This is a genomic window from Micromonospora costi, assembly GCF_003626655.1.
GTDB lineage: Bacteria > Actinomycetota > Actinomycetes > Mycobacteriales > Micromonosporaceae > Micromonospora > Micromonospora costi.
The window spans coordinates 1-56,828 of the sequence record NZ_RBAN01000004.1 but is presented as its reverse complement, the minus strand read 5'-3'; the positions used below and the strand labels follow the sequence as shown (position 1 = coordinate 56,828).

The following is a 56,828-nucleotide window of genomic DNA, read 5'->3' as shown; positions in this document are numbered from 1 at the left end:
CCGGCCCGGGCGACCTCGCCCCGGGCCGGGCCGGTGTGGTTGGGCGGGCCGTCAGGGGGCACACCGGAAGCGGGGCGGTCGCGGCACCGGTGCGGGCCCCGGCCGTACGAACGAGAGGAGCAGGACCCATGACCACACCGAGCACCGACCGGCCGCTCGCCGTGGTGACCGGGGCGTCCAGCGGCATCGGGTACGAGCTGGCCGTCCAGTTCGCCGAGCACGGCTTCGACTTGGTCATCGCCGCCGAGGACGACGGCATCGACACGGCCGCGGCGAAGCTGCGCCGCGACGGCGGGCCGCAGGTGCGGGCGGTCCGCGTCGACCTCGCCCGCCCGGACGGGGTGGAGGAGCTGGCCGCCGCGGTGGCCGCCACCGGCCGCCCGGTCGAGGCGCTGGCCCTCAACGCCGGGCGGGGCGCCGGTGGCGCCTTCGTGGGCGGCACCGACCTGTCCGACGAGCTGAACGTCGTCGACCTCAACGTGCGGTCGACCGTGCACCTCGCCAAGCGGATCCTGCCCGGCATGGTGCGGCGGGGCGCCGGGCGGGTGCTGTTCACCTCGTCGATCGCCTCGACCATGCCCGGACCGTTCCAGGCGGTCTACAACGGGTCGAAGTCGTTCGTGCAGTCGTTCGCCGAGGCGCTGCGCACCGAGCTCAAGGACACCGGGGTGACGGTGACCTCGCTGATGCCCGGGCCCACCGACACCGAGTTCTTCGCGCGCGCGGAGATGGAGGACACCAAGATCGCCGCCGGGCGGAAGGACGATCCCCGCACGGTCGCCGAGCAGGGCTTCGCGGCGCTCATGCGCGGCGACCAGACGGTGACCGCGGGGTCGCTGCGGAACAAGGTGCAGACGGCGGTCGGGAAGATCGTGCCCGACAGGCTCAAGTCCGAGCAGCACCGCCGGATGGCCGAGCCGGGGTCGGCGAGCTGACCCCTCCCGGATACTGACCCCTCCCGGATACGCGGACGGGCCCGGCGCGCGCCGGGCCCGTCGTGTCGCCGCCGGTCAGGCCGTCACGGCGTCCACGGACTTCTTGACCGCCTTGGCGTCGGTCGGCTTGCGGGGCGCGTCCGCGCGCAGCTCGATCATCCGCTCCCCGATCTCCTGGAGCTGCTTGCGGCCCAGCGCCTCACGCACCTTCGGGAACCACTCCTGCTCCTCCTCCTCGACGTGGTGCAGCACGTTCTCGATGAGCACCGTCGTCTTGGCGGTGAAGTGCTCGTCCTCGGCGTCCATGGCGAACAGCTCGGCGCAGAGCACGTCGGCCACGTGGTGCTCCTCGTACGACTCGAGGATGTCGTCCTCCAGGTCGGGCAGGAGCCGGCGGACCTCCGGGTACATGACCTCGTTCTCGAGGTACGTGTGCACGGTGAGCGCCTCGATGATCTGCCCGACCAGCTTCTGCCGCTGGCTCGCCGGGCCCTCCTCGGCGTCCTGGAACGCCTTGAACAGGCGGCGCATCTCCTTGTGGTCCTCTTTCAGCAGGACGATGGCATCGGTGGACACCGGCTGACCTCCTAGACGTGTGTCGGGTGGTCGTCCGGTACCCCGGCGGTGAACTGCGGAAACGGGTGGGGCCCGGCGCGTCCGCGCCGGGCCCCACCGTCATCCGTACGGTGTGGTCACTTCACCACGTTGTAGGCGTTGACCATGCCCGCGCCGTAGAAGCCGTTACGCGCGCCGCCGGAGCAGGTCGCGTCGTAGGCGTGCGGGCCGTCGGGGTGCAGCGGCGCGGGGTTGTAGACGCCCTGCGGGCAGGGCTTGGCCACCGCGGTGCTCTGCAGGAACGCGGCGAGCTGGCCCGGGTTCATGCCGGGGTGCGCGGAGAGGGCCAGGGCGGCGACGCCGGTCGCGTGGGGACCGGACATCGAGGTGCCCTGCTTGTACCCCCACCCGTTGGTGCGGGTGGCGGTGTTGAAGGTCGTCGACAGGATCTGGTCGGTGGTGGTCGGGCTCACGCCGCCCGTGCGGAACCGGCTGTCACCGCCCGGCGCCGTCACCTCGACCACGCCCTGCCCGTACGAGGAGTAGTAGGACTTCTCCCCGGTGGGGCCGACCGCGGAGACGGTCAGCACGCCCGGCGCCTCGGCCGGCAGGTCGAGGCAGGCGCTGTTGATCTCGCGGGTCTCCGGGGTGCCGTTGTTCGGGCTGCCGGTGTCGACCGTCTTGTGCTGGAGGTCGACGTTGGAGTTGCCGGCGGACGCGACGTTCAGGACGCCCTTGCTCGCCGAGTAGCGGATGGCCCGCTGCACGGCCTGCCACACCGGGCGCTGGCGCGCGTCGTTGCGGCAGTTGAACTCCCACGGGTCGATGTAGTAGCTGTTGTTGGTCACCTGCATGCCGTGCTCGGCGGCCCACACGAAGCCGCAGATCGCGGCCTCCGGGAAGATGTAACCGTCGTCGTTGACCACCTTGACGGCGGCCACCTTGACGCCCGGAGCGATGCCGGTCACCCCGACGCCGTTGACGGCGGCGGCGATCGTCCCGGCCACGTGGGTGCCGTGGTCCGACGTGGTCGGGTTCCAGGCCGACTCGGTGGTGTCGGCGACGCCGCCGACGCAGGACGTGCTCTTGTCCTTGGCGATCTGGCTGGCCAGGTCGGGGTGGCTGCTGGAGATGCCGCTGTCCAGCACACCCACCACGACGTCCGGGCTGCCGGCGTTGATCGCGTGGGCCTGCGGGACCCCGATCATCGGCATGTCCCACTGCTGGCCGAAGAGCGGCTCCTTGGTCGGATCCGCGGTGACGTTCGCGACGTCGGCCGCGGACACCTCCACGGTCTCGCCCTCGTCGAGCGCGCTGCCCAGACCGGTGGTGGACGCGACCGACTCGACACCGGCGCCGGCCACGGCGGTGGCGAAGTCGGGGTTGGCCGAGCGGACGACGAGCACGCCGATCTGGTCGTACCTGGCCACCACGGTGCCCCGGGCGGTGGCCACCCGGGCGGCCGCCTTGTCGGTCTTCCCGCCCTGCGGGGCGAGAACCAGGAACGTGGCCTCGGTGCCGGCGGCCGCGGCCGGCGCCAGCCCGCCGGTGACGGCGAGACCGATGCCGAGCGTCAGCGCGGACGCCGCGGCGAGTGTCTTGCGACGAATGTCCTTCACACAGACTCCCAGGGGAGGGTCCCCGCCGGGCGGCCATCGGGGTGTGCCCGGCGAGAGGCGGACAGGGTGCCGCCTCCGGCCGGTACAGCGCCCGAGGTGAATGTGGCGTTACACACACCCGTCGCCGGAGCGACGATCTGTCAGACGGTGGCGAGGGTGTGCGGGATCTCGTCCAGCAGCTCACGGGCCAGGAAGCCGATGCGGCCGTACTGCGGGACGAGGCGCTGCCCGCTCACCGCGTGGGCGAACGCCGCCCAGCACGCCGCCTGCGCCGGCTCGGCTCCCCGGGAGAGCAGGCCGGCGAGCAGTCCGGACCGGACGTCGCCGCTGCCCGACGTGCCCAGCCCGGCGTCGCCGCTCTCCTCCCGCCAGCCGCGCCCGTCCGGCGTGGCGATGTGACCGTAGAGGGAGACGACCGCGTCGTACCGGGCGGCCAGCTCGGCCGCGTCGGCGTCCAGGTCCCCGGGCTCGCGGCCCAGCAGGTGCCCGGCCTCGACGACGTTGGGGGTGAGGACCACCGGCCGGCCGGAACCGACCAGCAGGTCCGGCTCGTGGCTGAGCGCGCCGAGGGCGTACGCGTCGAGCACCAGCGCGGTCCGCGTCCGGGCCGCGTCGAGGACGACGTGCAGCAGCCGCCGGGTCTCGTCGATGTCCTTGAGCCCCGGGCCGACGGCCACCACGTCCGCCTCGGCGACGAGGTCGCCGAGCTGGTCGCCGGGTTCACCGGCGAGCGCACCGCCTCCGGTCTCCGGGAGCCCGACCACGAGCGCCTCGGGGACCTGGATGCTGAGCGCGGCGGCGGTCGACTCGGGGGCGGCCAGTTGCAGCACACCGGCGCCGGCCCGCAGCGCCGCGACCCCGGCGAGGAGCACCGCGCCGGGGGTGAACCGGGACCCGCCGACCACCAGCACGGTGCCGCGGTTCTCCTTCCCGCCGCTGGGGACGGGCAGCGCCCAGTCGCGCAGCAGCGCCGGGGTGATCACGTGGGGGTCAGACCGGTTTGGCACGGACCTCGTCCTCCCTGGTCGGCGGGGTGCCCTCCTGGCGAAGGTGGCTGACGTCGTTGAAGCAGTCGAGCGCCAGCCGGTCGGCGCCGCCGGTCGACCAACCGGTGACCGCGCAGTTCATGATCAGGTCCTGGCGGGTCAGCGCGACCAGCTCCGCCTCGGTGAGCCCTTCGACGAGGTAGCGGAGCACGAAGACCAGCGCGTCGTGCCCGAACAGCACCACCCGGCGGCCGGCGTGGTCGCGGCGCAGGTCGCCGAGGAGCGCCCGCAGCCGCAGCGCGACGTCGGTCCATGCCTCGCCGCCCGGTGGCCGGTAGTAGAACTTGCCCAGCCGGGTGCGCCGCTCCGCCTCGTCCGGGTAGCGGGCGCGTACGCCGTGCGGCGTCAGCCCGTCGAGCACGCCCAGTTCCCGGTCACGCAGCCGCTCGTCCCGGCTGACCGGTATCCCCGTGCCGTCCAGCGCCAGCTCGGCGGTGCGGACCGCCCGTAGGTACGGCGACGTCACCGCCACGTCGGGGCGCCGGTGCGGCGGCAGCCCGGCGAGCCACCGCCCGGTGGCGCGTGCCTGCTCCTCCCCGGTGGGGGAGAGCGGCACGTCGGCGTCCCGGTGGGTCAGGCCGATCAGTTCCGCCCCGGACGACTCGGCCCGCGCGGCGGCCACGTTCGCCGTGCTCTCCCCGTGCCGGACGATCCAGAGCGCCGCCAGTTCCGCCATGCGGCAACCCCTACCCGACGGGCGGCCGCGATAACCGCGCCGGGCCGGCGAGCCGGGTGCGGGCCGGCGTGAACGGTGCGCCGTCGGGTAAGCGCCGGGTCCACGAGAGCCGACAGGGGAGGAGCGTGCCGTGGCGACCATGGCCAAGGAACAGATGAGCCCGGTGAAGGACAAGAACTACGACCTCATCCGGACGTTGCAGATGTCGCTGGAGCACGTCTACCGGATGGAGACGTACATCAACGACGCCGAGCAGCGCGGCGACAACGAACTCGCCGACTGGTTCCGGATGATCCGCGACAACAACCGCAAGGCGGGCGACCAAGGCAAGCAGATGCTCATGACCCGCATGCAGCAGGAAAAGCGCTGAGGCGTCGGCCGCTCCGTTCGCCGGCATGGCGGTGTCCCGACGCGTCGGACGCCGCCGTGCCGGCGATCGGACGTCGGTCGCCTCGCGCCCGGGCGCGGGTGCCCGCGCGGGAGGCCATCGACCGCTACGGTGTGAGGCGTGGCGGGCGCAGCCGAGGAGATCCGGGTCGGGGAGCGGGTGGTGCGTGTCTCCAGCCCCGACAAGCCCTACTTCCCGGAGCGCGGGCTCACCAAGCTCGACGTGGTCCGTTACTTCCTGGCCGTCGGTGACGGCATCCTGCGCGCGCTGCGCGACCGCCCCACCATGCTGGAGCGCTGGCCCCGCGGCGTGTTCGAGGGCGCGAAGATCGCCACCCGGCAGGACAACCGCGGCGACGCGTTCTACCAGAAGCGCCTGCCCGCCGGCGCGCCCGACTGGGTGCGGACCGCGCACATCACCTTCCCGAGCGGGCGTACGGCCGACGAGGTCGCGCCCAGCGAACTCGCCGTGGTGATCTGGGCGGCCAACCTCGGCACCCTGCGTTTCCACCCGTGGCCGGTCTCGGCTGCGGACGTGGAGCGCCCCGACCAGTTGCGCATCGACCTCGACCCGATGCCGGGCGTGGAGTTCGCCCAGGTGGTGCCGGTCGCCCACGAGGTACGCGCGTTCCTCGACGAGCTGGGCCTCACCGGGTACCCGAAGACCACCGGCGGGCGCGGGCTGCACATCTACCTGTCCATCGAGCCGCGGTGGAGCTTCGGTGACTGCCGGCGCGCCGTGCTGGCGCTGGGCCGGGAGATGCAGCGCCGGCTGCCGGACCTGGTGACCACCACGTGGTGGCGCGAGCAGCGCGACCGTCCCGTCTTCGTGGACTACAACCAGATGTCGCGCGACCACACGATGGCCTCGGCGTACTCCATCCGCCCGACACCGCGGGCGCTGGTGTCCGCGCCGCTGGCCTGGGCCGAGCTGGACGACGCGCGGCCGGAGGACTTCGACGTGGTGTCCATGCCGGCCCGGTTCGCCGAGCGCGGTGACCCGCACGCCGGTCTCGACGAGGGGCGCCACTCCCTGGAGCCGCTGCTGGAACTGGCCGACCGGGAGGGGCTGGAGGCGCCGCCCGAGCGGTGAGCCGGCGGCGGCTCACACCCAGGGGCTGCGGTCCCCGTCGAACTCCTCGAAGACCAGCCAGGTGCGGGTGGACACCACGCCGGGAATGCTCTGGATCCGGCCCAGCACCACGTCCCGCAGCGCCGCGTTGTCCGGCGCCCGGACCAGCGCCAGCACGTCGTGGTCGCCGCCGAGCAACGCCGCGTGCTCGATGTAGCGCACCTGCGCCAGCTCCGCGGACACCTCCCGCCACGTGTTCTGCTCGATCGTGAGCGCGACGTACGCGGAGGTGCCGAGCCCGGCCTCCTCCGGGGAGACCTGGGCGCGGAAGCCCGTGATCACACCGTCGCGCAGCAGCCGGTCCACCCGGGCGTACGCGTTGGTGCGGGAGATGTGGATCCGCTCGGCGAGGGTGCGCAGCGACACCCGCCCGTCGCGGACCAGCTCGTCGAGGATCCGCCGGTCGACCTCGTCGAGCGGGCGGGACGATCGTCCTGCCCCGGTGGCCGGCGACGGCTCCGGCCCGGTCTCCTGGCTCACCGACGGCCCTCCCGAGTGGCAAACGTCCCGTGTTTCCGGTGGATCTTGAGCAGATCATCTCATCAGCAGGAGCATAGGGCCACCACACGTCCAGGAGGTCCCCGCCGTGACGACCACACCCCGGCCGGTCCGCAGGGCATCCCCGCGTACCCGCCGGCCGGCCACCCCGCCCGACCCGGCGCGCCCGCTGCTGCCGGCCACCGAGCCGGTACGACTGCTCGACGAGACCGGCACGCCGCTGCCCGCCCACACCGACTACCCCGAGCCGCCCGCCGACGTCCTGCGCGAGCTGTACCGCCGCATGGTCGTCGGTCGCCGGTTCGACGTCCAGGCCACGGCCCTCACCAAGCAGGGCCGTCTCGCGGTCTACCCGTCCTCCCGCGGGCAGGAGGCCTGCCAGGTCGGCGCGATGCTCGCCGTCCGGGACACCGACTGGGTCTTCCCGACCTACCGCGAGTCGATGGCGCTGGTCTCCCGCGGGCTCGACCCCGTCGAGGTGCTGACCCTGCTGCGCGGCGACTGGCACTGCGGGTACGACCCGGCCGCCCGCCGCACCGCCCCCCAGTGCACCCCGCTCGCCACCCAGTGCGTGCACGCCGCCGGCCTCGCCTACGGCGAGGCGCACCAGGGCCGCGACACCGTGGCGCTGGCGTTCATCGGTGACGGCGCCACCAGCGAGGGCGACTTCCACGAGGGCATCAACTTCGCGGCCGTGTTCAAGGCGCCCGTCGTGTACTTCGTGCAGAACAACCGGTACGCGATCAGCGTCCCCCTGTCCCGGCAGACCGCCGCGCCCAGCCTCGCGTACAAGGGCGTCGGCTACGGGGTGCCCAGCGAGCAGGTCGACGGCAACGACCCGGTCGCCGTGCTGGCGGTGCTCACCCGCGCGGTGGCGCACGCCCGCGCCGGCAACGGGCCGTTCCTGGTCGAGGCGCACACCTACCGGATGGAGCCGCACACCAACGCCGACGACGCCACCCGCTACCGCGACGGCGCCGAGGTCGACGCCTGGCGCGACCGCGACCCGGTCAGCCGCCTGGAGACGTACCTGCGCGCCCGCGGCGAGCTGGACGACGCGGCGGTCGCCGCGGTGGCCGACGAGGCCGAGGCGTACGCGGCGGCGCTGCGCGAGCGGATGAACGCCCAGCCCACCGTCGACCCGCTCAGCCTCTTCGACCACGTCTACGCCGAGCCGACGCCGCAGCTGGTCGAGCAGCGTGAGCAGGTGCGCGCCGAGCTGGCCGCCGAGCAGGAGGGGGACGCCTGATGGCCACCACCATGGCGAAGGCGCTCAACGCCGCGCTCGCCGACGCGATGGCCGACGACGACCGGGTGGTCGTCTTCGGCGAGGACGTCGGTCAGCTCGGCGGCGTCTTCCGGATCACCGACGGCCTCCAGGCGAGGTTCGGCGACAGGCGCTGCTTCGACACGCCCCTCGCCGAGGCGGGCATCGTCGGCTTCGCGGTCGGCCTCGCCATGTCGGGGCTGCGGCCGGTGGTCGAGATGCAGTTCGACGCGTTCGCGTACCCGGCGTTCGAGCAGATCGCCTCGCACGTGGCGAAGCTGCGCAACCGCACCCGCGGCGCGCTCAGCGTGCCCATCGTGATCCGGGTCCCGTTCGCCGGCGGCATCGGCGGTGTCGAGCACCACTGCGACTCCAGCGAGGCGTACTACGCGCACACCCCCGGCCTCAAGGTGGTCACCCCGGCCACCGTGGCCGACGCGTACTCGCTGCTGCGCGAGGCGATCGCCGACCCGGACCCGGTCGTCTTCATGGAGCCGAAGAAGCTCTACTTCTCCAGCGCCGACGCCGACCTGCCGGCGCGTACCGAGCCGTTCGGCCGGGCCGTCGTGCGCCGGCCCGGCCGGGACGCGACCCTCGTGGCGTACGGGCCGGCGGTGCCGGTCGCGTTGGAGGCCGCCGAGGCCGCCCGTGCCGAGGGCTGGGACCTCGAGGTCGTCGACGTGCGCACGATCGTGCCGTTCGACGACGAGACGGTGACGGCGTCCGTCCGGCGCACCGGCCGGTGCGTGGTGATCCAGGAGGCGCAGGGCTTCGCCGGCGTGGGCGCGGAGATCGCGGCGCGGGTGCAGGAGCGCTGTTTCCACGCCCTGCACGCCCCGGTGCTGCGGGTGTCCGGCCTGGACATCCCGTACCCGGCGCCCATGCTGGAGCACACGCACCTGCCCGGCGTGGACCGGGTGCTCGACACCGTCGCCCGCCTCCAGTGGGACGACCAGCCCGACGCGCGCTGGCTCCCCGCCACCCAGGGCAGCGCGGCATGAGCGAGCGCAGCGAGCGAATCATCAGGCGCAGTGCGGTGGAGCCTCGTGCCGGTGCCGACCGTAGGGAGGCATCGGCATGAGCGAGCGGGTGTTTCTGCTGCCGGACCTCGGGGAGGGGCTCACCGAGGCGGAGATCGTCGAGTGGCGGGTGGCGGTCGGCGACACGGTGACCGTCGACCAGAGTGTGGTCGAGGTGGAGACCGCCAAGGCCGTCGTCGACGTGCCCTGCCCGTACGCCGGACGGGTGGTGGCGCTGCACGGCGCTCCCGGCGAGGTCCGGCCCGTCGGCCAGCCGCTGATCACGGTCGCGGCGTTGGACGGCGGCGCGGCGCCGGCGCCCGGCGGCGCTCCGGAGCCCGCCGGCCACGCCACCTACCGGGAGGAGGAACGGGCCGGCTCCGGCAACGTCCTCATCGGGTACGGCACCGGGCACGGCCCGGGTCGCCGCCGTCGCCGTCCCCGGCTCGCGGTGGCCCCCGAGCCGGTCGCCGACGCGGCGCCCGCCGCCCCCGCCACGCCGGCGGCCGTCGGTGTGGCGACCGCGGCGCCGCTGGTCATCTCGCCGATCGTCCGGCGGCTGGCCCGCGAGCACGGGCTGGACCTGGCCACCCTCGCCGGCACGGGGCCCGGCGGCGTGGTCCGCCGGGCGGACGTGGAGGCCGCGGCGGCGCGGGGGCGTGTGGCTGCGGTGCCGGACCACCCGGAGCCGGCCGGCGCGGGCGCCGACGACCTGGTCATCCCCCTGACCGGTATCCGCAAGGCGATCGCCGACAAGCTCTCCCGCAGCCGGCGGGAGATCCCCGAGGTGACGATCTGGGTCGACGTGGACGCCACCGCGCTCCTGGAGACCCGGGCCGCGATCAACGCGGCGCGGCCCGAGCAGCCGGTCAGCATCCTGGCCCTGCTCGCCCGGATCTGCCTGTCCGGCCTGCGCCGGTACCCGCAGCTCAACGCGCGGGTGGACACCGAGGCGCAGCGGATCATCCAGTCCGCGGGCGTGCACCTGGGCATCGCCGCCCAGACCGACCGGGGGCTCGTCGTCCCGGTGGTACGCGACGCCCAGCGGCTCACCACCGCCGAGCTGGCCGCCGAACTGGCCGAGACCACCACGGCGGCGCGGGCCGGTTCCCTGCCGCCGGCCCGGCTCACGGGCGGCACCTTCACCCTGAACAACTACGGGGTGTTCGGGGTGGACGGTTCCACCCCGATCATCAACCACCCCGAGGCGGCGCTGCTCGGGGTCGGACGGATCGTGGACAAGCCGTGGGTCGTTGACGGGCAGCTCGCGGTCCGCAAGGTCACCCAGCTCAGCCTCACCTTCGACCACCGGGTCTGTGACGGCGGGGTGGCCGGCGGCTTCCTGCGGCACGTGGCCGACTGCGTCGAGCAGCCCGCGCTGCTCATCGCCGCCGTCTGAAACGCGCCGGGGGCCGGCACCGTGCGGTGCCGGCCCCCAGCGTCGTGCGCGACGGTTCAGCCGGCGCTGCCGCCCGTCGGGGTCAGCACCACCTCGGCGCTGGCGGTCTGCGGGGGCACGCCCGGCTCGGTCGGGGCGTCGGTGTACTCCGCCACGAACACCGCGCGGAGGTTGTCGGCGCCGCCGTGTCCGCCGTCCAGGAACGTGGTGATGGTGCCGGTGCACCCGGAGGCCGACGACAGCGGGTGCCCGTGCTCGTCGTGGCCGAGGATGTACGTCACCCGCACCCGCGAGCAGTCCACCGGCAGGTCGTCGGTCACCTTCACCTCGAACGCGACGGTCTGCCCGAACTCGAACGGCTGCCCGGTGACCGGGGTGACGAACTCGACAACCGGCGCCCGCGGCCCGATCAGCAGCGGCAGGGTCGCCGCGGCGGAGCGTCCGGTGCTGTCGGTGACCTTCACCGTGGGCTGGTACAGGCCGTTCTGCTGGTAGGTCCAGGTGGGGTTCGGGTCGGTCGAGTCGACCGACCCGTCGGCGTTGAAGTCCCAGGCGTAGCGCAGCCGGTCACCGTCCGGGTCGACCGTGCCCTCGCTGGAGAAGCGTACGGTCAACGGCGCCTGGCCGGCGGTCGGGTCGGCGCTGATCTGCGGGATCGGCGTCCGGTTGCCCCGGACGAAGTCGATCCGGGACAGCTGCGCGTCGGGGTTCTCGGCGAAGTACCCGTCGCCGTACTCCAGCACGTAGAGGGCGCCGTCAGGGCCGAACTCCATGTCCATCGGGTTGTCGACCACCAGCGACGGCACGACCGGCCGGATGTCGCGCACCTCGCCGCGGTCGTCGACGCGGAACTCCTTGATGTAGTCCCGGGTCCACTCGTAGAACAGTGGCACCCCGTCGTAGTAGGCGGGCCACCGGGTCCGTGACGTGTTCCGCCCGTCGTAGTCGTACGCCGGGCCGCCCATCGGGCCGATGCCACCCGTACCGAGCTGCGGGAACTCGCCGGACGCGGCGGACGGGTACCACACCTGCGGCGCCTCGACCGGGGGCAGGCGGCGCTGACCGGTGTTGTGCGGAGAGTCGTTGACCGGCCGCGCGCAGTTGAAGTACGCGCCGGACGTGCCGGTCGCGAAGTCGTAGTCCCGGTACGGCATGGTCGGGGTGACGCAGTACGGCCAGCCGTAGTTGGCGGGCTTGTCGATCAGCATCCAGCGCCCGTGACCCGCCGGCCCGCGGTCCGGGTTGCTCGACCCGGCGTCGGGGGAGTAGTCGGCGAGGTACACGTCGTCGGTGCGGCGGTCGACGGCGAACCGGAACGGGTTGCGCAGGCCCATCGCGTAGATCTCCGGGCGGGTCTTCGGGGTGCCCGGCGTGAACAGGTTGCCCTTCGGGATCTGGTAGCCACCGCCCGGCTTGACCTTGATGCGCAGCAGCTTGCCGCGCAGGTCGTTGGTGTTGGCCGAGGTGCGCTGGGCGTCGAACGCGGGGTTGCGGTCGGCCCGCTCGTCGATCGGCACGTAGCCGTCGGAGAAGAACGGGTTGGTGTCGTCACCGGTGGACAGGTAGAGGTTGCCCTTGCTGTCGAAGTCGATCTGCCCGCCGACGTGGCAGCAGATGCCGCGGTCGACGGGGACGTCGATGATGTGCTGCTCGGTGCGCAGGTCGAGCTTCATGCCGTCGAGCTTGAACCGGCTCAGCCGCAGCGCCCCGCGGAAGCGCTGCCAGTCGGCCTCGGTGCCCTCCAGCGGGGCGTCGCCCTCGTTGACGTCCGGCGTCGACGGGTCGTCGACGGGAGTGTCCATGGGCGGGGAGTAGTAGAGGTAGACCCACTTGTTGCGGGCGAAGTCCGGGTCGATGGCGACCCCCTGCAACCCCTCCTCGTCGTGCTCGTAGACGGGGACGTCGGCGGCGAGGGTGTTCAGGCCCGTACGCGGGTCGTGGATGCGCACCTCGCCGGTGCGGGAGGTGTGCAGGACCCGCAGGTCGGGTAGGACGGCGAGGCTCATCGGCTCGCCGGGAAAGTCGTTGAGCGTCACCTTCTGGAAGCTGGAGTCCGGCGGCGCGGCGGTCGGCGCGGGCGCCGCGGCCGACGGCGCGGCCGGCGCCGTGAGGCCGGCCGTGACCAGCGCCAGGGCGGACAGGATCGCGGTTCTTCTCTTCACGGTGGTCCCCCGGAGGTGGTGGTCAGTAGCGGAGCGACGCGAGGTAGTCGAAGCCGACGCGGGCGGTGTCGAGCGCGTCGGCGGGCGAGCGCGGCGGGGTGCCGGCGTCGTCGCGCTCCACGATGTACTCCTCGATGCCGGCCTCCCTCTCGTGGGCGAAGATCCGGCCGAAGTCGATGAGGCCGTCGCCGAGGTCGGCGAAGCTGGCGTTGGTGTCCATGTCCTTGACGTGCACCTGACGGATCCGGCCACGGTGGGCCCGGACGAGGTCGACCGGGTCCTGCGCGCCGCGCCAGGCCCAGAACAGGTCGAGTTCGAAGTGGACCAACCGGTGGTCGGTCTCGCCGGTGAGGATCTCGAAGCCGGTCCGGCCGTCGGTCAGCGGGACGAACTCGAGCTGGTGGTTGTGGTAGCCGAACTCCAGGCCGGCGCGCTCGGCCATCCGGCCCGCCCGGTTGAGGTCCCGCGCGAGGGCCCGGTACACCTGCGGGTCGCGGATCGGTTGTCCCGCGGCGTCCAGCCCGAACCACGGGTGCACGATCTTCCGGCTGCCCACGGTGTTGGCGTCGGCGAGGGCGCGCTCCCACGCGTCCGCGTCGAAGGGTTGTGGGATGGCGGTATGGCCCGAGGTGGCGCGGAGGCCGGCCGCGTCGAGCGCGGCCCGGAACTGTGCGGCCGTGCGGCCCACGAACCCGGCGTGCTCGACGCGCCGGTAGCCGATCCGCCGCAGGGCGGCCAGCGTGCCGGGCAGGTCGGCGGCGAGCTGGTCGCGCAGGGTGTAGAGCTGGATGCTGATCCGGTCGACGGGGACGCGTCGCCGGCCGCCACCGTGACCGGTGCCGGCCGAGGCGGGCGTGGCTGCGGCCCCGACCAGGCCGACGGTGCCGACCGCGGTGGCGGAGACGGTCGCCGCGCGGAGCAGCCCGCGTCGGCTGACCGGCTCGGACGGCGGCTCCGACCGCCGTGTGCTCTGCTCCATGGTGGTGTTCCCTCCCTGCCGGACGCTGCGGGTCCGGCGGTTCCGGGTCGACCAGCCGCCGCGCCCGGGCACGCCGAACCGGCCGGAGCGGGCTCCGGCGGAGCTGACGTTGTCGGCGTACGGTGTGGCACGGGCCCAGGGGCGGGGCGCGCCACTGGTGGCAGGGCGGGCAACGGATCGACCGATGGGCAACTTTCTATCTGGCACGTCACCGTACCCTTGCCGACGGGTGATGGCAAAGGTTCGGCGCGTGGAGCGAAACTTTCGCTGCCGCCGACAAAAGTGGCCGGATCCTGGCGCTGACCCTCGTCCCGCCCGCTCCGGGCGGTCGGGTCGAATCGGGCCGCCCGACGCGGGCAGGCGCGGACGGGACGGTCGCGTCGCGTCCGACACCCGGACCCCCGGACCGGCAGGCGCCGCCCGACACCGGTCGCGGAGCCTCAACGGACGCCTTTCGACGCAGGCCGGCAAAATGCGATCGAAAATTGCGACGGGATTTATTCGTGAATTGCGTGGGCATCCGAAGGGGGCTGTAGAGAATGGGGCGCAGGGAAGCGGAAAACGGGGGGACGCATCATGAAGTTGACGCGACGTTTGACGCTGTTGGGGGTGACTGTCGCGGTCGCGCCACTGGTCCTGGTCGGCTGCACCGCCGACTCGGACTCCGGCGGCGGTCACGGCGGTAAGCGGGCGGCGGCGCCGGAGCTGACCGTGACGCCAGGCGATCAGACGAAGAACGTACCGATCAGTGCCGAGGTGGGCACCCAGGTGAACGGTGGCCGGGTCACGTCCGTGCGGATCGTCGACGACAAGGGCAAGGAGATCAAGGCCGAGCCCCGCGAGGACGGGTCGGGCTGGGTGCCGAGCACCTCCTTGGCGCCGAAGCGGACCTACACCGCAGAGGTGACGGCGACGGGCGACTCCGGAAAGTCGACCACTCGCAAGACCACCTTCACCACGGCGCCGAAATCGACCAAACCGGCGACCACCAGCACACTCTATTTCGCCGGTAATCAGACGTATGGCACCGCCATGCCGGTGACCGTGGCATTCGACCCGCCCATTCCGAAAGACGCCAGGGCGGATGTCCAGCGCCGGTTGTTCGTGAAGACGGACCCGCCGCAGCCAGGGGTCTGGTCCTGGGTGAGCGACGGTAGCCAGGTCTATTACCGGGCGCCCGACTTCTGGAAGCCCGGTACCACGATCAGTGTCCGGGCGGGCCTGGAGGGACTGCCGATCGGCAAAAACCTGGTCGGCGACGCCGACCGGAAGGCCACCTCGAAGATCGGCAAGCAGGTGTCGCTGGAGATCGACAACGCGACCAAGCAGATGTCGGTGCTGCGGGACGGCAAGCTGCTGCGCAAGATCCCGGTGAGCCTCGGCAAGCCGAGCACGCCAACCTCCAGCGGCAAGATGGTGATCATGGAGAAGTACCAGAACACCACGTTCGACACGACCGGTTCGGCCGACCCGTACGTGGTGGACGTCGAGGACGCGCAGCGGCTCACCTGGGGCGGCGAGTTCATCCACGGCGCGCCGTGGTCCGAGGGCGAGCAGGGCAACACCAACACCTCCCACGGCTGCACCAACGTCTCCGCCTCGGCGGCGGACTGGCTGATGGGCGTGACGCAGGTCGGTGACCTGGTGACCGTGAAGGGCACCGAGGTGCAGCTCGACGAGGGCAACGGCTGGACCGCCTGGAACGTCAGCTGGGACCAGTACGTCAAGGGCAGTGCCCTCCCGGTGCCGGCCGGGCTGGGCCCGGCGCCGGCCCACCAGGGGCACCCGGGCGCGGTCGCCGGTGGCTCGCCGGCCCCGCAGCCGTCCGTCACGGGTGGCTGACCCGAGCCCCGCAGCACGAGACCGGGGCCGGCCCGCCCACTCCGCGGGCCGGCCCCTTTCTCCCCGCGCCCCGGCCCCTGCTCCCCGCGATCTTGCAGTTTGTGCCCCGGCATTCCGCCTGGAACGGGACGAACCAGGGGCCGAAAGTGCAAGATCGCGGGGGAGGAGGGGCGGGGATCGCGCGGGACGGGGTTCGAGGGGTGGGTCAGACTGGGGTTCGGGCTATGGCTTGGGCCAGCAGGCTTCCCAGCCAGAGCTGGTCGCCGTGCTGGCGTACGCCGGTGATCATCCAGTAGTCACCGCGCGGGCCGTGCAGCGTCCGGCGGACCGTGCCGTCGCCGTCGACCAGCGCGACCAGGCCGTACCGGCGGGGCTGCGGTTGCATCGCGTCGGGCAGCAGCGCGGCGAGCTGCCGCAGCCGCGGGTGCGGCAGCAGCCGCTCGGCGACCGGCACGCGGGGGCTGGGCAGGGCGATCCAGTACGTGCCGTCGCCCACGGCGGACAGATTGTCCGGGTACGCCGGAAGGTCGGCCAGGACGCGGACCGTGCCCTGCGGCAGGTCGACGCGGAGCAGCCGGTGCGTCGTCGTCTCCACCAGCATCAGCGCGGACTCGTCCGGGGTCAACGCCACCCCGTTGGGGAAGTACAGCCCGTCGGCGACGACCTCGGCGCGCCGGGCGCCCGGCCGGTACGCGAGCACCCGGCCGTTGGGCCGGTGCTCCAGCAGGTCCCGCTTCCAGTGCGAGACGGGGAACCGGTCCGACGAGTCGGTGAAGTAGATGGTGCCGTCGCGGGCCACGGCCGCGTTGTTGGCCAGGTGCACCGGCGGGGCGGTGCCCGTCAGCTCGTGCACCGAGCCGTCCGGCGTGACCCGCAGGAGCCCCCGGTACGCGTCACACACCACCAGGCCGCCGCCGGCCGGGTCGACCTCGATGCCGAGCGGCCGGCCGCCCGTCTCCGCCAGGAGGCGAGGACGGGTCCCCGGCGGCGCGTCGGCGGGCCACCACCACAGCCGCCCGTTCTCGTCACCGCTGATCACCCGGCCGGTCGGGTCGACGACCACGTCCTCGGGGCCCGTGGCGCCGTCGGGCAGCGGCAATAGCTCGACCGCGTCGAGCCGCCGGTCGGTCGGGGCCCACGGGCCGGTCAGCGGGGGCGGGGTGGTGGCCGGCTCGCGGACCGGCCGGATGAGCCGGGGCGGCCGGGGGCGGGGCACGACCATCCGTCCATTGTCACCCGCCGATACCCGGATCGGGTGGACGGCGGGCCGGTGGCCGCGGGTGCGGCGCGGACCCCCGACGGCCCGGCCCCGGCAGCCCCGGGGCCCCTCCCCGAGGGGGATCGGGGGCCTCTCGGGGTACGACCCTGGGCGTACCCGGAATCACGTCTCGGGACGGACGAAACTGTCGGTGGTCAGGGCTAGATTCGTCAACATGGGACAGCGCAGCGACCGGTTCCACGTGCAGGTGGCCGTGGGTGAGCACGGCATCGACGTGCGCGCGGTGGGCGAGATCGACATCGCCACCGTGGGCGCGCTGCGGTCGGCGCTCTGGGCCGCCCCCGCACGGCCGGTGCTTCGGCTCGACCTGTCCGGCGTCCGGCTGCTCTCCGCCGCCGGGGTCCGCGCGCTCGCCGCCGCGCACCTGCGCCTGCGCGCGCAGGGCGGGGAACTGGTGCTGGTCGACCCGGATCCGGTGGTGGCGCGGGTGCTGCGGGTCACCGGGCTGCACCGGGTCGTCCCCGTCGTCCGGTCGGCCGGATCGACCGACGCGCAGGTGCCGAGTGCGGTTCGTTCCCGGGCGGAGGTCTCGCGGCCGCAGGCCCCGGCCCGTCCGGTGGCGACCGCGCCGGCGTCCGACCCGTACGTGCCCCCGGTGTCACCGGCCCCGGCGCTACTGGCCGCCTGAGAACACGCCTCCGGCTCGGCCTCGGCTTCTTGCTGCGGCGTCGGCTCTCGTCCGGGCCGCTCTGCGTCCGGGCTGCTCTGCTCTTGCCTGCCGCGCCCGGCTCTTGCTCGCCCCGCTCGGCTCGTGCCTGCCGCGCTCGGTTCTTGGCCGCCCCGCTCGGCTTCTCCCCGCCGCGCCGGTCCGTGCTGCCCCGCGCTCGTCGCCCCGTGGATCATGCACTTGTGGTGCCCGGAGTGCGGGTGTTCACGCCTTTCGCCCCCCACCACAAGTGCATGATCGACGAGCCGGGGCACGGGACCGGCGCGGGGTTTGGGGAGGACGGCAGCGCTGGTGTGGCGGCGCCGAGTCGTGCCGGACGCCGCCACCCCGGTCTCCTGCCCACGCCGATCGCCCCGTGGATCATGCACTTGTGGTGCCCGGAGCGCAGGTATTCGCCCCTTTCGCCCCCCACCACAACTGCATGATCGACGGGCCGGAGGCGGGACGGGCGCGGGCCGGGGGCGGGACAGGCCCGGGTCGGGGGCGGGACAGGACTGGGCAGGGGCTGGCGCGGGCTGGGGAGCGAGGGGCGAGGCGGAGAGCGCACCGGCGCCGGCGTGGCGCGCCCGGTGGGGCCGGACGCCGCCACGCCGGCGATCTCGGGTGGCGCGGGTGCGGCCGGCGGACGGGCCGCGTGCCGGCGTCGGACCGCTGGGTCCGGCCGGCCTGTGGGCTCAGCGGACGCCGAGCAGGTCCACCACGAAGATCAGGGTCTCGCCCGGCCGGATGACGCCGGCGGCGCCCCGGTCGCCGTACCCCAGGTGCGGCGGGATGACCAGGCGGCGCCGGCCGCCCACCCGCATCCCGACCACGCCCTGATCCCAGCCGGCGATGACCTGCCCGCCGCCCAGCGGGAACTCGAACGGCTCACCCCGGTTCCAGGACGAGTCGAACTCCCGCCCGGACGAGTGACCGACGCCCACGTAGTGCACGGTCGCCAGCTGGCCCGGCTGCGCCTCCGGCCCCTCGCCGACGGCGATGTCCTCGATCACGAGGTCGGCGGGCGGTGCGCCCTCGATCGGAGCGACCTCGGGCTTGCCCGAGCGGGCGCCTGCTGCCTGGTTCATGCGGGAATCTCCTGCCGTAATCCGGTGATGTGTCCGGTCAACGACGATCCTGCCGGATAGCACACGGCCGATGTGCGGGAGCCCGGCCGACCCGAGGCCGACCAACCGAGCCGGCAAACCCGAGGCCGACCAACGGAGCCGTCCAACCCGAGGCCGACCAACGGAGCCGTCCAACCGGGGACCGCCGACCGAGGGCGGCCGGCAGGCGGACGGCCGACGACGGCGCCGGCGGGCGTCGCCTTCGAGGTGACACCCGCCGGCGGGTACAGCGGCCGCGCTCGGGCACGGCCATGACAGCCGGTCAGCGGAGCCAGGGATTCCGTTGGACGACGGGGAGCGTCGCCCACACCCGGCCGAGGCCGAGCGTGTCGCCGGCGTTGGCCAGGGCGAGGACCGCGAGGACCCCGGCGTACACGAGGTGGTCGTCCATGAACGGGTTGGTCTCCGGAGGCAGGACGGCGGTCCACATCATCAGGAGCAGCAGCCCGCCGGCCACCGCGGCGACGCGGACGCCGATGCCGAGCAGCAGGGCGGTGCCGATCGCCGCCAGGCCGATCATGAACAGCCAGTCGGCCCAGGCCGCGCCGGCGATGCCGTGGTAGAACCCCTCGAACGGGCCGGCGGCGCCGAAGGTGAGGAACCCCTTCGTCGGGCTTCCTCCGTTGATCCAGGCGTTCTTCTCCTCGGTGGCCAGGCCGAGGCCGAACAGCTTGTCCAGGAAGGCCCAGAGGAAGACCCAGCCCAGCGCCAGGCGAAGGCCGGCGTACAGGTAGCGCAGCGCCCGCTCCCGGGTGGTCCCGGCCCGGGCAGCGGTCGTTCCGGCGGTGGTCCGCCCAGTCGTCGCGGTCATCGTCCCCACGTCCCTTCTCGTCCGCACCGCGCTTCCCCGGTGGCGTCTCCAGTGGACACCTCGACGGGGTGGGGCCGGCAGGGCCGACCGGGCCGCACCTGGACGGGACCTTGGTCCCGGGTCCGACCCGGTCCCGTGGCCCTGACCGGCGCCGGTCGCCGGCCGTACGGTCGCAGATGGACAGCGGTGTGAGGAGGCTGCGATGAGGACATGGCAGGTGGGCGACGTGATGACCCGCGACGTGGCGACGGTGCGGGAGGAGACCCCGTACCGCGAGATCGTCGACGTGTTGGTCCGCCGCGGCGTCAGCGGGGCCCCCGTCGTGGACGGGTTCCAGCGGGTGCTCGGCGTGGTCTCCGAGGCGGACCTGCTGCACAAGATCGAGCACAGCGGCGAGCCGGAGCAGCGGCGGATCTTCGAGGGCCGGCGGCGTCGGGGCGCCCGGGGCAAGGCCGACGGGCTGCTCGCCCGCGACCTCATGACCGCGCCGGCGGTCACCACGTACGCCCACACGGCCCTGCCGGCGGCGGCCCGCCTGTTCGACCGCGAGCGGGTCAAGCGGCTGCCGGTGCTCGACGACCTCGGCCGGCTGGTGGGCATCGTGACCCGCGGCGACCTGCTGCGGGTGCACCTGCGCTCGGACGCGGAGATCCGCGAGGACGTCGTGCAGGAGGTGCTCCACCGGATCCTGGCCGTCCGGGACGGCCTGGTCACCGTGCAGGTCCGTGCCGGTGAGGTCACCCTGGCGGGTCGCGTGGACCGGCGTTCCGCCGCCGACCTCGCGGGCCAGCTCGCGGCCCGGGTCAGCGGTGTGGTGCGGGTGTCGAACACCATCGCGTTCGACGCCGACGACACCAGCCTGGTCGACGCGGGTCCGGTCACCCCGGTGGCCTGACCCGCCCGGCCGGCGCGGCGGCCCGGCCACCCCCACCCGGCCGCCGCGTCGGCGCCGCCTCGAGACGCGGCCATCCGGCCACCGCGCGCCGCCCCGGAAAGACCCACCCGGCCGCCGGGCCAGCGCCGCCCCGGACACGCCAACCCGCCGCCGCGCACCGGCCCCGGGCACGCCCACCCGGCCACTCCGCAGGCGTCGCCCCCGGTACGGCCGATCTCGCCGGAGCGGGCTCGCCGGACCAGCCGCTCGCCTACGCTCGGAGGCGACCCTGCGTCGGTTCCGTCGTCACGCGGCGAGCGGCCGGGAGTAGCACTCCGGTGGACGTGGGATGCGGAGGGCGCCGGGTGGGCGAGGCGACGTTCCCGGTGCCGATGTGGGCCTGGGCGGCGGTGGTGCTGGTCATCGCCGTGATGCTCGCCGTGGACGTGCTCGCGCACCGGGACGGCCACGTCATCGAGCTGCGCGAGGCGCTGGTGTGGAGCGGCGTCTGGATCGCCGCGGGCGTCCTCTTCGGCCTGGTCGTCTGGTGGTGGCGCGGCGGTGATCCGGCGATCGCGTACTTCTCCGGCTACCTGCTGGAGAAGGCACTGTCGGTGGACAACGTCTTCGTCTTCGCCCTGCTCTTCGGCTACTTCCGGGTGCCGGCCGGCTACCAGCACAAGGTGCTGTTCTGGGGCGTGGTCGGCGCGCTGCTGTTCCGGTTGGTGTTCATCCTCGTCGGCGCCGAGCTGCTGGACCGGCTGGCCTGGGCGGGCGCCGTGCTGGGCGGCTTCCTGATCTGGACCGGCTGGCGGCTCGCCGTACGCGGCGAACCGGACGTGGACCCGGAGCGCAATGTCGTGGTCCGGCTCTTCCGCCGGGTGGCGCCAACGGACCCGCGTTACCACGACGACCGTTTCACCGTACGCCTCGCCGGCCGCCGCCACGCGACCCTGCTGCTGGTCGCGCTGGTCGCCATCGAGGCGACCGACGTGGTCTTCGCGATCGACTCCGTGGCCGCGATCCTCGCCATCACCACGAACACGTTCCTGGTGTGGACGGCCAACGCCTTCGCCGTGCTCGGCCTGCGCAGCCTCTACTTCTTGCTCGCGGGCCTGCTGCGGCACTTCGGCTACCTGCGGTACGGGCTGGCCGTCCTGCTCGCCTTCGCGGGCCTGAAGCTGATCCTGGCCGAGACGCCGGTGGGCAAGCTGCCGCTGTGGCTCACCTTCGCGGTGGTGGTGCTGAGCCTGTCGGTGTCGGTCGGGTGGAGCGTGCTGGCCGCCCGACGCCGGCGCAGCCGCGCGACCGGCCGGGCGGGGCACCGGCGCGGCAGGTGACGCGGGGCGTCACCGCGCCGGCGGGCCCGGGCCGCCGGTGGCGCTCAGAGCGTGTGCTCGGCGAGACCGGGGCCGCAGGGTGGCACTGCGGGCGCGCGCCCGGCCGCCGGTGGCGCTCAGGGCGCCCGCTCGGCGGGCGCGGTGACCGGCCGGGCCAGCTGCGCGGCGAGCAGCGCGGGCGCCTCCGCCAGGGACGGGCCGTACCAGGTGAGATGCCGGCCGGAGAGGAGCGCGCAGGGCGTGCCGGGGAACGCCTCCGGGCCGTCCGTGGCCGTGAAGCGGTACGGCTCGTCGGGCAGCACCACGAGGTCGGCGTCCCGGCCCCGCAGCTCGGCGAGTTCCGGGCGGGGGTAGCGGTCGGGGTGCCGGGCGTAGACGTTCTCCACCCCGAGCCGGCGCAGCACGTCCCCGGCGAACGTGTCGGCGCCGAGCACCACCCAGGGCCGTCGCCACACCGGCACCACGGCCCGGCGTGCCGGGGCGAGCCGGGGCGGATCGGCCCAGGCCCGGCGGGCGGTGGCCAGCCAGGCGGGTTCCCGCGCCGCACCGAGCGCCGTGAGCAGGTCGGCGAGTTCGGCGAGCGCCCCCGGGACCGTGCGCGGGTAGGTCACGCGTACCGGGATGCCGGCGGCGGCCAGCGCGTCGGCGTCCTCGCGGCGGTTCTCCTCGACGTTGAGCAGCACGAGGTCGGGATCCAGCGCACGCACCCGGTCCAGGTCGGGGTACTTGCTCCCGCCCACCCGGGGCACGTCCAGGCCGGCCGGGTGGGTGCACCAGTCCGTGGCGCCCACCAGGACGCCGGGCAGCGTCACCGCCACCGCCTCGGTCAGCGACGGCACCAGCGAGACCACCCGCACGTCGAACCTCCCCACCGCGGCCCGGGACACCGCCGACCACCGATCATGCCGCGCCGACCGTCAGCGGGACGGCCCGGAGTCCACGTGCGCGGTCACGTCCAGGCGGGCGGGGCGGCAACCCATCGTGTCGGCGTACCGGCGGACGGCGCTGTCCACGTGCTCACGCAGCCCGGCCGTACGCGTGCCCGCGGCCACCTCCACCCGGATCCACAGGTCGGGCCGCGGCGGCGTGCCTGTGAGCACGACGTGGGCCCGGCGGATGCGGGGATCCCCGGTCAGGTCCCGCTCCAGCGCGCGGACGAGGGCGCCCGCCGCCAGCCGGGTCCGCCCCCGCCGGCCGGGGTGAGCGAGGGTGCCGTACCCGCGTCCACGGGCCGCGCCCAGCTCGGCGCGGAGCAGCCAGAGCCCGGCGAGGGCGGCGAGGACGCCGACGACCGCCAGCGCGAGAGCGCCCCAGGGCGCGGCGAGCCGGAACGGGCGCCGGAGCCCGGCGTCGAGGAGCACCCCGGCGCCGCCGGGCAGCCGGCCGAGGTTCACGGCCAGCACGGTGCCGCCGAGCGCGACCAGCAGCAGCGCGACGACGGTCCAGAGCAGGCGGTGCGCGGCGTTGGTCACGGCGCCCGCCGGCGGGGGAGCAGGCGTACCTCGACGCGGCCCGTGCAGGGCGCGGCCAGCCGGTGCAACTCCTGGCGTACGGCGAACGCGACCTCGGCGGACGCCGCGGGATCCCCGGTGGCCACCACCCGCGGCCGCCAGCCGGCGCCGCGGCGCCGGACGCGCACGCGTGCCCGCCCTACGCCCGGCACCGACCCGGCCGCGGCCGCCAGCCGGCGCTCCACGGAACGGCGGTGCAGGTGCCATCCGCCGCCGGCGTCCAGCCGGGCCGGGCTCCACCGCCGCAGCTCGGCGGCGAGGATGCCCAGGCCGAGCAGGAGGGCCGCCACTGCGGCCGCACGGACGATCGGGTCGTCCCACCGGGTGCGCCCCAGCGCCGCCGACCAGGCGGCGGTGTCGACGAGCAGCGCGCGGCGGCCCGCCGCGGCCAGCAGCGCCTCGACCGCGAGGAGCGCTCCGCCGGCGAGGAGCGCGGCGGCGAGCAGCAGGGTGGCCAGCCGGTTGGCGGTACGCATCTCACCTCCCGATCGCAGGGGCGGCCCTCACGCCGGCGGCGGCACATCCACGCCCGGGACGACCACGTCGTCCACCGTGACCGTGACCTCGCGTACGGCCAGCCCGGTGGCCACCCGTACCCGGTCGATCACCACCTCCCGGATCGCGTCGGCCACCGTCAGCACGTTGTGGCCGTACCAGGTGACGACGTCGACGTCGACGGCCGCCGCCCGGTCGTCGAGGCGGACTGCCACGCCGTGCGGGCGGGCCGGCACCGCCACGAGCGCGTGCACGCCGGGCACCTGCCGGGCCGCCTCGGCGCTGATCCGGGCCACCACCTCCGGGCCGATCCGGGTCGCACCCCGGCCGGCCACGGGCGTGGCACGGTCGGCCCGGCCCGCCTCCGGGATGCCCCGGCCGGCCACGGGCGTGGCACGGTCGGCCCGGTCCGCCTCGGGGACGCCCCGGTCGGCCGCGAACGTGGCCCGGTCCGCCTCGGGCGCGCCGCCCCGGTCGCCGGTCACCGCCGTCGGGCGGCACCGGAGCGGTCGCCGAGCCCGGTGACCGCCACGTCCCCGTCGAGCACCCGGACGACCAGCCACCCGACGAGGCCGGCGAGCACCGCGAGCCCGGCGGCGCCGGGGCCGGCCGCCGCCCAGACCGCGACCAGCAGAAAGCCGGCGAGAAAGCCGAACTGTTGTCGTGACATGGCACCTCCCCGCCGGTGCGTGACCGGCGCGGATCTGGATACACGCTCCCGGCGGGCCGGAACCTCACCCTGCTGTGATCCACGTCACATCTTCGTTTCTCCTCGCCGTCGCGGCCGGCGGCCCGCCCGCCGCTCGCTCCCGCACGGGCGAACCGGCGGGGGGCCGTCATGATCCAGCACCTACACTCGGGCCGGTCGACCGATCGGCGGATGGATCAGGCAGATGACGAGCACCGGCAGTGTCGAGGGCTCCCGGTTGCGGCAATCGCCCGCGACCGGCGGACGGACGCCGCTGTTCACACGAGCCGACCACCACGTGTACGCGGCACATCGGCTCGGCGAACTCCTGCCGGGCCGACCGTCGGGCGTCACCGGGAACCAGTGGAACACCGCCAGCCGCGAGGGGTACGACTTCGTGGTCCGCCGTACCGGGTCCGGTCTCCCCGTGGTCGCCGTGGAGATCGGTCCCGCGGCCGCGGCCGGGTCGCCGGCGCAGCGCGTGGACCGGATGAAGACCGCGGTCAGCGCCGCGGCGGGTCTCCCGGTGCTGCGGATCGAGTCGCCCACGCTGCGGCCCGCGGAGCACGGTCGCCGCGTCGTGGAGTACGTGCTCGACGCCCGCGACTACGCCGCCGCGACCGCGCCCGGCGACCCCGACGTGCCCGCGCCGGTCGGGTTCCGCGAGATCCTCGGCCGGCTCCCCGACGGGCGCACCGGTCACGTCAACGACCTGGGCGCGCTGGCCCGCGCGGCGGCGGTCGACGCGTACATCGCCCGGCGGCTCGTCGACCCCATCGTGCGCGGCCTGCACGTGCGGTGGACCGGCGGCGCGGCGGAGGGGTGGAGCTGGGTCGAGGTACGCCCCGGCGCCTGCCTCGTCGAGCGGGTGTCGGTGTGGGAGCGCCGGTTCTCCTGCGGCATCGATCCCGCGCAGTTGGCCGAGGACCTGGCCGCGGTCGCCGTGGGTGAGCGGCTGCGTGGTCTCGACGGTGCCGAACCGGAACTGGTGAGCCGTGATGCCTTGCGCGGCGCCATTCTCGCGCTGCGGGACCGCCGCGACGAGTTGACCGGCGGCTTCGCGTTCGACCATCTCTGCGCGGACTGATCCGGGCCGCGACACCGTCCGCCCGATCCGGGCGGTAGCCGCCGACGGGTCTCGGCGCGCGGATGGCCCGAACATTTTTCCGGCGCTGCGTTGAACCCTCGGTGTAGGCGTTCCGTACTCCAGCGGGAATGGACAGGATCTTCCCGTCCGCGGTACCGGGGGCGGGAGACGGCGCGGAAAATGCATCGTCGGTCATCGACATGCCACGGTCCGTCACGGCTGCTCCAGTCGTGGCGTGAGCGTGCAATTCCGCCGGTCCGCCGAGGGCACGGATCCACCACCGGATCGCGAAGGAGAACAATTCGATGCGCAGGTCCACACGGGCGCGCCGGTCGTCCGGTAACTCGCGGAGCAAGCGTCTGCTGGCCGTGGTCGGCACGCTCGTGGTCTTCGGCGGAATCGTCGCCGTGACCCAGATCTCGTCGGCCGAGGACCGGCGCTCTGGAAACACGCGTCCGGCCGCGGGGGCCTGTGTGCAGCCCAGCCCCGGCGCGACGGCTCCCGGCGGACGTGGCTCGACCACCCGCACCTGGCAGGACGGGGGATGGGTACGTAACCACTGGGGTGACGGGCAGCAGTCGATGCAGGAGTGCCAGCAGGGGACGGGCGGTGGCAGCGGATCCGGGGGCTCCGCGATCGCCTGCCCGGACGTCGCGGGTCAGCTCCCGGACGTGCCGCGCCGGGCGCGCGCCGAGGTCGAGCGCAACCTCAGCCAGTTGCAGAACCAGATCGCCGAGGCGGACCGCCGGCTGGCGGCCGAGGGCAGCCGGGGAGAGCAGTTCGTCCGCGACGCGATCCTCGGGCCGTTGGCCAGCAAGCGCCGTGCGACGCTGGCCCGCATCACGACCGCTATCGACCGGTTCGGGCCGCGGCCGCAGAACCTGGGTCGGCTCGCCGAGTGCCAGGTGGCACCGGTCGACAACGGCGGTGGGAACAACGGCGGCGGCAACAACGGCGGCGGCAACAACGGCGGCGGCAACAACGGCGGTGGCAACTCCGGCGGCGGCAACAACGGCGGCGGCACCGGGCTGGACGTACTCGCCAACAACTGCGACGAGAGTCAGCTCCAGGCCCACGACGGCTTCCAGAACGGCAACCGCTGCGTGAGCACCGCCTTCGGTGAGGTCGGCGCCGCGGCCAACAACCCCTCGCTGCTGATCACCGACTTCCCGACCGAGATCGGCGCCAACCAGCCCTTCACGCTGCGGGTCAGCACCCGCAACCTGGTCCGGGACCGCTTCCTGCCGGCCGCCCAGGGTGGCTACTACGTGGAGAGTTCCCTGCTCAACGGCGAGGGGCTGGTACGCGGCCACTTCCACACCGCCTGCCGGATGCTGGACAGCCTCGACGCGCCGCCCGAGCCGCAGGAGGTGCCCGCCTTCTTCGTGGCCACCGAGGACGGGCGGGGCGGCCGCGAGCCGGACGAGGTGACCATCCAGATCCCGGGTCTGCCGGAGTCCGGCACCGCGCAGTGCGCCGTCTGGGCCGGTGACGGCTCGCACCGCCTGCCGATGATGGAGCGGGCCAACCAGACGCCCGCCTTCGACGTGGTGCGCATCCAGGTGAACTGACGTGGTACCGGCGGCGGCCGGGTCGTCCGGACGGCTCCGGGCGGCCCGGCCGCCGTCGTCGCGAGCCGGAAACGAGTTCGGCCGGCCCGTACGGGCCGGCCGACCGTGACGCCGACGCGCGGCGGGGGGTACGCGTCAGCGGTTCTTGTACGCCTCGACGACCTCGACCGGGATCCGGCCCCGCTCGGAAATCTTGAAGCCGTTCTCGACGGCCCATTCCCGGATGGCCCGGTTCTGCTCCCGGTCCATTCCCGAGCCCCCGGACCGGGTCGCACGCCGTGCACCCCGGGCGCTTTCCACGGGCCCACGCCCGATACGCCGGCCGGCGCTGATGTACGGGTCGAGCGCCTTGCGCAGCACACCCGCATTCTCGTCCGAGACGTCGATGGTGTAGGCGACGCCGTCGAGGCTGAACTCGACCGTGCGGTCGGCCTTTCCGCCATCGAGGTCGTCGGTCAACACCGTGATTACTTTTCTGGCCATCGCCGATTACTCCCTGGTCTGGGGCGGGGTGTGGCCCAAAGTTTGGCGCACGATCCCCGTAAACCGCAAGAATACGGCAGTTCCATTTCGGCGGGTCGCGTTTCCGGGCCCCAATAGGGCCGGACGAGCGCCGTTTCCGTGATGGTCGTGGCTCCGGTGACGGTTGCCTTCCCGTCACGCTCCGTTCGGGTTCGTCCCGCCGAGCAGGCCGGCGTGCCCGGCGAGCGCGGCCGCCTCGGCGCGGGTGGAGACCCGCAGTTTCCGCAGCAGCGCCGCGGTCATCCGCTTCACGGTGCGTTCCGACACGTGCAGGTGGTCGGCGATCTCGAGAGTGCTCTTCCCGGCCGCGATGACCTGCAACAACCGGCGCTCCTCGGCGTCCAGGTCCACCGACGGGGTGCGTGCCGGGCGGAGCAGCCCGCGCAGCAGGCCCGACGGCAGCACGGCCCAGCCGTCGAGGATGGCCAGCAGCGGTGGCAGCAGTTCCTCCGGCTCGCTGGTCTTGGGCAGGTACCCCTCGGCGCCCGCGCGCAGCGCCTCCAGCGCCGGGGCGGGGTCATCGCCGCCGGACATGGCCACGACCCGCACGCGTGGCGTCGTACGCCGGATGGCGGCCACCGCGCGGATGCCGCCGGGTGGCGGCATCCGCAGGTCCACCAGGGCCAGGTCCGGCAGGCACCGGCTGACCAGCGAGGCGGCCGACGCCGCGTCGCCGGTCGAACCCACCACCTCTGCCCGCTTGTCGGTGATGGCGGGAAGGAGCAGTTCCAGGCCGCGGACGAACAGGGGGTGATCGTCCACGACGACGATGCGGATCGGGGGGGTGCCGGGCATGTCTGGTGGCTTCCCGAACGGGTACCGATCATGCGGATATGTACGGTGCGAGGGGAGATAGGACGGATGCACGGACGGCACGGGTTGCGGGGATTGTTGCGGGGTTTGCGGCGAACCGGCCGGGAGCGGGGGCATGACGGCGCGGCGGCACCCACGGACCCGGAACTGCTGTTGCGCGTGCTCTGCCACGAGTTCCGTACCCCCGTCAGCGCCCTCACCTCGCTCACCGGCGCGCTCGCCGACGACCGGCGCGAGCTGACCGGCGACGACCGGCGGGCCATCACCCGGCTCGCCCGCGACCAGGCCGTACACCTGCAGGCGCTGCTCCGGCAAGCCACCGCGGGCACCGGCGCGCTGGTGGTGCCCGCGGCGCCGGACGAGGCCGCGCCACTGGCCGGGATCCTGCGGGAGGCCGCGACCCTGGTGCCCGCGCACCGCCGCCGCACCCGGGCCACCCGGCGGGCCGCGGAGTTCGCCGTGCCCGCCGGACGCACCCGGCAGGTGCTGGTCAACCTCGTGGAGAACGCGCTGCGGCACGGGCCCGCGGACGGCCAGGTCGGGCTGTACGCGGCGGCGCGCCGCTCCGGCCTCAGCCTGCTGGTGACCGACGAGGGGCGGCTGGACGCGGGGCTACTCGACGCACTGCGCCGGCCCGTGCCGGCCGCCGGGATGTCCGGCCTCGGGCTGTGGATCGTTCGCCAACTCGTCGCGGTGGACGATGGCGCCCTCCACGTGCACCGGCTCCGCCCGCGCGGCGTGGCGATCGAGGTGTGCCTGCCGCTGCGATCGGCGCCTTGACCCGTGGGGGACGCCGGTTGGCCCGGGCGGGCCAGCGACGGGGGAAGTGTCCTCGGTGCCAGCTTCCGCGGCACCGAGGAGGACACGTGTTCACGCATATGAAGGATCTGCAGTTCGAGGCGAAGCCGGACGGTCCGGACGCCGCGTTCGCCCGCCGGCTCCAGGAGATCCTGGGCGGCAAGTGGGGCGAGATGACCGTCGCCAACCAGTACCTCTACCAGGGCTGGAACTGCCGGCTCCCGGGCAAGTACAAGGACCTCTTCCTCGACGTCGGCACCGAGGAGATGGGCCACGTCGAGATGATCGCCACCATGATCACCCGGCTCCTGGAGAACGCGCCGCTGTCGTTGCAGGAGGCCGCTGACGACAACCCGATGGTCGGCGCGATCTACGGCGGCTCCAATCCGGCGCACTTCATCCACGGCGGGGGCGGGGCCCTGCCGGTGGACAGCGCCGGGGTCCCCTGGAACGGCTCGTTCATCACCGCCAGCGGCAACCTGCTGGCCGACTTCCACCTCAACGTGACGGCCGAGGCGCAGGGCCGGCTGCAGGTGGCCCGGCTGTTCAACATGACCGACGACCCCGGCGTCAAGCAGATGCTCCGCTTCCTCCTGGCCCGCGACACCATGCACCAGAACATGTGGCTGGCCGCCATCGAGCAGCTCAAGGAGGACGGCCTGGAGGAGATGCCCGTCCCGGACGCCTTCCCCGACTCCGGTGACCTCACCGAGCAGTTCGGCTACACCTACCTGGACTTCTCCCCGGGCACGGACGCGTCCGAGGGTCGCTGGGCGTCGGGGCCGGCCCCGGACGGCAAGGGCGAGTTCCGGTACGACAACAGTCCGCGCACGCACGCGCCGGAGCCGGTCCTGCCGCCGGGAGACCCGCGCCTGTACGGCACCAACCCGGGCATGGCCGGCACGGTGGCCAGCAAGGTCAAGAGCAAGCTCACCTGACGCCGTCGTACCGGGTCGCCCGCCACGGCGGGCGGTCCGGTGGCATCCGTACGCGCCCAGGGTCCCGGCCTCCCGGCGTGCCCCTGCTCCCGCTCCGACCGATCCCGTACGAGGAGGCCGTCATGTCGTCGCATCCGCTGGTCCCGATCGCCCGTACCCGGGTCAAGCTCGTCGTCTGCGCCGCGCTGACCGCCGTCGCCGTGACCGCCGGGCTGCCCGGCTGGACGGTGGCCGCGCTGGCCCTCACCTGCCTCGCGATCCCGCTCGCGGTGGTGCTCGCCGGGGGTGGCCCGCTGCTGCGGCGGCTGCTGCTGCCGGCACCCCGACCTCGCGCCGCGAGTGGTCTGGCTCACACCCAGGAAGAAAGGGAACGCTTTGTTACTTGAGTCAGACACGCTCAACTCAACGCGATGGCAGGTGTTCGATGGCAACTCTTCCGGTTCTACCCCTGACCGATGCCGTGCTGCTGCCCGGCATGGTCATCCCGGTGACCCTCGACCCGACCACCCAGGCCGCCGTCGACGCGGCCCGCGCGACCGGCGACCGCAAGCTGCTGGCCGTGCCCCGCATCGACGGCGAGTACGGGCCGGTCGGCGCGGTGGCCACCATCGAGAAGGTGGGCCGGCTGCCCAGCGGCGAGCCCGCCGCCGTGATCCGCGGCCTCACCCGCGCCCGCATCGGCTCCGGCGTGCCCGGGCCGGGCGCCGCCCTCTGGGTCGAGGCGACCGAACTGTCCGAGCCCGCTCCCACCGGCCGGGCGCGTGAACTCGCCCGCGAGTACCGCGCCCTGACGACCTCCGTGCTCCAGCAGCGGGGCGCCTGGCAGGTCATCGACGCCATGGAGCGGATGACCGACCTCTCCGAACTCGCCGACTCCGCCGGGTACGCGCCCTGGCTGAACCTGGACCAGAAGAACGAACTGCTCGCCGCGCCGGACGTCACCGCCCGGCTGGAACTGCTCGTCGGCTGGGTCAAGGAGCACCTGGCCGAGCAGGAGGTCACCGAGCAGATCAACAACGACGTCCGCGAGGGGCTCGAGAAGTCCCAGCGGGAGTTCCTGCTGCGCCAGCAGCTCGCCGCGATCCGCAAGGAGCTCGGCGAGGACGAGCCGGACGGCTCGGCCGACTACCGGTCCCGCGTCGAGGCCGCCGACCTGCCCGAGAAGGTGCGCGAGGCGGCGCTGCGCGAGGTCGGCAAGCTCGAGCGGGCGAGCGACGCCTCCCCGGAGGCGGGCTGGATCCGCACCTGGCTGGACACCGTCCTGGAAATGCCGTGGAACACCCGTACCGAGGACAACACCGACCTGACGGCGGCCCGCGCGGTGCTCGACGCCGACCACGCCGGCCTGACCGACGTGAAGGACCGCATCCTGGAGTACCTCGCGGTGCGCAACCGCCGTGCCGAGCGCAACCTCGGCGTGGTCGGCGGGCGCGGCTCCGGCGCGGTGCTCGCCCTGGCCGGTCCTCCCGGCGTCGGTAAGACCAGCCTCGGCGAGTCGGTCGCTCGGGCCCTCGGCCGTACCTTCGTCCGGGTCTCCCTCGGCGGCGTGCGGGACGAGGCGGAGATCCGCGGTCACCGGCGCACGTACGTGGGCGCCCTGCCCGGCCGGATCGTGCGTGCCCTGCGCGAGGCCGGCTCGATGAACCCGGTCGTGCTCCTCGACGAGGTGGACAAGCTGGCCGCCGGTTACGCCGGCGACCCGGCCGCCGCCCTGCTGGAGGTGCTCGACCCGGCGCAGAACCACACCTTCCGGGACCACTACCTGGAGGTCGACCTCGACCTGTCCGACGTGCTGTTCCTGGCCACCGCGAACGTGGTGGAGGCCATCCCCGGCCCCCTGCTGGACCGGATGGAGCTGGTCACCCTGGACGGCTACACCGAGGACGAGAAGGTGGCCATCGCCCGGGACCACCTGCTGCCGCGGCAGCGGGAGCGGGCCGGGCTGACCGCCGACGAGGTGACCGTGTCCGACGAGGCCCTGGCCCGGATCGCGGGGGAGTACACCCGGGAGGCGGGCGTCCGGCAGCTGGAGCGGGCGCTGGCGAAGATCCTGCGCAAGGTGACGGTCGCCCTGGCGTCCGATCCCACGCCGGTGCGGGTGGACACCGACAACCTGGCCCGGTACCTGGGCCGGCCCAAGTTCACCCCGGAGTCGGCGGAGCGTACGGCGGTGCCGGGCGTGGCGACCGGCCTCGCGGTGACCGGCGCCGGTGGCGACGTGCTCTTCATCGAGGCGACCAGCATGGAGGGCGAGCCGGGGCTGACCCTGACCGGTCAGCTCGGCGACGTCATGAAGGAGTCCGCGCACATCGCCCTGTCGTACCTGCGGTCCAACGGGCGACGCCTCGGCATCGACCCGAACGCCCTGGCCGGGCGGCGGATCCACGTCCACTTCCCGGCGGGCGCGGTGCCCAAGGACGGCCCGAGCGCCGGCATCACCATGGTGACCGCGCTGGCCTCCCTGGTGACCGGCCGGCCGGTGCGGCCCGAGTTCGGGATGACCGGCGAGGTGACGCTCTCCGGGCGGGTGCTGCCCATCGGCGGCGTGAAGCAGAAGCTGCTCGCCGCCCACCGGGCCGGCCTCACCGAGGTGATCATCCCGAAGCGCAACGAGCCGGACCTGGACGACCTGCCCACCGAGGTCCGCGAGGCGCTGACCATCCACACCCTGGCCGACGTCGCCGACGTGCTCGCCCTGGCGCTGCGCCCGGCCGACATCGAGGCGGAGTCGCTGGACGGTCCGGCGCTCGCCGCGGCCTGACGGACGACGGACGGGCCCCCTGCCGATCCCGGCAGGGGGCCCGTCCGCGTGTCGGGAACCCGTTCAGGGGCGATCCCGGTCGTCGCGCCGGTCGCGCCGCTCGCCGCGGTAGTCGCCCCGGCCGTCGCGCTCGCGCCGGTCCCGCCGGTCGGGACCGTACGACCGCTCCCGGCGGTCCCGGTCGTCGCCGTCCCGGTCCCGGCGCACGGTCGCCTTGCGGCCCTTGATGGTCGTGGCGCGCAGGCCCGCGATCACCTCGTCGACCACGTCGTACGGGACCTCCACCAGCGAGAACCGGTCGGCGATCTCGATCGAGCCGATGTCCCGGCCCCCGATGCGGGTCTCGCCGGTGATGGCGCCCACCAGGTCCTGCGGGCGCACCCCGGCGCGCCGGCCGAGCCCCACGAACACCTGTGCGCTGCCGCCCGGCCGGGGTCGCCCGCCGGCGCGCCGCTCGCCCCGGGCGCCCTCCCGCGTCCCCCGCAGCGGCACCTGCGGGATCTCCTCCTCGTCGTCCGCGCCCGGCGACGTCGCCTCGTGCGCGAGCCGCACCGCCGCGAGGGCCACCTCCATGAGGTCGAACTCGTCGGTCAGCGACTCCACGATCACCCGGAACGGTTCCAGGTCGTCGTCGAGGAGGCTCTCCCGCAGCGCGGCCTGCGTGAGCTCCAGCCGCCGGGTCCGCAGGTCCGCCACCGTGGGGATGGTGTCGATGGCAATCCGCTGCCCGGTGACCCGCTCGATCGTCTTGAGCATCCGGTGCTCGCGGGGCTCGGCCAGGGTGATGGCCACGCCCTCGCGCCCGGCACGGCCCACCCGGCCGATCCGGTGCACGTACGACTCGGGGGCCGACGGCACGTCGTAGTTGACGACGTGGGTGAGCTGCTCGACGTCCAGGCCCCGCGCGGCCACGTCGGTGGCGACCAGCAGGTCGGCCGTGCCCGCCCGCAGCCGCCCCATCACCCGGTCGCGCTGCTCCTGGCTCATCCCACCGTGCAGCGCCTCGGCCCGGTAGCCGCGGCCGTTCATCGTCTCGGTGAGGCGGTCGACCTCCTCCCGGCTGCGGCAGAACACGATCGCCGCGGTGGGCGACTCGACGTCCAGCACGCGGCCCAGGGCGGCCGGCTTGTGCGCGCGGGCGACCAGGTACGCGCTCTGCCGTACCCGTGGGGCCTCCCCGGCGACCGGCTGCTCCCGCTCGATCTGGATGCGCACCGGGTCGCTCAGGTGCTGCCGGGCCATCCCGTCGATGCGCGACGGCATGGTGGCCGAGAACAGGACGGTCTGCCGCTCCTGCGGCGTGTGCTCCAGGATCGCCTCGATGTCCTCGGCGAACCCCATGTCGAGCATCTCGTCGGCCTCGTCCAGCACCACGGTGGCCAGCCCGCCCAACCGCAGCGTGTCCCGGGCGATGTGGTCCAGGGCCCGCCCCGGCGTGGCCACCACCACGTCGACCCCGGTGTCGAGGGCGCGCAGCTGCCGGCCGATCGGTTGCCCGCCGTAGATCGGCAGCACCCGTACGCCCAGCTCCCGGCCGTACCGGTGGAACGCCTCGGAGACCTGCACGGCGAGTTCCCGGGTCGGCACCAGCACGAGCGCGACGGGATCGCCGGCCGTGCGGTGCGCGGGCATCCGTTGCAGCAGCGGCAGGGCGAAGGCGGCGGTCTTGCCGGTGCCGGTGGCCGCCTGGCCGAGCAGATCCTGACCGGCGAGCAGCGGTGGGATCGCCTCCCGCTGGATCGGCGTGGGCTCCTCGTAACCGAGGGCGGCGAGCGCGCCCAGCAGCTCGTCGCGGAGCCCCAGCTCCGCGAAGCCGGTCGGCTCCTCGTCGCCAGGGTCGGTGGGGTGGGTCTGTGCGGGTGCCGAACTCATGTGACAAGCCTTTCATCACCGCCTCCGGCGCGCCGCGCCGACCTGCACAACCCACCCCCACTCCCGGCCGCCCGGGGGCTGACCGCCTCGGTGATCAAGAGGTTCGCGTCACGGATCGGCCCGGTTCTGACGCGAACCTCTTGATCACCGAGATGGGACCGGCGGCGCGGGCGGCGGGGTCAGGTGGCCAGGAGGGCCTGGATGATCGTGACGCCGAGGACCGCGTCGAGGACGCCGCACCATTCGGCATACGCGCGGGGCACGACCTCGTCCCGGCGGTGGTGCACGGCGTCCCAGACCGCGTGGCCGAGCCAGCCGAACGCCACCAGCCAGGCGGCGGCCCGCCCGCCGGCCGCCGCGGCGGTGAGCGCCAGCGCCGACCACGCGGCCAGCCCGACGAGCTGCCGGGCCAGCACGCCCGGCCCGCGCAGCCGGCGGCGGTACGCACCGACGACCAGGTACCCGACGGGCAGCACCAGCAGCGTCCACGGCCCGAGCACGCTCGGCGAGACCCAGGCGTCGACGGTCATCAGCAGGGCCAGGCCGGTCGGCCAGCGCCGGACCAGCGCGGCGGTCAGCGGTCCGCGTCGCGGCGCCGGTACGGGCGGGTCGTGCCGGCGGCGTAGCACGACGGCCACCATCGCCGGCACCATCAGCAGGTGACCGCCGAGCAGCACGGCGTCCCCGGCGATCCGGCCCGCCCAGTACGGCATCAGCAGCACCAGGAACGGGACGTACATGGCGGCCGCCATCTCGGCGCAGGCCCCCGCGGAGTGCCGCCGGTGCCGCATCCAGACGGTCATGCCGGCGGTCATGTTCGTGGCCATGACCAGGGCGGCCACGTCCGGTCGGTCGAGAGCGGTGGTGAGTCCCAGCGGGCCGGCGACGAGCGACCACACCGGGTCGAGCAGCAGCATCCCGGCGATCATGGCGAGGACCATCTCGCCGAGGTGCCGCAGCAGGTGGGTGACGCCGCCGGGCGCGTGCGGGACGGCGGTCGATGGCGGCTGGTGGGTCCGGGTTTCCGTCATGCCCTCGACCCTGCCGCTGGGGGCGGCCGGTGGGGCAGAGGGGAATGTCACCGGTCGTCCGTGCGATGTGCACGGTCCAGCCATGACGTTCCGCATGGCCGGACCGTGCGGCGGTGGCCCTACCATCGGGTCCGTGGCGCAGGAGGCGGCGGGACCCCGGGTGGACCGGCGGCTGCGGCGCGCCCGTACGGTCACGCTGCTGTCGCTCGCGACCGGGACGTGGGCCAGCCTGCTGACGCTGGTCGGTGTGGCCCGGGAACCCGACCCGACGCGCGCCGTGCTCGGCGCGGCGGGCGCCGTCCTCTTCGCCGCCGGTCAGGCCGCCGTGCTGTACGCGACGGTGACGCCCTGGCTGGCGCAGCGGTGGCGGCGCCGATCCGAGGTCGGCCTGGCCGTGCTGGCGGTGCTGAGCGTCCCGCTCGTCGGGCCTGTCGCCACGGGAGCGTGGCCGACCTGGGCCTGGCTGGGCGCGGCGCTGTTCGGCATGGCGCCGCTGCTCGTACGCCCGCCGGTCGCGGCCGTGGTGGCCGCGGCGGCCCTCGCCGTGTCGGCGGCCGTGGGCGTCTGGACGGGTGGCCCGGTGTGGCGGTTCCTCCTGGTGACCGGCGGCGTCGGTGCCGGTGTCGCCGTCGTGAACTGGGTCCAGATCTGGTTCTGGGACCTGCTCGTCGAGGCGCGGGAGGGGCAGGTGGCGCAGGCCCGGCTGGCCGCGGCCGAGGAGCGGCTCCGGTTCGCGCGGGACGTGCACGACGTACTGGGCCACGACCTGACGGTGATCGCGCTGAAGGCGGAACTGGCCGCCCGCCTCGCGGGGGTGGACGCGGAGCGGGCCGCCCGGGAGGCCGCCGAGGCGCAGCGGCTGGCCACGTCGGCCCTGACCGAGGTGCGGGAGACCGTGCACGGCTACCGGACCGTTGACCTGGCCGAGCAGCTCGACGCCGTGGCCGGGGTGCTGCGGTCCTGCGGCATACGGTGCGCCGTCGTGCCTCCGGCGGCCGACCTGCCGCCGGCCGCGGCCGGTGACCTGGCCGCGGTGCTGCGCGAGGCGGGCACGAACGTGCTGCGGCACAGCCGGGCCGGCTGGTGCCGGATCGAGATCGTGCGCGACGGCGACACGGCCCGGATGACGGTGACCAACGACGGGGCCGCCGACCGCGCGCCGGACGGGCGGAGCAACGGCCTGCGTGGCCTGGCCGACCGGCTCGCCACGACGGGCGGCCGGCTGCGCGTCCGGCGGGAGGAGAACGTGTTCACCCTCGAAGCCACCGTGCCGGTCGCCCCATGATCCGGACCCTGCTCGCCGACGACGAGGACCTGATCCGGGCCGCGCTGGCCGCCCTTCTCGGCCTGGAGCCCGACATCGAGGTCGTGGCCGAGGTGGCCGACGGGCCGTCGGCGGTCACGGCCGCGCGGGCGCACCGGCCCGACGTGGCGGTCGTCGACCTGGAGATGCCGGGGCTGACCGGTATCCAGGTCGCCGCCGAGCTGTCCCGGGCGCTGCCCGGGTGCGCGGTCGTCCTGCTCACCGGGCACGGCCGTCCCGCCCACCTGCGCCAGGCGCTGACCGCGGGCGCCCGCGGCTTCCTGCCCAAGGGCGCGCCCGGCGGCGCGCTCGCCGACGTGATCCGCCGCGTCCACGGCGGCGGCCGGTACGTCGACCCGGCGCTGGCCGCGGACGCGCTGACCCTTCCCGACTGCCCGTTGACGCCGCGGGAGCTGGAGACACTGCGGCTGGCCGAGGTGGGTGCCCCCGTCGCCGTGATCGCCCGGCGGGCGCACCTCTCCGCGGGGACCGTGCGCAACTACCTCGCCGCCGCCGTGCAGAAGCTCGGCGCGGCCGACCGGGCCGAGGCGATCCGGACGGCGCGGGAGAACGGCTGGCTGTGACCGCGCGCCCGTCCGGCGATGGGACGGTACTAGCGTGGGCGGGTGCGTACCGTCGAACTGGTCTGCTCGGCGGGCCTGGACGCCGCGGTGCGGGCCGCGTGGGACGGCTTGGCCGCGGCCGGCCTGCCCAGCCTTGCCCGCAACCTGCACCCGACGAACCGCCCGCACCTCACGCTCGCGGCGGTGGACGACTTCCCGCCCGGCGCCGAGCGGCGTCTCGCCGACCTGTTCGACGCGGCGCTGCCGCTGCCTGCCCGCGTCGACCGGGTGGCGGTGCTCGACGGCAGCGCCCCTCTGGTCTGGCTGCTTCGGCCGACGCCGGAGCTGGTCGCGCTGCACGGCGCGGTCTGGGACGTGCTCGAAGGGGCGCCCGGGCCGCGGCCCTGGCACCTGCCCGGGCGGTGGGTGCCGCACCTGAGCCTCGCGTTGCGGTTCCGCGACGCCGACCGCCGCCGCGCCCGGGCCGTGGTCGGCGGTGACCGGCCCGTCGGGGAGTTCGTGCGGGCGCGCAGTTACGACGGCGACGCCCGGACGGTGACGCCGCTCGGCGGGCGCGACGGCCCGGTGGGTGACGGGCCGGCCGGCCCCCGGTGCGTCGACCGGGGGCCGGGCCGTTCCGCTCAGCGGTAGAAGCGGAGGTAGTCGAACTCGGCGGTGACCGGCGGCTGCGCGCCGCCGTGCGCCACGAGGCCGATCCGCGGCGTGGTGCCGGCCGGGAACGTCCACACACCACCCCAGGTCCACCGCTCGCCGTCCCGGCTGGAGCCCGCCCGGAACTCGTGCTCGCCCGTGGCCGGGTCGACGCGGTGGGCCAGCCGGAGCCAGGTGGTGGTGGCGGGGGTGCCGACGATGGTGCCGCCGTACACCGGCTGACCGGCGAACGGAAGCTCGTAGCCGTACTCCACCTGCCGGGTGTTCCAGATCGCCACCTGGGCCAGCCGGGCGAACCGGTCGTCGTCGACGTAGGCGACGAGGCCGGCCTGCTGGTAGTTGCGGACGGTCTCCTCGCCGAGGTCGAGGGTCACCTTCGTCTCGACCACGTAGTCGCCGGCCGGGGCGTCGCGCAGCAGGACGCCCGCGGTGTTGCCGGTGCCCGTGAGGTCGGCGGCCTGTGTCGGCCAGCGCAGCGCGCCGCCGGACACCGTCGCCGCCGGGTCGGGGCGCACCCAGCTCCACGCCGGGTCGAGGCCGCCCGCGAACTCGTCGGAGTACGCCGGCAACGCGCGACCCACCCGGGGCTCCGACACGGCGGTCCGCGCCGGCACGTACAGCCGGGTCACGCTCACGTTGTCGAACTCGGCGGGCCCGCCGGCGGCGCGCAGGCCCACGCGGCCGGCCACCGGGCGGTCCAGCCGCAGCGTGACCACGGCGAGCTGGTCACCGAGCCGGGCCGGGCTCAGCTCGGCGACGAGCTGCCGGCCGCGTACCTCGACGGACAGGTTGTGCCGGTCGGCCGGGGTGAACCCGGCGGGCAACGCGGCGCCGGCCGTCCGGCCGCCGTCGCGGGCAACCAGCCGCCCGGCGGCCGTGTCGACGCGTACCTCGACGCGGTCGGCCAGGGCGACCCCGGCGCCGCGCGCCCCGGTGAGCCGCAGGTCGGCCTCCACCCGCACGTCGCCCCCCACGGTGGTACGGCTGGTGAGGGACCCGGTGCCGGTGAGCCGGCCGTCGGCGACCCGCCAGTCGCCGGTGCCCCGCCGCCAGCCGGCCAGGCCGGCGGTGTCGAAGCGCTCGTCTACCGGGCCGGTGGTGACCGGCGCGGGCCGCGGGCCGTCCGAGGGGCCGGCGCCCGCGTTCACGGTCGGCCAGCCGTCGATCCAGTCGAGCCGGTCGAGCAGCATCGGCCGCTCGTTGATTCCGAACGGCTCGTCCAGGTACGGGTCGGACCGGTCGATCGCGTGGTAGACGATCCAGTCCTGGCCGGACAGGTCGGTGAGGAACCCGTTGTGGCCGGTGCCGATCCACCGGTTGCCGTTCTGCGTGAGCACGGGGGTGCCGCCGGCACGGGACGCGGTGAGCGGGATCCCGTCCCGGTCCAGGAACGGCCCGCGCGGGCTGCGCGCCCGTCCGACCTGGACGGAGTAGCCGGTGGCAGGGCCGGCGCAGCAGTTCGCCGTCGAGGCGAAGAGGTAGTACCAGCCGTCGTGGCGCAGCACGTAGCTGCCCTCGAACTTGTTGTCGATGGCCACGAGGGTGGGCGTGCCCACCGCCCGCAACCCGTCGGGGGAGAGTTCGGTGACCGAGATGCCGCCGTAGTAGCTGCCGTAGTAGAGGTAGCTCGTCCCGTCGGTGTCGGTGAACTGGCTGGGGTCGATGGTCCACAGGAAACCGCCGCCGCCACCGGGACGCGGCGCCACCACGGGCTGGTCGGCGAAGGTCCAGGGGCCGGCGGGGGTGGGGGCCGTGGCCGCGCCGATGGCGTAGTCGCTGCCCTCCGGGGAGACGGTGGTGTCGGTGACCGTCACGTACATGACGTACCGGTCGCCGACGCGGCGCACGTCGGGGGCCCAGAACGCCGCGCCCGGCGCCGCGTAGGGCGGCCGCTGGTCGGGCCCGAAGGCGTCACCGACGTACGCCCAGTCGACCAGGTCGGTCGAGCGCGCGATGGGCACCCGGTGCGGCTGCCGCTCGCCCTCGCGCAGCGGGTCGGTGGTGCCGTACGCGTACCAGGAGCCGTCGTCGCCTCGGACGACGACGGGGTCGGCGAACGTGTCGCCCACCCCTGCGGAGATCGGGTTGTGGTATCGGGTGACGGATCGGTCGGCGGCGGCGGGCGCGGCGGGCGTGGCCGCCAGCAGTAGCCCGAGTACGGCGGCGACGGCGCCGCCGCGACGGAGATGTCCCATCAGACCTGCCTTGCGGTGGAGTGGTGGTAGCTGCGACTCGCGTCCCTTCTTACAACGTTGGATACAACGTTGTAAAGAGTGTCGGCCGGGGCCGAAGCATCGGCGTGCCAGCATGGTCGGGTGCATCCCACCGTCACCGACGCGCCCGCGCTCGCTCAGCTCGCCGCGCTACTGGCCGACACCAGCCGGGCCCGGATCTGCCTCGCCCTGCTCGACGGACGGGCCTGGACGGCCGGTGAACTGGCCCGCGCCGCCGGGGTCGCCCCGTCGACCACGAGCGACCACCTCAGCCGACTGGTCGAGGGCGGCCTGCTCGCGGAGGAACGACAGGGACGGCACCGATACCTGCGGCTGGCCGACCCGGACGTCGCGCAACTCATCGAGGACCTGGCCGGCCGGGCGGCCCCGGTGGCGCAGCCCGCCCGGTCGTTGCGCGCGGCCCGCGCCACCACCGCCCTGGCGTACGCCCGGACGTGCTACGACCACCTCGCGGGCCGGCTCGGCGTGCTGCTGCACGACACGTTGCTCGACCGCGCGCTGCTGGACCGGGCCGGCGGGCTCACCCTCACCCCGGCGGGGCTGGACTGGTGCGCCGACCTCGGGCTGCCGGTCGCGCCCCTGCGCGCCAGCCGGCGACCGCTGCTGCGCGACTGTCTGGACTGGACCGAGCGTCGCCCGCACCTCTCCGGCGCGCTCGGCGCGGCGCTCTGCGCCCGCCTGCTCGACCTCGGCTGGCTGGCGCGGGGGACCGGCCGGGCCGTCCGGCTCACCCCGGCCGGAGTCCCGGCGCTCGCCGCGGCGCTCGGCCTGCCCCCGGCGGACCTGGCTCCGCCCGCCACCACCGACGCCGGCGGCGGCCGCGCCTGACGACCCGGCCGGCCCGGCTCCGCCGGTCGCCGCCGCATCGGCGATCCGGTGCCGGCCGCGCGCCCCCGACGCTTCGGTGTGGACCGTACGATTCCGCGCCTAGCGTCGGCACGTGACCACGACCCGCCCGACCCTCGCCCCCGTTCCCGGTACCCCGCCGTGCGGCCCGCCCGCCCCCCACCCGGACGGCGGGTGGACGCTCACCCGGCACGCGGACGTGCGGACCGCCCTCACCGAACCGGCCTGCCGCGTGCCGGTCGCCGCCCCCGGCGCGGCCTACACCCTCGGCTGGCTGCGCGGCCTGGTGAGCCGGTTCAGCGCGCCGGAGGACCACCCCGCCCGCCGGGCCGCCGGCACCGCCGCCCTCGCCCCCCTCGACCCCGCGGACCTGCGCGAGGCGGCCGCCCGGGCGACCGCCGGCGTCCTGGACGACGCGGGCGACCGCCTGGACGTGCCCCGCGCGCTGGCCCGGCGCGTACCGGTGCGGGTGCTCGCCGACCGGCTCGGCCTCGCCGACCCCGAGGCCGCCGTCACGGCGGTGGCCACGGTCGCCGCCGCCTACCAGCCCGGCGCGGACGCGGCGGCCCAGTGGCGCGCCGACGGCGCCGTCGTGGAACTCGTGGCGCTGGCCCCGCCCGGCCCGCCCGAGGACCTCGCCAACCGCATCGGCCTGCTGGTCCAGGCGTGCGACGCGACCGCCGGGCTGATCGGCGCGGGGGCCCGGCACCTGCTGCCGCCGGGCCCGCCGGCGCCCGGGGACACCGCCGAGCTGCTGGGCGAGGTGCTCCGGCTCGACCCGCCAGTACGCGGCACCCGCCGGATCACGCACCGCGCGGTGCGGATCGGCGGCGTCGACCTCCCGGCGGACACGCCGCTGCAGCTGCGCTTCGACGCGGCCAACCGGGACCCGGCGGTCTTCGCCGAGCCGGACGCGTTCGTGCCCGGGCGGGCCGAGACGGCGCTGACGTTCGGCGCGGGGACGCGCCGGTGCCCCGGAGCCGACCACGCGCTGGCCCTCGCCACGGGCGTGCTCGACGTGCTTCGCGAGCGGTGCCGCCGCGATCCCGGACCGGTCCCGTACGAGCCGCACGCGCTGCTGCGGGTGCCCGCCCGGCTGGCGGTGGCGCCGCGATGACCGGGACCACCGTCGACCGCCGGCGTCACGCCGACCGGTGCGCCGCGTTCCGCGCCCTGCACCGTCCCGGCCGGCCGCTGCTGCTGCCGAACGCCTGGGACCACGCCTCGGCGGCCGCGTTCGCCGCCCACGGGTACCCCGCCGTGGGCACCACGAGCCTCGGCGTGGCGGCCGCGGCCGGCCAGCCCGACGGCACGGGGGCGACCCGGGCCGAGACCCTGCTGCTGGCCCGCCGCCTGCGTCACCTGCCCGTGCTGCTCACCGTGGACGTCGAGGGCGGGTTCAGCGACGACCCGGCCGAGGTCGCGGCCCTCGCCGTCGAGCTGGCGGGGCTCGGCGCGGTCGGGATCAACCTGGAGGACGGCCGGTCGGACGGCAGCCTCGCCCCGGTGGCCGAGACCGCGGCGGCGGTCGCGGCGGTCAAGGCCGCGGTGCCGGACCTGTTCGTCAACGCGCGTACGGACGCGTGGTGGCTCGGCGTCCCCGACCCGCTCGGCGAGGCCCTGGAACGCGGGCGGGCGTACCGGGCCGCCGGCGCGGACGGGATCTTCGCGCCCGGGGCCCCGGACGCCGCCACGATCGGGGTGCTGACCGCCGCCGTCGACGCCCCGCTGAACGTGCTGCACCGGCCCGGCGGCCCGGATCTCGCCGAGCTGGCCCGGCTCGGCGTGGCCCGGGTGAGCACCGGCTCCCTGCCGTTCCGCGTCGCGCTCGGTGCCGCCCTGGCCACCGTCGACGCGCTCCGGGCCGGCCCCACCGACGCCGCGCCCCGTGCCGCCCCGCCGTCGTACGAGGAGGTGCAGCGGCTCGGGCGAGGGGTGGTCGACTGACCGGTTCGTCCTCGCCGGTGGGTCCCTGCGGCGTTCCCGCCGGGCCGGGCGGCCCCCTCCCACCCGGAGGTTCTTAGAGGTAGATAGGAGGATTGTTCGGGCTCCTCCCGATCCGGCCGATTACGGTGAGTGCAGGGCAGTCACTCAGGTGTCGTGACCGGAGAGGACCGATCATGCGCGTGCCCAGCCGAAGCCCCGGACCGCAGCCCGGTCCACCCGTCACGCCCCGCCGCCTGCCCACCGCCCCACCCGCCCGGCCCGCTGGCGGGCCGGACCTCGCCGCGTACCGGGCCGCGGTGGCCGACCTGCTCGTGGAGGTGGGCGCGCTGGCCGACGCGCCCAGCACCGCCGCCCGGCAGATCCTGATCGACGACCGGCTCCGCGAGCCCCCGCTCGCGGCCGTCCTCGAGGCCACCCCGCAGGGTTTCCTGGGCGCCCGGGAGACGCTGCTGCTGGAGATGGCCCGCTACCAGCCGAACGAGCGCAGCTCCGCGCGGGACCTCGCGGCGCTGGTCCGGATCTACCTGCTCTCGCGCATCGACGTCATGTGGTGGCGGGACACGCCGACGTTCGTCACCGACACGCAGGTGCAGGGCAGCGCCGAACTGGTCGACCTCGAGTGGCTGCGGCGGCGGGACCTGCTGCGCTTCCGCTACCGGGAGCAGCCCGCGACCCGGCTGGGTCGGGGCTGGCAGGCCGCCCGGCGCCGGTTGCGACCCGACGCCAGCCCCCGGACGGCCGGACTGCTGGCCCGGCGCGCCCGCCGGGAGGTGGTGGCCCTGCTCAACGACGTCGGCCGGGAGTTCGCCGCGGCGACCCCGCCCGGCACACCGCCGCTGTGGGTGACGTCCCTGACCCGCAGCACCGAGCACCAGTACCGGCTGCGCCGCCTCGGGTACGCGGCCATGCTGCCCAGCGGGCACTGCGTCGGCTACGCCGTCGACGTGGAGATGGACTGGTTCGCGCGCTTCGGCGTACGGGACACCCTGGCCCGGCTGCTGCTGGCCCGGCAGGACGCCGGTGAGGTCAACGTCGTCGACGAGGGCCAGGCGTGGCACGTGTGCCTCGCACCCGCGGCCCGGCAGCGGCTGCGGCGGGCGTACGAAGCCGAGATGGGGGTCTGACGACGATGTGCGGCATCGCCCTGAGCATCGGCGAGGAGGCCGACCCGGCAATCTTCCGGCGGATGCTCGCCATCCTCTCCGCCCGCGGCGAGATCACCGAGGCCCGGTACGAGACCGGGGTGCTCGCCGGCACCCGCCGGCTGCGCGTGGTCGACCGGGAGCGGGCCGTCCAGCCGTGGACGTCCGCCGACGAGCGCTGGCTGCTCTGCTACAACGGCGAGGTCTTCAACCACCGGGAGCTGCGCGCGGAGCTGGCCGCGCTCGGCCACGCGTTCCGCGGCGACAGCGACACCGAGGTGCTCCTCGCCGCGTTCGAACAGTGGGGGGAGGGCGCGGTCACCCGGCTGCGCGGCGAGTACGCGTTCGCGGTGGTCGAGCGGACCACCGGCCGCGCCTACCTGGCCCGCGATCCGCTCGGCGTGAAACCGCTGTACTGGGCCCGCAAGCCCGGCTGCCTGCACGTCGCCTCCGAGGTGAAGGCGCTCGTCGGCCACGGCGTGCCCATCGGCGAGGTGCCGCCGGGGCACCACGGGTGGGCGGACCCGGGCGGGCAGGTGCGGCTGCGTCCGTACCTGGACCTGCTCACCCTCGGCGCGGGGCTGCCCGTCATCGACGACCCGGACGAGGCCGCCCTGCTCGTCCGTGCCGCGCTGCGGGACAGCATCCGCGTCCGGGTGGACACCGACCTCACCGTGGGAGTGGTGCTCTCCGGCGGGTTGGACAGCTCGCTGGTCCTGCGGTACGTCCGCGAGCTGCACCCGGACTGCGTGGCCGTCACGATCGGCGTCCCGGGCAGCCCGGACGTGGCGTACGCCCGGCGGATCGCGGCCGACCTCGGGGTACCGCACGAGGTGGTCGAGTTGCGCCCGCGTGACATCCGGCTGGCCGACGTCCGGGAGGCGATCCGGATCTCCGAGCTGACCGAGTACGGCGACATCATCAACGCGGTCGTCTCGGTGCCGCTGTTCCGGCGGCTGCGCCAGCTCGGCGTGAAGGTGGCGCTCACCGGCGACGGCTCCGACGAGCTCTTCGGCGGGTACCCCATGTACCACGACGTGGCGCCCGCCGCCTCCCGCCGCCTCTTCCTGCACAAGATCCGCAACCTGGGCCGGACCGAGCTGCAACGGGTCGACCGGACCAGCATGGATCTCGGCGTCGAGGCCCGGGTGCCCTTCCTCGACCTCAGCGTGGTCGAGCTGGCCATGCGGCTCCCGCTGGAGCTGAAGATGCGCGACGGGCAGGAGAAGTGGATCGTCCGGCGGGCGTTCGCCGACGTGCTGCCGGACTACGTGCTGCGCCGGCCCAAGAACCCCATGTCGTACTCCTCGGGCCTGCACGAACGGGCCCGGCTCTACCGGCCCTTCTTCGCCCGGCTGCACCGCTCGTTCGGCTACCACCTCCTGGAGCCGGTCCGGCGCGACTTCGACAGCGTGCTGACCCGGTGCGGCAACGACCTGGACCGGGCGATCGCGGACGGGCTGGCCCGCCCGGACTACACGGTGCTGGAGCACGCGCGGGACCTGGTGGGCGCCGCGAGGTGGAACGCGGCGCCCATGGTGCGCCGGCTGGTCGGGCCGCGCCGCACCCGGGGCGACGAGGCGCCGCTGCCCGGCTGAGCGCCTACGCCCGCCGGCCGCGGCGGCGCGAGGTCCGATCCCCGCCAGCATCCGCGCCGCCGCCGGGCGACGCTGGGCGCATGACCCCTTTCGTCGTACGCCCGCTGCCGCCCGCCGTCCTCGACGCCGTCCGCCGCACCCGCCTCGACGCCGCCGGCCGCCCCGTCGAGGCCGTCGCGGCCGAGGGCGGCGAACCGTTGCGCTGCTGTCTGCGCGACGCGGTGGAGGGCGACGAGCTGATCCTCTTCGGGTACGCCCCGCCCGTCGCCGACGGCCCGTACCGGGAGGTCGGCCCGGTCTTCGCGCACGCCGCCGCCTGCGCGGGCGCGGACGGCGGCACCGCCTACCCGCCCGCCTGGCGGGGACGCCCGCAGGTGCTGCGGGCGTACGACCACCGGGGCCGCATCCACGGCGGCCGGCGGCACGACGGCACCGACCCGGAGACCGTGATCGCCGAGCTGCTCGCCGACCCGGCCGTGCGGCAGTTGCACAGCCGCAACGTGGTGTACGGCTGCTTCATGTTCACGGTCGACCGCCCGGCGTCGTGACCGGCCCGTCGGCCAGCCCGTCGGCCGGCCCGTCGTGGCGTGGCGGGACCGGCGCGGGGTACCAGTCGGGCATGACGGACGTGGACGTGCTGGTGGCCGGGCAGGTGGCCCGGGACCTCGTGCTGCTGGTGGACGACGTGCCGGAGGCCGGTGGCAGCGCGCCGGTACGCCGCCGCCGGGAGCTGCTCGGCGGCAAGGGCGCCAACCAGGCGGTCGGCGTGGCCCAACTCGGCGCCCGGGCCGCCCTGCTCGGCGTGGTCGGCGACGACGAGGTCGGCGACCGGTTGCTCGCCCAGGCCCGCGCCGACGGCATCGACGTGGGCCCGGTGGTGCGCCGGGTGGGCGTCCCGACCGGTCTGATCGTCGACCTGCTCGATTCCCGCGGTCGGTGGCGCTACCTGGAGGACCTGCCGGAGCCGACCCTGCTCACCCCGGACGACGTGGCCGCCGCGGCGGGCGTGGTGCGGGCCGCGCGGGCGGTGCTCGTCCAGCTCCAGCAGCCGGCCGGAGCGGCCCTCGCCGCGGCCCGCACCGCCCGGGACGCCGGCCGCCTCGTGGTGCTCGACGGCGCGCCGGCCGACCCGGCGAGCGCCGGTGACCTGCTGGCCGCCGCCGACGTGCTGCGGGCGGACGCGCGGGAGACCGGGTTGATCACGGGGGAGGCGCCCCGGGACGCCGGCTCGGCGCTCGCCGCCGGGCGCGCGTTGCTGCGCCGCGGCCCGGCGCTGGTGGCCGTCGAGGTGTCCGGCGCGGGCAACGCGTTCGTCTGGCGCGACGGTGAGCTCTTCCTGCCGCTGAGCGACACGCCCACCGTGGACACCACGGGCGCCGGGGACGCGTTCGTGGCCGCGCTCACGGTCGCGCTGCTGCGCGGCGAGTCGCGGGAGCGCGCGGCCCGCTGGGCGGTGGCGGCGGCCGGTGCGACCGTCGGCCACCCGGGCGGCCGGCCGTCCCTCACCCGGGCGGCGCTCGACGAGCAGCTCGACCGCATCCCGGTGGGCTGACCCCGCCGCGGTGAGTTCGGCCAGCACCATCGCCGTGCCGGGGAAGAGCAGCAGCGCGGGTCCGGTCGCCCCGCGGAGTCGACCGGTGGCCGATGGTGGACAACCGCCGGCGACCCGCATAGCGTCCAGTGAATATGCGTAGGACTCTGCCGGCCGCCACAATGGCCCTGCTGCTCGCGCTCACCGCATGCTCGGCTTCCCGCCCGTCGGGAAGCCCACCGCCCGGGGCGGCCCCCACCGGCACGCCGACCGCCTCCCGCCAGGACGCGGCCCAGGTCGAGCGGACCCTGGCCAGCTTCCGCCGGGTCGACGACCTCCCGCTGTACGAGATGACCTACGTGGGCCGGTACGACGCGACGGTCGGCACGGACGCCAGCCCGGCGAGCCCGTTCGGCTGCTCCCTCTTCGTCGCGGCCGGCGACCGCGACCGGCCACTGTTCGCCCGCAACTTCGACTGGGACCCCAACCCGGCCATGGTGCTGCGCACCGACCCGCCGCAGGGGTACGCGTCGATCTCGCTGGTGGACCTGTCGTACCTCGGCGTGGGCGACGACCCGGCCGGCGACCACCGGCTGCTGAACGCGCCGCTGCTGCCCTTCGACGGGATGAACGAGCGCGGCCTCGCGGTGGGCCTGGCCGCCGACGACGCCGCCCGCGCCGAGCCCGTCCCCGGCAAGCCCACCGTCGGGTCGGTGCGCATCCTGCGCCTGGTGCTCGACCGGGCGGCCACCGTGGACGAGGCGGTGGCCGTGTTCACCGCGCACAACATCGACTTCGACGGCGGGCCGGCGCTGCACTACCTGCTGGCCGACGCCTCCGGCGCCTCGGCCGTGGTGGAGTTCGTCGACGGCGAGATGCGGGTCGAGCGCGGCCCGGGCGGCTGGCAGGCGCTCACCAACGTTCCGGTCGTCGGGGTCGCCGAGGACAAGCGCCGCGCGGACCGCCGGTACGACGTCATCGCCCGCGCGATGACCGAGGCCGGTGGGGTGTTGGACGCCGAGGCGGCGCACCGGGTGCTGACCGCCGTCCGGCAGGCACACACCCGCTGGTCGGTCACGTACGGCCTGCGCAGCGGTGAGGTGCGGCTGGTCACGGCCGGCGGCGCGCAGCGGCGCTACCAGCTGCCGATGGGCTGATCCCCGCCGCCGCCCCCAGCGGCGCCCCCAACCTGACCGACCCGCCCTCCACCCCGTCGATCATGCAGTTGTGGTGGGGGACAAACGGAAGTAATCACCGCGACCCGGGCACCACACCTGCATGATCGACGGGCTCCGGTGAGCCTTCCGCCCGGCCCGCGGGTGGTCGGGCGTGCACGGGAGCGGGCCCGGCCCCCGCAGGTGGGGGGACCGGGCCCGGTGTCGTGCGTGGTGCTACCGCGTCGCGGCGGTCATCAGCCCAGGTAGCGGGGCTGGGTCTGGACGTTGAGCTCCTTGTATCGGACGAGCTCCGCGGTCCAGGTCCGCCAGTCGTTGAGCTTCAGGACGTCGAAGCCCTTGGCGATGTCGTTGGAGTAGATGTGGCCGTTGTAGTAGTACGCGGACCAGCTGCCGCCGCCGACCATCGTCTCGTTCGAGATCGGCCCGCGCTCCCAGTAGGCGATCTCCTCCGGGTTGGCCGAGTCGGTGAAGTCCCAGACCGAGATGCCGCCCTGGTACCACGCCTGGACCATGATGTCCCGCCCGAGCACCGGGAGCAGCGAGCCGTTGTGCGCCACGCAGTTCTCGGTGTCGGCGTTGGTCCGTGGGATCTTGTAGTAGCTCCGGAAGATCATCTTCCGGGCGTCGCCGCGGCCGGTGATGTCGTAGATGGCGTCCGCGCCCCGGTTCGGGCCGACGGTCTCGTTGCAGGTGGCCGCGCCCCCGCCGCCCAGCTCGTCGGTGAAGACGACCTTGGTGCCGGCGTTGTTGAAGGTGGCCGAGTGCCAGAACGCGAAGTTGGTGGTGTCCCGCACGCGGTTGATCACCCGCGGGGCCTCCCGGTCGCGGATGTCCATCAGGATGCCGTCACCCATGCACGCGCCGGCCGCCAGGTCCTTCGACGGGTAGGCGGTGATGTCGTGGCAGCCGGTGGTCGCCGAGCCGGTCTCGCTGCCCTCGAAACCACCGTCCGGGAAGAGGTTCGGCGTGGCCACGACGGCCGCGCTGGTGGGGTTCTTCACCGGCACCTTGATGATGGAGATCGAGTCGTGCGGCGGCTGGCAGTCCGGGAAGGTGGCCCGGGGGCTGTACGACGAGACGTACAGGTAGACCGCCTTCGCGTCCTTGCCCGGCACCAGGGTGTGGGTGTGCGAGCCGCAGGCCGTCTCCACGGACTTGATGTACCGCGGGTTGGCCTTGTCCCGGATGTCGAAGATCTTGATGCCCTCCCAGGACTCCTTCAGGCTGGCGTCCTGCGTGGTGCTGTTGCAGGAGTCGTCGCTGCGGGACGAGTCGGTGGACAGGAAGAGCAGGTCACCGTGGACGGAGATGTCGTTCTGCGACCCGGGGCAGAGCACCCGGGACACGACCTGCGGCGAGCTGGGCCGCGAGATGTCGAAGACGACGAAGCCGTTGTAGTTGCCCGCGAAGGCGTACTTGCCCTGGAAGGCCAGGTCGCTGTTGGTGGCGTCCAGGGGAGCGACCTTGGGCAGGTTGGTGACGAGCTTCAGGTTGGGGCTGCTGACGATTTCGTCGACGCCGGGGATGGCGTTCGTGGCCGACGCGGCCTGTGGCGTGACCTGGGCCTGGCTCGGCGGGGCGACGAGCACGCTGGCCACCAGGAGGCCGGCCGCGGCGACGCCGACCACGCGTAGCTGCCGTAACCGTGGCATGGGGGTTCTGAACATCGGCGAGACCCTTCGCAAGGGGGTGGCGATTGTCGATACCTTACCGTCCTCTGAAGACCATCGATGTGATGTGGGTCACATCGATGGGTGTTCCTGAATGGATAGCATCGCGGTGACCTCGACCTCAGGGAGTGGCCCATGACCGGCCGGCGCGCGCGTGTCCTGGCGATCGTCACACTGGCGATCGTCCTGCCGCTGGTGGCGGTCGTCGTCCTGAGCGCCCGCGGCGACTCGGACACGACGGCCACCCGCCCGGCGGCCGCGCCCGCGACCAACACCCCGGCGACGCCCGAGCCCACCGACGTGACCGTCATCGTGCCCGGCCGGCCCGGCGAGTCGGCGGCCGTCAAGGGCGCGGGGGAGGTGAGCGGCGCGGGCGCGACCCCGCACAACTCGATGGACGAGTGGTTCGTCCGGATGATGATTCCGCACCACACGCAGGCGCTGGACATGGCCGAGCTCGCCCCCGACCGGGCCGCCAACCCCTCGGTGCGGGCCATCGCCGACCGGATCCGGGCCAGTCAGGGTCCGGAGATCGGCATGATGCGCGCCTGGCTGCAGAACCGGGGCCTCTCCGCGGACATGCCCGGCCACGACCACGGCACCATGAAGGGCATGCAGTCGCCGGAGGCGATGCGGCAGCTCGCCGCCGCCCGTGGCGCCGACTTCGACCGCCTCTTCGTGCGGATGATGACCGCGCACCACGAGGGCGCCATCGAGATGGCCACCAACCTGCTCTCGGTCGGCGCCGACCAGCAGCTGAACGAGTTCGCCAACTCGGTGGCTACCGAGCAGACCGTGGAGATCGACCGGATGCGGGAGTTGCTCGCCCGCTGACCGGCCGGGGGGGGCGCACGGGGCGCGACCGGCGCGGGTCGATCCGTCCGCCGGCACGTACGCTGGGTGACCGTGAACCGTACGATCCTCGGCCGCCCGCTGCGCACCGTCGCCTTCGACGTCTTCGTATCCGGCGCCGTGCTGATCTTCGGCCTCCTCGGGGTGGCCGCCCAGCCGGGCGGGTGGGCGGCCGTCGCCGTCGGGGCGGGGATGGCGGTCGCGCTGCTGTTCCGCCGCTCGCACCCCTCGTCCGTGGCGGCGGTGGTCGGGGCGCTGGGAATCGGCCAGGTGATCGCCGGCTGGGGCCCGCTCCCGATGGACGTCGCGGTGCTCGTCGCGCTCTACAGCGTCGTCAAGTACGCCGACCGGCTCCTCGACGGCGTACTGGCCGCGATCGGCGCCCTCGCCGGGGCGGTGCTCGCCGCCCGCCAGGTCGACAGCCCGGCCCCGTGGTGGGGCAGCGCCATCTCCTTCGGGCTGATCACCGGCGCGGTCTGGCTGGTCGGGCTGAACGTGCGCACCCGGCGGCTCTACGTGCTCAGCCTCGAGGAGCGCGCCGCCACGCTGGAGCGGGAGCGCGAGGCCGAGGCGCGCGCCGCCGTCGCCAGCGAACGCACCCGCATCGCCCGCGAGCTGCACGACGTGGTCGCGCACAGCATGGCCGTCATGATCGTGCAGGCCGACGGCGCCCGCTACATGCTCGACCGCGACCCGGAGACCGCGCGCCAGGCGGTCAAGGTGGTCGCCGACACCGGCCGGCAGGCGCTGGAGGACATGCGTCGCCTGGTGGGCGTCCTGCGGGAGCCGAGCCCGCCGGAGCCGGCGGCCGTGCAAACCGCGGCGGCCGGCCCGGACGGCGCGGAGGCGGCCGGACGCGACGGCCCGGCGGCGGGCGACGACCCGCAGCGGCGCCGGATCGCCCTGGCCGAGCTGCCCACCCTGCTCGACCGGTTCCGCGCCGCCGGCCTGCGGATCCGGCACACCCTCACCGGCGAGGCGCCGCCGCTGCCGCCCGGCCTGGAACTCACCGTCTACCGGGTCGTGCAGGAGGCGTTGACCAACGCCCTCAAGCACGCCGGCGTCGGGGCCGGGGTCGAGCTGACCCTGGAGTACGCCCGCGACACCGTGCTGGTCCGGGTCGTCGACGACGGGCAGGGCCGCCCGGTGGTCGGCCCGGCGCCGACCGGCGGGCACGGCCTGGTCGGCATGCGCGAGCGGGTCGGCGTGTACGACGGCTCGCTCACCGCCGGGGCCCGGCTCGCCGGGGGGTGGCAGGTCGAGGCGCGACTGCCGCTACCGTCGAGCGCCGGGACGACGGAGGTGATCGCGGCATGACGGTCCGGGTGGTGATCGTCGACGACCAGGCGCTCGTGCGCGCCGGGTTCCGGATGGTGCTCGACTCCCAGCCCGACCTGGAGGTGGTCGGCGAGGCCATCGACGGCGCGGACGCGCTGCGCGTCCTCGCCCGGGTCGAGGCGGACGTGGTGGTCATGGACATCCGGATGCCGACCATGGACGGGGTCGAGGCGACCCGACGGCTCTGCGCCGGGCGACCTGCGGGCCCCCCGCGGGTCCTCGTGCTCACCACGTTCGACACCGAGGCCGACGCGTTCGCGGCCTTGCAGGCCGGCGCCAGCGGCTTCCTGCTCAAGAACGTCCCGCCGGAGGAGCTGCTCGCGGCGATCCGCGTGGTGGCCCAGGGCGACTCGGTCGTGGCCCCGTCCATCACCCGGCGGTTGCTGGACCGGTTCGCCGGGCACCTCGGCGCCGGCCCCACCGAGGACCCGCGGCTGGCCCAGCTCACCGAGCGGGAACGGGAGGTCCTGCTCCTCGTGGCGCAGGGCCTGTCCAACGCGGAGATCGCCGCCCACGTGCACGTCGCCGAGGCGACCGTGAAGACCCACGTGGGGCGCATCCTGGCCAAGCTTCAGCTCCGCGACCGGGTACAGGCCGTCGTGCTGGCGTACGAGAGCGGATTGGTGGTCCCGGGTACGACCTGAGTCGTACGGGTGCCCCCGGTCAGGGCCGACCGGGGGCGTACCGAGGTCGAGCGCCCAGGTGGAGATCGACAGGGCTGCCCCGCCCATAGCGTCGGAGAGGTCAGATCGGCCCTCTCCACGGGGAGCAGCACGTGCCCGTTCCACCTTCCGCGCCCGTCGCCGGCGGCGCGCCCACCATCCACGCCGGCGTCGAGGTCGGCCCCCACGCCGGCGTCGCGGTCAGCGCCCGCGGACTCGGCAAGCGGTACGGCGTCGGCCCGACCGCCGTGGTCGCCCTCGACGGCGTCGACCTGGACTTCGCCGCCGGCCGGTTCACGGCCATCATGGGCCCGTCCGGCTCGGGGAAGTCGACCCTGCTGCACTGCCTCGCCGGCCTGGACCGGCCGACCGCCGGCTCGGTCCGCATCGGCGACGCCGACCTGGGACGGCTCGACGACCGCCGGCTCACCCTGCTGCGCCGCGACCGGGTCGGTTTCGTCTTCCAGAAGTTCAACCTGCTGCCCGCGCTGACCGCCGAGGAGAACATCGTCCTCCCGCTCGCCATCGCGGGCCGGCGACCCGACCCGGCCTGGCTGCGTCAGGTGGTCGCGGCCGTGGGGCTCGCCGACCGGCTGCGGCACCGGCCCGCCGAGCTCTCCGGCGGCCAGCAGCAGCGGGTCGCCGTCGCCCGCGCCCTCGTCACCCGACCGTGGGTGATCTTCGCCGACGAGCCGACCGGCAACCTCGACTCCCGGTCCGGCGCCGAGGTGCTGCGACTGCTGCGGGAGGCGGTGGACACCCTCGGCCAGAGCGTGATCATGGTGACCCACGACCCGGTCGCCGCGGCGCACGCCGACCGGGCGGTCCTGCTCGCCGACGGGCGGCTCGTCCGCGACCTCGCGGCGCCCACCGCCGAGCAGGTGCTCGACGCGCTCGCCGGTCTCGACCCGGACTCCGGCCGCACCCGGGCCGGCGCGGCCCCGGCGCGGTGACCGGCATGCTGCGACTCACCCTCCGCTCGCTGCGGGCCGAGGCGGTGCGGATGCTGCTCTCGACGCTCGCCGTCGTGCTCGGCGTCGCGTTCATCGCCGGCACGCTGATCCTCAACGACGCCCTGACCGCGGGCGCGTACGCCCGGGCCGGCACCTTCGACCGGCACACCGACGCGGCCGTGTACGCGGAGAAGGAACCGCTCCCGGCCGCGGCGGTCGACCGGGTCCGTGCCGTCGACGGGGTGGCCGCCGCGGCGGGCGAACTGACCGGCACCGGCGGGATCGTCGGCTCCGACGGCCGGCCCGTGCTCGGCTACGCCGTGCTCGCGGCCATCCCCACCGAACCGGCGTTGCGCTCGTACGACGTGGTCGCCGGCCGGCTGCCGGACCGTCCCGGAGAGGTCGTGCTCGACGCGCCGACGGCGGCGCAGGAGGGCTTCACGATCGGCGCGCCGGTACGCGTCGGCGGCACCGGCCGGACCGCCCGCCCGTACACCCTGGTGGGCACGGTCGACGTGGCCGGCACCACCCGCGACGTCGGCGGGCCGTTCATCGGGCTGGTCGGGCCCGACGCGCTGGCCGTCACCGGGGAGAAGGGGTACGGCCGCATCATGGTGGCCGCCCGTCCCGGCGTCGCCGACCGGGCACTGGCCGCCCGGCTCGCGTCCGTCGCCGGCGACGGCACGACCGTCAAGGCCCGGCAGCAGATCCTCGACGACGCCGTCGAGGACGCCGTGCGCAACGCCCGGCAGCTCACGATGGCGCTGCTCACCTTCGCCGCGGTCGCCGTCGTGGTGGCCGGCTTCGTCATCGCGAACACCTTCGCGATCGTGCTGGCCCAGCGCACCCGCCGGACGGCGCTGCTGCGGGTGGTGGGCGCCACCCGCGGGCAGGTCTTCGGCGCGGCCGTGCTGGAGTCGGCGGTGGTCGGGCTCGTCGCGTCCGCTCTCGGCGTGCTGCTCGGCGCGGGCCTGGCCGCCGGGATGACCGCGTTGCTGTCCCGCACGACCGCGCCGATCGCCGGCGAACTCACCCTCGCACCGGGAACCGTCCTGGTCAGCGTGCTGCTGGGCGTGCTGCTGACCGTCGGCGCGGCCCTGCTGCCGGCCTGGCACGGCACCCGCGTCGCCCCGGTCGCCGCGCTCACCGACGCCGCCGTGCAACCCACCCTTCGGGCCGGCCGGCTCCGGCTCGCCGCCGGGGCGCTGGTGCTGGTCGCGGGCATCGCCACGCTGGCCGGCGCGGCGGCCGTCGGCCAGGTGGTGCTGGTGGCGGGCGGTGGCATCCTCGTCTTCTTCGGCATCGTCCTGTTCGGCCCGGTGCTGGTCCCGGCGCTCGCGAGGCTCGTCGGCTGGCCGCTGCGCCGGGTGATCGGGGCGACCGCCGCGCTGGCCGTGGCCAACGCCGTGCGCAACCCGCGCCGGATCGCGGCGACCAGCACGGCGCTGGTCATCGGCATCGGCCTGGTGTCCGCGTTCGTCGTCGGCGCCCACAGCACCAAGGAGGGCATCGAGCGCAGCGTGGACGCCCAGATCGGGGTCGACTTCGTGGTCACCGGGATCGGGGTCGACCTGCCCGCGGGGCTCGCCGGGGAGCTGGCGGCCCGGCCGGAACTCGGCGTCGTGCACGAGCTGCGGACCGCCGTCACCGACGCGGTCCAGGTACGCGCCGCCCACCCCGCCCTGGTCGGCCGTACGCTCACCGCGACGGCCGGGGACCTGAGCCGGTTCGGTCCGGGCACCGTGCTGGTGCACCGGGACCTGGCCGCGGCGCGCGGCTGGACCGTGGGCGACCCGGTGACCGTCAAGGGCCGGACGTTCCGGGTCGCGGCCGTGGTGGTCGACGACGCCGAGCCCGCGCCGAGCGCCGGGGTGCCGGCCGGCCACCTCATCGACCTGACCGACGCCGACTTCACGGCCCTGTTTCCCGCCGAGCGGGGCTACCTGGCGGAGGTCGATCCGGCCGGCGGCGTGGACGCCGGTCGGGCGCGGGCCGCGATCGAGTCGGTGCTCGCCCCCTACCCGACGGTCAACCTCATGGACCAGGCCGCCTACAAGAGGATGCTGACGGGCACCGTCGACATGGTGCTCGCGCTCGTCACCGCGCTGCTCGGCCTCGCCGTGGTGATCGCCCTGGTCGGCGTGGCGAACACGCTGAGCCTCTCGGTCCTGGAGCGCACCCGGGAGAACGCGGTGCTGCGCGCGGTCGGGCTGACCCGGGGGCGGATGAGGGTCATGCTCGCCGTCGAGGCGGTGCTCATGGCGGTGGTCGGCGCGCTGCTCGGGCTGGGGCTCGGCACTGCGGTGAGCGCCTCCGCGATGGCCGTGCTGGACCGCCTGGGCGGCGACTTCCACGTCGTCCTGCCGCTCGGCCAGCTCGCCGGAATCCTCGGTGTGGCGCTGGTGGCGGCCCTGCTCGCCTCGGTGGTGCCGGCGCGCCGTGCGCTGGCCCGGCCGGTGGTGGAGGCGCTCGCCGACCAGTGACGGGCGCCGGCGACCTCGCCGGCCGGTCCCGCCGTCAGCGGCGGGACCGGCCGGCGGTGCCGGGTCTACAGCCGCTCGACGGCCGGGCCGGAGCAGCGGTTGCGGGCGTCGAAGACGTAGCGGGCGTGCCGGGCCACCAGGTCGTAGTCGAAGACGTCGTGGTCGGTCACCACGAC

The 56,828-nt window shown here is 74.7% G+C and carries 52 protein-coding genes and 1 pseudogene; 32 read left to right on the top strand and 21 right to left on the bottom strand.

Annotation, left to right across the window (positions count from 1 at the left end; translation table 11 throughout):
* Positions 1-128 precede the first annotated feature (128 nt).
* Positions 129-935, top strand: a complete 807-nt coding sequence (locus tag D7193_RS22110) for an SDR family NAD(P)-dependent oxidoreductase (RefSeq protein WP_120781478.1) — start codon at positions 129-131, stop codon at positions 933-935.
* A 75-nt stretch (positions 936-1,010) separates the two neighbouring features.
* Here the strand turns inward: D7193_RS22110 and D7193_RS22105 are convergent, their stop codons facing one another.
* The 4 genes from D7193_RS22105 to D7193_RS22090 form a co-directional block, all read right to left on the bottom strand.
* The gene (locus D7193_RS22105; RefSeq protein WP_120781477.1) at positions 1,011-1,511 is read right to left on the bottom strand and encodes a hemerythrin domain-containing protein; all 501 of its coding nucleotides are present in this window, start codon (positions 1,509-1,511) and stop codon (positions 1,011-1,013) included.
* Positions 1,512-1,627: 116 nt separating this feature from the next.
* Positions 1,628-3,109 carry a S8 family peptidase gene (locus D7193_RS22100; RefSeq protein WP_120781476.1) on the bottom strand — a complete coding sequence of 494 codons (1,482 nt, stop codon included), beginning with the start codon at positions 3,107-3,109 and terminating at the stop codon, positions 1,628-1,630.
* A gap of 140 nt (positions 3,110-3,249) precedes the next feature.
* Positions 3,250-4,116 (bottom strand): NAD(P)H-hydrate dehydratase, encoded by an 867-nt coding sequence (locus tag D7193_RS22095; protein ID WP_120781475.1) that lies wholly within the window; start codon positions 4,114-4,116, stop codon positions 3,250-3,252.
* Positions 4,100-4,831 (bottom strand): histidine phosphatase family protein, encoded by a 732-nt coding sequence (locus D7193_RS22090; protein WP_120781474.1) that lies wholly within the window; start codon positions 4,829-4,831, stop codon positions 4,100-4,102. Before D7193_RS22090 ends, D7193_RS22095 begins: the two co-directional genes overlap by 17 nt.
* Before the next feature lie 139 nt (positions 4,832-4,970).
* Between D7193_RS22090 and D7193_RS22085 the strand changes: the two genes are divergently transcribed.
* Positions 4,971-5,201, top strand: coding sequence for a hypothetical protein (locus D7193_RS22085; protein ID WP_120782134.1), 231 nt, complete (start codon positions 4,971-4,973; stop codon positions 5,199-5,201).
* A gap of 138 nt (positions 5,202-5,339) precedes the next feature.
* Positions 5,340-6,311, top strand: coding sequence for a DNA polymerase domain-containing protein (locus tag D7193_RS22080; protein WP_120781473.1), 972 nt, complete (start codon positions 5,340-5,342; stop codon positions 6,309-6,311).
* 12 nt (positions 6,312-6,323) lie between these two features.
* On the opposite strand, the gene D7193_RS22075 is transcribed toward D7193_RS22080, so the two are convergent.
* Complete coding sequence (locus D7193_RS22075) at positions 6,324-6,830, bottom strand: Lrp/AsnC family transcriptional regulator (RefSeq protein ID WP_120781472.1); 507 nt, start codon at positions 6,828-6,830, stop codon at positions 6,324-6,326.
* Between the two features lie 73 nt (positions 6,831-6,903).
* Between D7193_RS22075 and pdhA the strand changes: the two genes are divergently transcribed.
* The 3 genes from pdhA (at position 6,904) to D7193_RS22060 (ending at position 10,533) form a co-directional block, all read left to right on the top strand.
* Positions 6,904-8,097: a pyruvate dehydrogenase (acetyl-transferring) E1 component subunit alpha gene (gene pdhA / locus D7193_RS22070; RefSeq protein ID WP_174242727.1), complete on the top strand. Its 1,194-nt coding sequence runs from the start codon at positions 6,904-6,906 to the stop codon at positions 8,095-8,097.
* Positions 8,094-9,116 carry an alpha-ketoacid dehydrogenase subunit beta gene (locus D7193_RS22065; RefSeq protein WP_174242726.1) on the top strand — a complete coding sequence of 341 codons (1,023 nt, stop codon included), beginning with the start codon at positions 8,094-8,096 and terminating at the stop codon, positions 9,114-9,116. Before pdhA ends, D7193_RS22065 begins: the two co-directional genes overlap by 4 nt.
* Before the next feature lie 76 nt (positions 9,117-9,192).
* Positions 9,193-10,533: a dihydrolipoamide acetyltransferase family protein gene (locus tag D7193_RS22060; protein ID WP_120781469.1), complete on the top strand. Its 1,341-nt coding sequence runs from the start codon at positions 9,193-9,195 to the stop codon at positions 10,531-10,533.
* Between the two features lie 56 nt (positions 10,534-10,589).
* Here the strand turns inward: D7193_RS22060 and D7193_RS22055 are convergent, their stop codons facing one another.
* On the bottom strand, positions 10,590-12,695 hold the full coding sequence (locus D7193_RS22055) for a PQQ-dependent sugar dehydrogenase (protein WP_174242707.1): 2,106 nt from the start codon (positions 12,693-12,695) through the stop codon (positions 10,590-10,592).
* A gap of 22 nt (positions 12,696-12,717) precedes the next feature.
* Entirely contained in the window at positions 12,718-13,674 is a 957-nt protein-coding gene (locus D7193_RS22050) for a sugar phosphate isomerase/epimerase family protein (RefSeq protein WP_120782133.1), read from the bottom strand.
* A gap of 576 nt (positions 13,675-14,250) precedes the next feature.
* On the opposite strand from D7193_RS22050, the gene D7193_RS22045 reads away from it, so the two are divergent.
* Positions 14,251-15,516, top strand: a complete 1,266-nt coding sequence (locus D7193_RS22045) for a L,D-transpeptidase (RefSeq protein ID WP_120781468.1) — start codon at positions 14,251-14,253, stop codon at positions 15,514-15,516.
* Between the two features lie 205 nt (positions 15,517-15,721).
* Here D7193_RS22045 and D7193_RS22040 read toward each other — a convergent pair whose 3' ends face one another.
* A complete protein-coding gene (locus tag D7193_RS22040) occupies positions 15,722-16,738 on the bottom strand; it encodes an SMP-30/gluconolactonase/LRE family protein (RefSeq protein ID WP_120781467.1) in 1,017 nt (338 codons plus the stop codon).
* Positions 16,739-16,949: 211 nt separating this feature from the next.
* Here D7193_RS22040 and D7193_RS22035 point away from each other — a divergent pair, with 211 nt between their 5' ends.
* Positions 16,950-17,423, top strand: a complete 474-nt coding sequence (locus tag D7193_RS22035; RefSeq protein ID WP_120781466.1) for an STAS domain-containing protein — start codon at positions 16,950-16,952, stop codon at positions 17,421-17,423.
* A 713-nt stretch (positions 17,424-18,136) separates the two neighbouring features.
* Here the strand turns inward: D7193_RS22035 and D7193_RS22030 are convergent.
* Both D7193_RS22030 and D7193_RS22025 read right to left on the bottom strand, forming a co-directional pair.
* Positions 18,137-18,529, bottom strand: coding sequence for an FKBP-type peptidyl-prolyl cis-trans isomerase (locus D7193_RS22030; RefSeq protein WP_120781465.1), 393 nt, complete (start codon positions 18,527-18,529; stop codon positions 18,137-18,139).
* 301 nt (positions 18,530-18,830) lie between these two features.
* Complete coding sequence (locus tag D7193_RS22025) at positions 18,831-19,388, bottom strand: DoxX family membrane protein (RefSeq protein ID WP_120781464.1); 558 nt, start codon at positions 19,386-19,388, stop codon at positions 18,831-18,833.
* Between the two features lie 193 nt (positions 19,389-19,581).
* On the opposite strand from D7193_RS22025, the gene D7193_RS22020 reads away from it, so the two are divergent.
* Positions 19,582-20,274: a CBS domain-containing protein gene (locus D7193_RS22020; protein WP_120781463.1), complete on the top strand. Its 693-nt coding sequence runs from the start codon at positions 19,582-19,584 to the stop codon at positions 20,272-20,274.
* A gap of 371 nt (positions 20,275-20,645) precedes the next feature.
* Entirely contained in the window at positions 20,646-21,593 is a 948-nt protein-coding gene (locus D7193_RS22015) for a TerC/Alx family metal homeostasis membrane protein (protein ID WP_206611977.1), read from the top strand.
* A gap of 116 nt (positions 21,594-21,709) precedes the next feature.
* Here the strand turns inward: D7193_RS22015 and D7193_RS22010 are convergent, their stop codons facing one another.
* Genes D7193_RS22010 through D7193_RS33510 form a run of 5 tightly spaced genes read right to left on the bottom strand, consistent with a single transcriptional unit; the run spans position 21,710 to position 24,269 of the window.
* Complete coding sequence (locus D7193_RS22010) at positions 21,710-22,450, bottom strand: helical backbone metal receptor (protein ID WP_120782131.1); 741 nt, start codon at positions 22,448-22,450, stop codon at positions 21,710-21,712.
* 60 nt (positions 22,451-22,510) lie between these two features.
* Positions 22,511-23,065, bottom strand: a complete 555-nt coding sequence (locus D7193_RS22005; RefSeq protein ID WP_120781461.1) for a hypothetical protein — start codon at positions 23,063-23,065, stop codon at positions 22,511-22,513.
* Positions 23,062-23,580 (bottom strand): hypothetical protein, encoded by a 519-nt coding sequence (locus D7193_RS22000; RefSeq protein ID WP_120781460.1) that lies wholly within the window; start codon positions 23,578-23,580, stop codon positions 23,062-23,064. Before D7193_RS22000 ends, D7193_RS22005 begins: the two co-directional genes overlap by 4 nt.
* Positions 23,581-23,607: 27 nt before the next feature.
* Positions 23,608-24,084 (bottom strand): Asp23/Gls24 family envelope stress response protein, encoded by a 477-nt coding sequence (locus D7193_RS21995; RefSeq protein WP_158674835.1) that lies wholly within the window; start codon positions 24,082-24,084, stop codon positions 23,608-23,610.
* Positions 24,081-24,269, bottom strand: a complete 189-nt coding sequence (locus D7193_RS33510; protein WP_158674834.1) for a hypothetical protein — start codon at positions 24,267-24,269, stop codon at positions 24,081-24,083. The genes D7193_RS21995 and D7193_RS33510 overlap by 4 nt, the downstream gene beginning before the upstream one ends.
* A 223-nt stretch (positions 24,270-24,492) precedes the next feature.
* Here D7193_RS33510 and D7193_RS21990 point away from each other — a divergent pair, with 223 nt between their 5' ends.
* On the top strand, positions 24,493-25,374 hold the full coding sequence (locus D7193_RS21990; RefSeq protein ID WP_120781458.1) for a DUF2726 domain-containing protein: 882 nt from the start codon (positions 24,493-24,495) through the stop codon (positions 25,372-25,374).
* Positions 25,375-25,679: 305 nt separating this feature from the next.
* On the top strand, positions 25,680-26,945 hold the full coding sequence (locus tag D7193_RS33870) for a hypothetical protein (RefSeq protein WP_187356264.1): 1,266 nt from the start codon (positions 25,680-25,682) through the stop codon (positions 26,943-26,945).
* 135 nt (positions 26,946-27,080) lie between these two features.
* On the opposite strand, the gene D7193_RS21980 is transcribed toward D7193_RS33870, so the two are convergent.
* Both D7193_RS21980 and D7193_RS21975 read right to left on the bottom strand, forming a co-directional pair.
* Positions 27,081-27,428, bottom strand: coding sequence for a histone-like nucleoid-structuring protein Lsr2 (locus tag D7193_RS21980; protein ID WP_120781457.1), 348 nt, complete (start codon positions 27,426-27,428; stop codon positions 27,081-27,083).
* 174 nt (positions 27,429-27,602) lie between these two features.
* On the bottom strand, positions 27,603-28,262 hold the full coding sequence (locus D7193_RS21975; protein ID WP_120781456.1) for a response regulator transcription factor: 660 nt from the start codon (positions 28,260-28,262) through the stop codon (positions 27,603-27,605).
* Positions 28,263-28,367: 105 nt separating this feature from the next.
* Here D7193_RS21975 and D7193_RS21970 point away from each other — a divergent pair, with 105 nt between their 5' ends.
* The 4 genes from D7193_RS21970 (at position 28,368) to lon (ending at position 32,777) form a co-directional block, all read left to right on the top strand.
* Positions 28,368-29,060, top strand: coding sequence for a sensor histidine kinase (locus tag D7193_RS21970; RefSeq protein ID WP_147434429.1), 693 nt, complete (start codon positions 28,368-28,370; stop codon positions 29,058-29,060).
* Between the two features lie 86 nt (positions 29,061-29,146).
* Positions 29,147-30,016, top strand: a complete 870-nt coding sequence (locus tag D7193_RS21965; protein WP_120781454.1) for a manganese catalase — start codon at positions 29,147-29,149, stop codon at positions 30,014-30,016.
* Between the two features lie 122 nt (positions 30,017-30,138).
* Positions 30,139-30,402, top strand: coding sequence for a hypothetical protein (locus D7193_RS21960; RefSeq protein ID WP_147434428.1), 264 nt, complete (start codon positions 30,139-30,141; stop codon positions 30,400-30,402).
* Positions 30,403-30,440: 38 nt separating this feature from the next.
* The gene (gene lon, locus D7193_RS21955; RefSeq protein WP_120781452.1) at positions 30,441-32,777 is read left to right on the top strand and encodes an endopeptidase La; all 2,337 of its coding nucleotides are present in this window, start codon (positions 30,441-30,443) and stop codon (positions 32,775-32,777) included.
* A gap of 162 nt (positions 32,778-32,939) precedes the next feature.
* On the opposite strand, the pseudogene D7193_RS21950 reads toward lon, so the two are convergent.
* Together D7193_RS21950 and D7193_RS21945 are read right to left on the bottom strand one after the other, a co-directional pair.
* Positions 32,940-34,649, bottom strand: a pseudogene (locus D7193_RS21950) (DEAD/DEAH box helicase); the annotation flags it as partial.
* A gap of 179 nt (positions 34,650-34,828) precedes the next feature.
* Positions 34,829-35,680: a hypothetical protein gene (locus D7193_RS21945; protein ID WP_241563288.1), complete on the bottom strand. Its 852-nt coding sequence runs from the start codon at positions 35,678-35,680 to the stop codon at positions 34,829-34,831.
* Between the two features lie 133 nt (positions 35,681-35,813).
* Here D7193_RS21945 and D7193_RS21940 point away from each other — a divergent pair, with 133 nt between their 5' ends.
* From D7193_RS21940 to D7193_RS21930, 3 genes are read left to right on the top strand one after another with little or no spacing between them, the layout of a single operon-like run.
* A complete protein-coding gene (locus D7193_RS21940) occupies positions 35,814-36,965 on the top strand; it encodes a sensor histidine kinase (protein ID WP_241563287.1) in 1,152 nt (383 codons plus the stop codon).
* On the top strand, positions 36,962-37,567 hold the full coding sequence (locus D7193_RS21935; RefSeq protein ID WP_120781450.1) for a response regulator transcription factor: 606 nt from the start codon (positions 36,962-36,964) through the stop codon (positions 37,565-37,567). Before D7193_RS21940 ends, D7193_RS21935 begins: the two co-directional genes overlap by 4 nt.
* A gap of 42 nt (positions 37,568-37,609) precedes the next feature.
* The gene (locus D7193_RS21930) at positions 37,610-38,197 is read left to right on the top strand and encodes a 2'-5' RNA ligase family protein (RefSeq protein WP_120781449.1); all 588 of its coding nucleotides are present in this window, start codon (positions 37,610-37,612) and stop codon (positions 38,195-38,197) included.
* Here D7193_RS21930 and D7193_RS21925 read toward each other — a convergent pair.
* A complete protein-coding gene (locus D7193_RS21925; RefSeq protein WP_120781448.1) occupies positions 38,188-40,413 on the bottom strand; it encodes a glycoside hydrolase family 43 protein in 2,226 nt (741 codons plus the stop codon). The two genes, D7193_RS21930 and D7193_RS21925, sit on opposite strands and share 10 nt — an antisense overlap.
* 120 nt (positions 40,414-40,533) lie before the next feature.
* Here D7193_RS21925 and D7193_RS21920 point away from each other — a divergent pair, with 120 nt between their 5' ends.
* The 8 genes from D7193_RS21920 (at position 40,534) to D7193_RS21885 (ending at position 48,673) form a co-directional block, all read left to right on the top strand.
* Entirely contained in the window at positions 40,534-41,280 is a 747-nt protein-coding gene (locus D7193_RS21920; protein ID WP_120781447.1) for an ArsR/SmtB family transcription factor, read from the top strand.
* A 112-nt stretch (positions 41,281-41,392) separates the two neighbouring features.
* Positions 41,393-42,415, top strand: a complete 1,023-nt coding sequence (locus D7193_RS21915; RefSeq protein ID WP_120781446.1) for a cytochrome P450 — start codon at positions 41,393-41,395, stop codon at positions 42,413-42,415.
* On the top strand, positions 42,412-43,245 hold the full coding sequence (locus D7193_RS21910) for an isocitrate lyase/PEP mutase family protein (RefSeq protein ID WP_120781445.1): 834 nt from the start codon (positions 42,412-42,414) through the stop codon (positions 43,243-43,245). Before D7193_RS21915 ends, D7193_RS21910 begins: the two co-directional genes overlap by 4 nt.
* A 173-nt stretch (positions 43,246-43,418) precedes the next feature.
* Complete coding sequence (locus tag D7193_RS21905) at positions 43,419-44,369, top strand: DUF5715 family protein (protein WP_120781444.1); 951 nt, start codon at positions 43,419-43,421, stop codon at positions 44,367-44,369.
* A gap of 5 nt (positions 44,370-44,374) precedes the next feature.
* The gene (locus D7193_RS21900; protein WP_120781443.1) at positions 44,375-45,985 is read left to right on the top strand and encodes an asparagine synthetase B family protein; all 1,611 of its coding nucleotides are present in this window, start codon (positions 44,375-44,377) and stop codon (positions 45,983-45,985) included.
* A gap of 80 nt (positions 45,986-46,065) precedes the next feature.
* On the top strand, positions 46,066-46,533 hold the full coding sequence (locus D7193_RS21895; RefSeq protein WP_120781442.1) for a DUF1203 domain-containing protein: 468 nt from the start codon (positions 46,066-46,068) through the stop codon (positions 46,531-46,533).
* Between the two features lie 71 nt (positions 46,534-46,604).
* The gene (locus D7193_RS21890) at positions 46,605-47,537 is read left to right on the top strand and encodes a PfkB family carbohydrate kinase (RefSeq protein WP_120782128.1); all 933 of its coding nucleotides are present in this window, start codon (positions 46,605-46,607) and stop codon (positions 47,535-47,537) included.
* Between the two features lie 134 nt (positions 47,538-47,671).
* On the top strand, positions 47,672-48,673 hold the full coding sequence (locus D7193_RS21885) for a carcinine hydrolase/isopenicillin-N N-acyltransferase family protein (protein ID WP_120781441.1): 1,002 nt from the start codon (positions 47,672-47,674) through the stop codon (positions 48,671-48,673).
* Positions 48,674-48,927: 254 nt separating this feature from the next.
* Here D7193_RS21885 and D7193_RS21880 read toward each other — a convergent pair whose 3' ends face one another.
* On the bottom strand, positions 48,928-50,361 hold the full coding sequence (locus D7193_RS21880) for an LVIVD repeat-containing protein (RefSeq protein ID WP_120781440.1): 1,434 nt from the start codon (positions 50,359-50,361) through the stop codon (positions 48,928-48,930).
* A 138-nt stretch (positions 50,362-50,499) separates the two neighbouring features.
* On the opposite strand from D7193_RS21880, the gene D7193_RS21875 reads away from it, so the two are divergent.
* The 5 genes from D7193_RS21875 to D7193_RS21855 all read left to right on the top strand — a co-directional run bounded on the left by D7193_RS21875 (position 50,500) and on the right by D7193_RS21855 (position 56,652).
* Positions 50,500-51,198: a DUF305 domain-containing protein gene (locus D7193_RS21875; RefSeq protein ID WP_120781439.1), complete on the top strand. Its 699-nt coding sequence runs from the start codon at positions 50,500-50,502 to the stop codon at positions 51,196-51,198.
* A gap of 66 nt (positions 51,199-51,264) precedes the next feature.
* Positions 51,265-52,533, top strand: coding sequence for a sensor histidine kinase (locus D7193_RS21870; RefSeq protein ID WP_120781438.1), 1,269 nt, complete (start codon positions 51,265-51,267; stop codon positions 52,531-52,533).
* A complete protein-coding gene (locus D7193_RS21865) occupies positions 52,530-53,198 on the top strand; it encodes a response regulator (protein ID WP_120781437.1) in 669 nt (222 codons plus the stop codon). Before D7193_RS21870 ends, D7193_RS21865 begins: the two co-directional genes overlap by 4 nt.
* Before the next feature lie 176 nt (positions 53,199-53,374).
* Complete coding sequence (locus D7193_RS21860) at positions 53,375-54,169, top strand: ABC transporter ATP-binding protein (RefSeq protein ID WP_120782127.1); 795 nt, start codon at positions 53,375-53,377, stop codon at positions 54,167-54,169.
* A 5-nt stretch (positions 54,170-54,174) separates the two neighbouring features.
* Complete coding sequence (locus D7193_RS21855; protein WP_120781436.1) at positions 54,175-56,652, top strand: ABC transporter permease; 2,478 nt, start codon at positions 54,175-54,177, stop codon at positions 56,650-56,652.
* Positions 56,653-56,828 lie beyond the last annotated feature (176 nt).

Coding starts and splice junctions, on each gene's coding strand:
- D7193_RS22110 (WP_120781478.1), top strand. CDS start 129: ATGACCACACCGAGCACCGACCGGCCGCTCGCCGTGGTGACCGGGGCG.
- D7193_RS22090 (WP_120781474.1), bottom strand. CDS start 4,831: ATGGCGGAACTGGCGGCGCTCTGGATCGTCCGGCACGGGGAGAGCACG.
- D7193_RS22085 (WP_120782134.1), top strand. CDS start 4,971: ATGGCCAAGGAACAGATGAGCCCGGTGAAGGACAAGAACTACGACCTC.
- D7193_RS22060 (WP_120781469.1), top strand. CDS start 9,193: ATGAGCGAGCGGGTGTTTCTGCTGCCGGACCTCGGGGAGGGGCTCACC.
- D7193_RS22050 (WP_120782133.1), bottom strand. CDS start 13,674: ATGGAGCAGAGCACACGGCGGTCGGAGCCGCCGTCCGAGCCGGTCAGC.
- D7193_RS22045 (WP_120781468.1), top strand. CDS start 14,251: ATGAAGTTGACGCGACGTTTGACGCTGTTGGGGGTGACTGTCGCGGTC.
- D7193_RS22040 (WP_120781467.1), bottom strand. CDS start 16,738: ATGGTCGTGCCCCGCCCCCGGCCGCCCCGGCTCATCCGGCCGGTCCGC.
- D7193_RS22035 (WP_120781466.1), top strand. CDS start 16,950: ATGGGACAGCGCAGCGACCGGTTCCACGTGCAGGTGGCCGTGGGTGAG.
- D7193_RS22030 (WP_120781465.1), bottom strand. CDS start 18,529: ATGAACCAGGCAGCAGGCGCCCGCTCGGGCAAGCCCGAGGTCGCTCCG.
- D7193_RS22020 (WP_120781463.1), top strand. CDS start 19,582: ATGAGGACATGGCAGGTGGGCGACGTGATGACCCGCGACGTGGCGACG.
- D7193_RS22015 (WP_206611977.1), top strand. CDS start 20,646: ATGTGGGCCTGGGCGGCGGTGGTGCTGGTCATCGCCGTGATGCTCGCC.
- D7193_RS22000 (WP_120781460.1), bottom strand. CDS start 23,580: ATGCGTACCGCCAACCGGCTGGCCACCCTGCTGCTCGCCGCCGCGCTC.
- D7193_RS33510 (WP_158674834.1), bottom strand. CDS start 24,269: ATGTCACGACAACAGTTCGGCTTTCTCGCCGGCTTTCTGCTGGTCGCG.
- D7193_RS21990 (WP_120781458.1), top strand. CDS start 24,493: ATGACGAGCACCGGCAGTGTCGAGGGCTCCCGGTTGCGGCAATCGCCC.
- D7193_RS33870 (WP_187356264.1), top strand. CDS start 25,680: ATGCGCAGGTCCACACGGGCGCGCCGGTCGTCCGGTAACTCGCGGAGC.
- D7193_RS21980 (WP_120781457.1), bottom strand. CDS start 27,428: ATGGCCAGAAAAGTAATCACGGTGTTGACCGACGACCTCGATGGCGGA.
- D7193_RS21975 (WP_120781456.1), bottom strand. CDS start 28,262: ATGCCCGGCACCCCCCCGATCCGCATCGTCGTCGTGGACGATCACCCC.
- D7193_RS21960 (WP_147434428.1), top strand. CDS start 30,139: ATGTCGTCGCATCCGCTGGTCCCGATCGCCCGTACCCGGGTCAAGCTC.
- lon (WP_120781452.1), top strand. CDS start 30,441: ATGGCAACTCTTCCGGTTCTACCCCTGACCGATGCCGTGCTGCTGCCC.
- D7193_RS21945 (WP_241563288.1), bottom strand. CDS start 35,680: ATGACGGAAACCCGGACCCACCAGCCGCCATCGACCGCCGTCCCGCAC.
- D7193_RS21935 (WP_120781450.1), top strand. CDS start 36,962: ATGATCCGGACCCTGCTCGCCGACGACGAGGACCTGATCCGGGCCGCG.
- D7193_RS21925 (WP_120781448.1), bottom strand. CDS start 40,413: ATGGGACATCTCCGTCGCGGCGGCGCCGTCGCCGCCGTACTCGGGCTA.
- D7193_RS21910 (WP_120781445.1), top strand. CDS start 42,412: ATGACCGGGACCACCGTCGACCGCCGGCGTCACGCCGACCGGTGCGCC.
- D7193_RS21905 (WP_120781444.1), top strand. CDS start 43,419: ATGCGCGTGCCCAGCCGAAGCCCCGGACCGCAGCCCGGTCCACCCGTC.
- D7193_RS21900 (WP_120781443.1), top strand. CDS start 44,375: ATGTGCGGCATCGCCCTGAGCATCGGCGAGGAGGCCGACCCGGCAATC.
- D7193_RS21895 (WP_120781442.1), top strand. CDS start 46,066: ATGACCCCTTTCGTCGTACGCCCGCTGCCGCCCGCCGTCCTCGACGCC.
- D7193_RS21890 (WP_120782128.1), top strand. CDS start 46,605: ATGACGGACGTGGACGTGCTGGTGGCCGGGCAGGTGGCCCGGGACCTC.
- D7193_RS21885 (WP_120781441.1), top strand. CDS start 47,672: ATGCGTAGGACTCTGCCGGCCGCCACAATGGCCCTGCTGCTCGCGCTC.
- D7193_RS21880 (WP_120781440.1), bottom strand. CDS start 50,361: ATGTTCAGAACCCCCATGCCACGGTTACGGCAGCTACGCGTGGTCGGC.
- D7193_RS21875 (WP_120781439.1), top strand. CDS start 50,500: ATGACCGGCCGGCGCGCGCGTGTCCTGGCGATCGTCACACTGGCGATC.
- D7193_RS21865 (WP_120781437.1), top strand. CDS start 52,530: ATGACGGTCCGGGTGGTGATCGTCGACGACCAGGCGCTCGTGCGCGCC.
- D7193_RS21855 (WP_120781436.1), top strand. CDS start 54,175: ATGCTGCGACTCACCCTCCGCTCGCTGCGGGCCGAGGCGGTGCGGATG.